Genomic DNA, 54,274 nt, shown 5'->3' with positions numbered 1-54,274 from the left:
CAGTCGGTGATTTGCCTGACAGCAACCCTTTCTCGGCTGTCGTATCGATGATTTCGTTAGCTTTCGCTTGTACCTCTTCGGGAAGTTCGAGTTCAGAACAGAATCGAGGGACGTATTTCTTCGGATCGACAGGCTCCATCTCGAGGCTCAGTTCCTGTGAGATGTACCGGTATGTGCGACCAATTTCCATCCGGTCTACTCGTGAGACGGCCGCAATCTCATCCAGGGATCGTGGGATTCCTTCCATCCGACAGGCTGCGTATAGCGTACTGGTAGCCACACCTTCGATTGAGCGTCCCCGGATAAGATCCTCATCGAGTGCATGTCGATAGAGGACGCTTGCAACCTCTCGGACAGAGCGAGGAACACCTAGGGCAGAAGCCATTCGGTCTGTCTCAGAGAGCGCAAACTGGAGGTTTCGTTCGCCGGCATCCTTTGTTCGGATCCGCTCTTGCCATTTCCGCAGTCGATTCATTTGAGTGCGCTTCTCCGAGGAAAGTGATCGACCGTAGGCGTCCTGGTCTTTCCAGTCGATTATCGTCGTCAGCCCCTTATCGTGCATTGTCTGGGTTGTCGGCGCACCAACGCGTGATTTACTGTCACGCTCGGCTGCGTTGAACGCTCGCCACTCTGGGCCTCGATCAATCGTCTCCTCTTCCAAAATCAGTCCACAGTCCTCACAGCTAATTTCGCTTTCATCCGAACTTCTGGTGAGCGACGTTGAATCACATTCAGGACAGGTTCGAACGCCTTCTTGTCCAGTGGTTTCGTGCTCAGTTTCGTCCTCACGCTCTTTCTGGCGGGTCAGGCGTTCCATTACCCTGAATGAACCGTTCTATACGGTTAAACACTGGGTGCCATCCGAGATGAGAATATGCAAAATCCCGGCAGCGAAACGACCCTTGTTCGTGAATGTCCTGAAACGTGGAGGTGGGTAGTGGGTGATTGGTGTATTTTCTAAAGTGCATGATAAAATCCTTTCTTGGTCTGTGAGTTCCCTGAAATAGCAGACATAGAAACCAGGTCGCTAATTCACCATCACGCCTTGGTTGATCTGAAGCTACTCGAGAACTCCAAGCGAAGATACCTACCGTCGGGCAGATTGGGAAACTTTGACATTCAAGGCGATGACCCGCCGTCGAAGAGTACGATGTCGAACTCCTGGTTGTCGAAGACGGTGACCATTTTGAGTTCGGTGATACAGACGTCGACGTCCTCAACCCGCCAGAGGGCGACTCGGATTCAGATCTGCACTACAACAGCGATCATCTCGAGTGCGTACGACTCCCAGTATGGCCATCCACATGACGAGGTCCTCGAGGACTTTGCTGACCGCAGAATCGAGATCTATTGGACCGCCGTCCACGGCGACGTCGTGCTCACGACTGACGGGAACGACGTTTCCCTCGAGACAGAACACGAGTTCTCGACTGATGCGACGGGTCTCCTCGATGAAAAATCGGATGATGACACAGAAGCGTCGCGAATCACCACGAGCCGCGCAGCCCAAGACTATACTCGAGTGCGGTATCGACGTCACGCATTCGCTCTTCAGGAATGGATCCGACGACGGTGTTGATTCGATGTTCGATTGACACCGTTCGGATCTGGCTGCACATTGCGACGGAATCCTCTCGAAGGTGGCACTCATCGGCCTTCACGAGCACTTCGAACGGATACAACTCATCATCAAACGACGTCGTAAACGGGACGACAATCGTCGTGGGTGCGTTTTCGTTCCCAACGTTATTCTGGACGACGAGACATGGTCGCGTCCCCCGTTGTTCTGAACCTTTTGTCGAGTCAAGTTGGACGATCACGATGTCGCCCCGGCGTACCTCCATCTACTCCCACTCCGGGGCGTCGCCGAGATATTCGTCGGCCTCCTGCGATACGCCATTCATCTCATCGTGGAGTTCTCGAAGGCGATCGGCTCGCGCACGATAGCCGGCCGCAAGATCCTCTCGAGTGATTGGTTTCTCGATGATGATTTTCCCCGACTCTTTGCGGATTTCCACCTCGTCACCGCCGCCGATGTCAAACTCTTCGCGCATCTCCTTGGGGAGAGTGACCTGTCCGCGGTCGCCGACTCGTCGTTTTTCTATTCCACTCATACATACTCATATCATATCCATACTCAAGAGACTATCGGTCGGCAGGTGCAAGTCGGATTCCTCCCACGACTGAAGTCGTGGGCTTCCTCCTTGCATTTCTGTGAACTACTCCAGCCTACTCGCCAGCAGAGGCTGGCTCCTTGAGGGCGGGGGCTCAACGCTCTCTCTTTCTGCTAACACAAAAACTGAAGATCGAGACGCTGTCGTCTCATTGGTTTCTTTTATTTGATTCACCTATGGGGGTACGTTCGATTCCCCCGCGCCTCCTTGGTGGTCGAAAAACCATCCCCAGCTGTTACCCTCTGGCGTTACTGGTCGGTTTTACTTTCAAGAACAGCAACTATATCAGATAGATCGAAGAGACAAAGATCATCACGCTCGTCTGCAGCTTCCTTGACAGAGCGTTTGAACCCGGATCGGCTGAATAAGGCGAGTTCATACGTCGGCTCACCACCTCCAATGGGTGTCCAGTCGATGTGCTCCATGTCGTCCTCGAGGTCAGCGAGTACGTCATAACCGAGGGGGGTGTTGGTAAATTTCGCTTCGCCAGCGATCAGCGTTGACTCGTCAGTTGGTGCGACGACATCTACCTCCCGGCCCTTGTACCACCACTGGCTTGGCACCTGTGTGAGCTGGTAGTCTGCATAGAGCGCCGGTACCGCCTGGTGACAGAGCGATTCGAACGTTTCGCTGACGAAGTCGGGCAATTCCGGTTCGATGAGATCCGCGTAGGCGTTCTCGCCGTAGAGTTCGTACTGTCCCCCGCGGCCGTAGAGATACCGGAAGTAAAACCGGAATACGGGATCTCGAATCTGGTACCGAGTCCGCTTGCTGCGCGCTGGGTCGGCGAGCGCCGGATGGTGTTTCTCGATGATCTGGAGTGTTTCCAGCCGGTCGAAGTAGTACGATGTGTTGGTGCTCTCGATGTCGGCTCCCTGGGCGATCTCGTTTCGACTGCGGCTCCCGCTGGCCATCGATTCCAGTACGGAGAAATACGTGTTCACCTCGTTGAGCTCCATCTGGAGGACGGTTTCGGGCTCGTCGTGGAGTGGACCATCCAGGTCGCACAACAGCCGCGTGATGTTTTCTCCGAGACTCTGTGATGGATCGAGAGGGCTGAGATATCGGGGTGTGCCGCCGAAGACGCCATAGACGAACACCCGTTCTTCGGGATCGTACGTCGGCACGAACTCTTGGATGGAACGAAACGGTAGCTGGGTGAGTTCGAGGCGGCCATTCGGTGTCTGGGATACCCGGCCGTAGAGTGGCGCACCGCCATCGAGGACGTGGGTATGAATCATGCCGATTGCAGAGCCTGTGAGTACGAGCGTCGCCTGACTCTCCTCGACAGCTGTATCCCACAGGTGTTGAATGACCGATGGAAGTCCCTCATTCGATTCAATGAGGTACGGGAATTCGTCGATGACGATGATGGCGTCTCTGTCGGTGAGATACGTTAAGAGTGGTTCCCATTCCTCTTTGACAGCAGTGATGTCTGGATAGGTCGTCGCTGCTGCCTCGACAAATCGCCTCAGCTGTGTCGTCGCTGTTCCTTGGACTGCCTGATAGTACACGGCATCGTCGCGGTCGACAATCGATTGGCGGACGAGTTCGCTCTTGCCGATCTGGCGGCGCCCATAGATAATTGCGAGTTCTGCAGCGTCACTCTCATAGAGGGCCTGCAACCGCTCGAGTTCATCGATACGATTGACGAACTGGTCCATACTCCCAGTCGTAGTGGGAGATACATACGTGTTCCGGAGTTAGAGACAGAACTATAATAGTCTGAACTATAATAGTTGAAACTCTAATGTGGTGGGCCAATTGTTCGAGCTACCACCCACTAAGGTTCCGACAGACAGTCCCGAATGTCCCGTGAACATCGTCATACTCTGCTGTCTCCACCAATTCCTCGAGTATCGTCTCAGTTGTCTGTACATCATATTCCTCGAGAACCATCTCTACCGAGTCTGCTGTGGCTAAAGAGATGAACGCGCTTGTATCAATAACGATCGTTCCTGGCCCTGTCACTCGAGATCTGCAAGTTCGTCTGCTAGGTCATCTCCTTGCTCAAGAACAGCTTTCGAAGCCCGAACGGCTTCAGCATCTTGCCGACCGACGAACTCTTTCAGGGTTTCGAAGCCGACTTCCTCATCAAGATAGAGTTCAATGAGTGCTTCGTTGAACCGCTCGTCATCTTCAACCGCTTCGAAGTACTGCTGTAGCGCCTTCTTGATGACCTCTGTACGGTTTGTATGCGTTATTTCAGCGCAACATCGGCCTTCTCGAGGAGTTCCTCTGGAAGCCGAAAGTTGACTCACGTTGTTCCCATTGTTCACTCACGCGTACATACGTTGTACCCATAGAATTAGAATTCCTATCCCTACTCGTGACAGCGCCGCATACTACTGGTCAAGAAAGGCTGGTGGGAAACGACTCACTCATTCAAAGTCACGTGCTGTATCGACCTCGTGTTCCAAGTTTTCCATGTCTTGAAGGGAAGAAAGATCCATCTGATCGTGAACATCCGGAAACAGGTGCTCAAAGTACGAGTAAATCAGTCTGAATCGACTGTTAGCGAACACATTTATTCATGGGAATTCTGTCTCAGTATGAAAGAACCGCCACGAAAAAGCGCCGTTTGAACAGTTCCTCGTGTCCAGCGTGATCAACGTGGTCCTCGTGGGCGTGGCCGTCGTCGTCGTCGTGTTCTTCGTGGGCGTGATCGGACGGTTCGTTCCTTGGAGCGTCTGTACGTTCCTCCCGGACTTCGTCTCGATGGTCGTCGTGGTCTGATGGCTCACCGGTGCGCTCTGCGGTCAATTCGCAAACCCGGCAGCATGGACACTCGCGGTCAGTCGGCTTTTCGGTTTGCTGTTGGGTACCATGTTCGTGATTCAAATCGGATGGCTCCGTTGGGTTGTCTCGTGACATCGGTCGTCTCTTAGGGTTAATCCGCCCCGATACGAGACGCCCTCGAGCGGATACGCGGGCTATATATGCCGTGCGGATCGGTGTATTCACATGTTCATTCGCGATTCGACGAGCGGTACCGCTAGAGATGCTGCCGTCCGTCTCCAGCATGAGTGAGAGCGACACCGATAGACTCGCCGCGTTGTTCGTCGAGTCGTCAGGAAACACGACGCTCTCGTGGCTGCTCGTCCTCGTCCTGTGTGCGCCGCTCCTCGGCGGGATCGTCCTCGAGCGGTACGAGCCGATTCTGTTCAGCGTCGTCGCGATTACACTCATTGTCTTGCCGGCGATCACGTTTCGTGACCCGACGGTTATGCCGCCGTGGTACTTCGTCGGGCTGATTTGCCTGCCGGTACTGTGGGAGACGTTCGCACCGCAGCCGCTGGTTACGGATGTCGTCCCCAATCTCGCACTCGCCACGCTCGGGCTGTTGCTCGCGGTCGAACTCCATCGGTTCACGTCGCTTCGCCTGGTTCCGTGGTTCGCCGTCGTCCTCACCGTGCTGTTCACGCTCGCGATGGCGGGAGTGTTGAGTATGCTCCGCTGGTCGGCAGATGTCACGTTCGGGACGACGTTCCTGCTCGACGGCCGGTCGCAGGACGCGATCAACGCAGCGGTGATGGTCGAGTTCATGTACGCAACCGCTGCCGGGTTGCTCGCTGGCGTGATCTTCGCCCTGTACTTCCGTTCTAGGGCCGGACGGTCTGATTCCCGGATGTCCGCTTCCATCGTTTCTCGGACAGACGAAGAGAACGTTGAAGGGGTGGTCCTCAGTGATCAACTCGGGATTTCGGTGCGCCGGCAGACGCAACTGGTACGCGCGATGCAGGTCGTTCTCGTCAGTGTCCTGCTCTACGGCGTCTGGACGCTACAACTCCCCGTCACGACTAACGCCGCCCTCGCGCTGGTTATCACGCTCGTTCCAGCCGTGCTCGAACGAGACTATCAAATCTCCATCGAACCCGGCCTCGCGCTGTGGGTGACGGCTGCGGTCTTCTTCCACGCGCTCGGGACCGCGGGCCTGTACGACGCGATTGGTCCCTACGATCACCTGACGCATACGCTCTCAGCGACGGTCGTCGCTGCCACGGGGTACGCCGCGATCCGGGCGGTCCACCTCCACAGCGAGTCGGTCCACCTCCCGCGCTGGGCGCTGTTCTCATTCACTCTCGTGTTCATCCTCGCAATGGGCGTCATCTGGGAGATTTTCGAGTTCTTTGTCGACCAAGGCGCGCTCATGCTGGGACTGGAGCCCATCCTCGCCCAGCACGGGATTGATGACACGGTCGTCGACATGCTGTTCAACACCCTCGGTGCGATCCTCGTCGCGACGTGGGGGACGGTCTACCTCACCGAGGTTTCGGAGGGTCTGGCAACCCAACTCGAGGAGCGGGTCGGCGCTCGGCGAGATTGACATCCTCCCGCCCCTAAAGGGGCGAGATTCCTCCGTTGGGGGTTCGGCTACCGACCCACGGAGGCAACTTGCGGGTTCGCACGCTGTTCGTTGGGACAAGCGCATGATGACGCTGACCATGAATGGTCGTCCCACTTGAACCGTGCAGGCCGTGCCATCGGCCCGACTTCGCCGCTCGTTTCGCGTTTTAAGAACGTCTCAGACGCCGTGAGATCCGCGTGACCCTCGAAACCGCAGGGGCACGTCAACGTATCCTCGTGGCGCACAGTCCCCTCTCGCTCCCCACAGTCGGGACACTCTTGCGAGGTCCACGCTTCCGTCCGCGCTTCGATGACGATACCGTATTCCTCACAAACGCAGGCGAGACGGTTGATGAACGCGCGGAACGCCCAGAAGTTGTGCGTTTTCGCGTTCGCCCGAACCGACCAATTCGATTCGAGAACATCGGTTAAGTCCCCGACGTACACCGTCGCAACGCCCTCGTCGTAGAGCCGTTCTACGAGGTCGCGGGCAACAGCGTTCATCGCGTGGTCCCGTCGGCGCGTTCGTTGTCGGTAGAGCCGCCGGATACGGTTGCTACTGTAGCGCCCTTCGGGCAACTTCGACTGTAGACGGCCGATTTCCGTCGTCGTCTCACGAAACCGCTCGAACAGGTCGCGTCCTTCGTAGAGGTACTGCGAGCCGGTCGAAACCGAACACGCGACGATGTTGTTCGCGCCTACGTCCAGAGCGGCGGTTTCATCCGCCAGTGGTGAATCCTGCCGAGAATCAGGCACGGTGACAGGTTGAAAAGCTCGGTACGTATCACTCGTTTCATCGTAGGTGATTTCGAGACGGCCCTGTTTGCCATCCCACTTCGGGTTCCCTCGCACTTCGAGGCGAAGGCGGTCGTGGTAGCCAAGACCGTACTCTTCTTTCAGGTCTTGCCCGACGGGGATTTCGAGACGACTACGCTTGCCCCATTCGAGCGTGTACTGATTGCAACGGATGTAGGTACGGAGCGTTCGCCCATCCTCTTCGTTGCCCCAGTAGCCCGGTGGGTTCGCGCAGTCGCCGCTTTCTTTCAGCGAGAAGAACGACCGCCATGCTTCGCTGTTCTTTCGTGTGAGCTGTTGGACGGTCGCGGACCCTACGATACCGTTGTAGCGTCCTCGGTATTCGTCGGTATCCCACACGCTCGAATCGTCGTCGGCGAAGTAGTTCTGTCGACGCTCGTAGTTCAGTTCGTTCCACAGGCTTGCGGAAGCATCCAACAGCCGCCGAAGTAGCTCTTCGTCCTCGTCGGACTGTGGGGCTACTCGGAAGGTGTTGACGCGCTTCATGCGTTGTGTTGCTCGCGGATATACTGTTCTACGGCGTTATCAGAAGCCATCGGCTTCTGATTGGCCCACAAGAGCGTTGCTCTTGTGAACGTCCTTCGAGACACTACCCGCCGTTCCGACGTAGTACGAGCGTGTCCATTTGATACGGTCGTCGTATCGCTGATTGTAGTACCGCGCGGAGATGCCTTTGAGCCAATTGACGAGCAACGACGGTTCGTTGCGCGGCGGGCTTCCCACGAACAGGTGAACGTGGTCAGGCATGATTTCGGCCTCTACAAGTTCAAGGTCTTTGTCGTCGCATATCTCCACGAAGATGGTTTTGAGACGTTCTTTGGTTGCGCCCGTCAGACGCGGCTCCCGGTACTTCGGGATGAATACTATGTGGTAGTAGAGTTCGTATTTCGCGTGACGAGTGCTCTTCACCATCTATGCATACTATGGTCGGGATTTTACTTAAACGTACCGACAGAACCCCAGCAGTGCGTTCGACGGCGGAAGATTGACGAGAATTACGGCGCGTATCCCCGTCCTCGAAAAGCGGAGCTTTTCGGTTGCAGCGAGAGCTTCGCTCTCGCCATGCCCCTGAAGGGCGAGGCTTTGCGCCTGTTTCACGTAACGGGGCGACGCAACCGTTAGCACTCGTCGTTCGTCAATCCCCGATACGTTCAAGAAGTTCTGTCCCTTCTATAAGGTCACAATGATGCTCCCGACCCACGCCCTCGCGGGGATGGCGCTCGTGTTACCGCTGGTAGCTACGGCGCCGGAGTTCGCGTCCATCGCACTCGTTGCGGGGTTACTCGGTGGCGTCTTCCCGGATCTGGATCTGTACGCCGGCCACCGCAAGACCCTCCACTTTCCCGTGTTTTACAGCGCCGTCGCCACCGTCGCGGTCGTCGTCGCGGCGCTGATTCCCACGACGGCGACCGTCGGCGTCGCCGTCTTCCTGCTCGGCGCTGCCGTCCACTGCGTGACCGACGTCTTCGGCAGCGGCCTCGAGTTGCGTCCCTGGGAGGGGCGCTCCGAGAAGGCGGTGTACGATCACTATCGCGGGACCTGGATCGCACCTCGTCGCTTGGTTCGATACGATGGCTCACCCGGCGACCTGTTGTTGTCGGTCGCACTGTCGGTCCCCCTGCTGTGGACGCTCGAGGGGGCGTTCCAGTGGGTCGTGATCGGTGCCCTCGCCGTTGCAATCGTTTATGCTGCACTCAGGCGCGCTCTCGCGGATCTCGCCGCCGTCGTCGTCCGCGTGCTTCCGGCAGGGGTGTTGCCGTACGTTCCCGAGCGCTACCTCGAGGATTTCGGACCTGATCGTGCCTGACGGACTGATACTGAAACGTTAAGTAGGGATCTTTGAATGTTCAGATATGGATCTCCGCATCGGCTTTCTCCTGTTACTGGTGGCTCTCCTCGGGGCGATCAGCGTCTTGCTTGCCCTCCCCTTGCTGCAGTACATCATGGCGGCCGTCCTGCTGGCGTTCGTGCTCTTCCCGCTTCACGACCGACTCGAGGGAAGGACGGTACGCGTCCGTGGAACCGCCATCACGATTTCGCCGCGCGTGTCGGCGGGCGTTGTGACCGTGTTCGGCATTCTGGCCACGGTCATTCCGTTACTCATTTTCACGGTTTTGCTGTTACAGACCGTCCTCTCGTTCGTCAACGACCTCGGCGATGTGGACCTCGTCGAAACCGCTCGAACGACCGCTCGCGAACTGGGGTTCGACGAGACGGTTCTGAATGGTCTCGAGGCGGCCCTCTCCTCTGAACTTGAGGGTTTTCTCAATCGTGGTCTCGAGTTCGCCCTCCAGGAACTGCTCCGGTTGCTGGACACGAGCTTTCAGGTCGGACTCGGGCTGTTGGTGCTAGTGTTCTTGCTCTACTACTTCCTCGTTGATGGCCGACGGCTGGTCGCCTGGATTGGATCGGTTGCACCGATTGACGACGAGGTTCGCCGGGAGCTGATCGATGAGGTCGACGCTGTTACGTGGGCGGTGCTGCGGAGTCACGTCCTCGTTGCGATTGCGGAAGGCGTACTCGGTGGAATCGGCCTCTACGTCCTCGGCGTTCCGAACGTCGCGTTCTGGACGGTCGTAATGATTATCGTCTCGTTTCTCCCCGCCATCGGCGTCTGGCTGGTCTGGGGACCCATTGTGGGCTATCTTTTCGTCATGGGTGATTCGGTCGGTGCGAGCTTGCTGCTGGTCTATGGCTTTACGGTCCTTTCCGTAGTAGACAATTACCTGCGCGCCGTGCTGGTAGACCTTGAGTCCGGCGTCCACCCGGGGACCGTCCTGATCGGCGTCATCGGCGGCCTCTACCTCTTCGGAATGTTAGGATTGCTGCTCGGGCCGGTCCTCCTGGCGACGTTCAAGGCCGTCGTCGAAGTCTTCAGCGAGGCGTACGATCCCGCCGAACGGACTGAGCGGACTCCATCGCCTTGAACGACTCCTCGAGTGCATATCCGCGGAGGTATTGTGTCGTAGTCACTGAAGAACACCTCGAGCGCACCCACAGGTATCGAATTTGGTGACTTCGATCAGAAGCCTGGAATCGGCCCGTTTGATTCACAATTCTTGCCACACTTGCTGTGAAACTCACTCTGGACGTCGAGCCACTCTCTGAACTGGTCGCTCGAGACCGCATCGTCGACCTCACAGACGAGGTCCTCGAGCCATGTTTTGATCGTGCTATACATATCATTGTGTCGGGTGCCCGAATCATCGAACGTTTCTCGGGTGCAACTGCTCAAGTTCATGATTGTATCGGCGCCTCCCCAATCGAACTCGAGAATGAAGATTCTTTACCCCAAGAGGCTTGTTCTCAAGAGGTGTTCGTTCCATGTCCATGGATTCAGACGATGGTTTTATTGACAAACGATTTCGGTCAAAACTTAGTTGGTGGGTTTTTGGGCTTGTCCTTACAACCATCTTAGTATACACACTTCGGGGGTATCTCGGATGGGCCGTGTTCGGAGTATTTCTCTATTATGTGGCCCGGCCAGTGGCCCGACAGCTCCGACAGCGTGGGCTTTCAGAAAGTACGGCTGCGGTCATCACTCTTGGACTCGTTATCCTCCCCTTCGTGGGTATCCTCATCGTCCTTGCTTCAATTGCTATTGTACAACTTGGAACCCTCGAGGCAACTGATTTCGAACGGATCGTCGAAACGTTGTTCCCTGACGGCCTCCCGGAAACGGTACCCACGACTGAGGAGGAGATCTACCTCTTTGTGGAAGACTTCGCCACCGATCCAACTGTTGGATCGGTACTCGAGTGGGGAAGTGGCGTATTGGGTGCGTTTGTCACAGCAGCATACAATCTGTTTATCACGCTTCTTTTTGCGTTCTTTCTGCTTCGTGATGAGAGGCGACTCTCTAGGTGGTTTCGATTCGAAATTGTTGGTGAGGGAACCCGTGTCGACGAGTTCGCTCAAGCGGTTGACAAGGGGTTACGTTCTGTGTTTTTCGGATATACTTTGACAATTCTCGCGATTATGGTACTCACTGGAATCATCTACACGCTTCTCAATGTGATTGCACCACCCGGACTTGCGATTCCACAGGTGCTGTTGCTAGCTATTGTGACTGGTCTCGCTTCGGTTATCCCACTCATTGGTCGATCCATCGTGTACGCAGCGATCGTCGTTTACCTAGCAGTGATGGCCATTCAGACCGACCTAACGACATTGTGGTTTCCCATCACGTTTTACATCGTCATGGGTGTCTTTTTCGACAATATCATTCGAACCTATGTTCGGCCATCGCTCTCAGGCCGAATGTTCCCGACGGGACTCGTCCTCTTTGCGTACATCCTCGGGCCGGTCGCTTTCGGCTGGTACGGTATCTTTCTTGGGCCGCTTTTGATGGTAGTTGCGACGCTATTCGTACAAATGGAGTTACCGCGACTGCTTCACGGCGAAGCAAATTGACAGTCTGGGATCAGCGAAAGCCCGGCAACGAAGCGGCTCCTGGCCGTGAGAAGCCCGGAACGTGGAGGTGGGTGGGGCGGTGGGTAATGGTTGACATCCTCCCGCGCCTAAAGGGGCGAGGCTTTGCGCCTGTTTCACGTAACGTTTCAGCTGCCGGTCGGAAATTCGAATGGCGGATAGAGGCCAGAGGGATGTTAGACTGATTTAATTAGTGCATCCAATTAGCGTCTGTAGTTGAGTCTGATCTATCGATGATCTTGTGTCTATTGTGTCTTAAATAGGGCCTGGAAATCAGCCAGTGTCGTCCTCTTTCGTCGAGTACCGAACGATGATACCGTCCTTTTGATCGGTGTGGCGTGCTGAATCGACTTGGGGAATCCCCCGCCAGATCCCAGTCACTTCGACGAGACCGAAGTCGTCGTGTTCGTAGGTTTCGTCCCGTTCGACTACTTGACCCGGCTCGGAACCCGGTAGATCGTCTGGTTCACCCATTCGAATCCGTGCTACAATCTTCGCTCTTCAACTCCCCACGCAAAAATAGGGACGGGACCGCGATGTCAGCAGTGCCCGTCCTCACCGTCGTGATGGTCGGCGTGGTCGTGGTCACCCATGTTGTCTTGCATCATCTCCATGGCGTTCCCATCCATGTGATCAGCCATGTCACCGTTCATGTGGCCGGCCATTTGAGCCATGTGGGTGCTCTCTGAGTCGCCATCAGTGCCGTCTGAATGCATCTCGCCACTCACGAGTCCGACTGCACCGACGAGCGCGACGACGACTGTAAACGCTACTACCAGGCGAATTGTTCTGGATGTCATGTGATCCACCTCGAGTGGGAGGACGAGCAGACGTGAATTATTAGTATGGGTGTGAACCCAGTCGAGAGATCGTTCGATGGCGTTTCTAAGCTCCTTTAATCGTTCCTTCCAAGCGATAGCGTTTCTTGCAGGAATATTCGACCGCTATCGGCATTGGCTCGCTATAGCACGAGGTGCCGATTATCCTCGGATCGTTTGAAAAAGAATCACTCTTGAGACCCAATTGTACCCGGCCAGGTTGTCTGCCATCCACTTCTGAATCCCATCGGAACTCCCAACCAGTGGGCATGACCGTAACGCGTAGAACAGATCACCCATAAGTGTACCCTACCGACCGTGAAACCGAAGCACGCAGATACCGCTGTTGGACTCTTGATTGTGATGATACTCCTCATCGGAGGGGGTGCCACCTGGGAGGCGTATCAGCAGTGGGTCGCCCTCGAGGGGATGGAAGATCACATGGGGTCGTCGATGGCGGCGATGCACGGGACCCACCCAGTCTGGTATCTGCTTGGAACTGTATTTATCGCAAGTGTAACCGTCGGTGTGTACGTTGGCGTTCGTGATCGGATTATCTCTCCGTCGGATAAACTAACACCGGGTGAGCCGAGCGACGACACAACTGGTGTAGAAGATCCGGAAAACCTCTCGAGAGACCAGACAGCACAACGTACCGAAAGTGAAGCAAAACGCCAGATCTTGGACCTCCTTCCGGATGACGAGAAACGCATTCTCGAGCCAGTTCTCACATCCCCGGGCCTCACGCAGATCGAGCTTAGGGACCGATCAAATTTTTCGAAAAGCAAGGTCAGCCAAACGGTCACCGACCTAGAAAAGCGAGGATTGCTGTATCGAGAACCTCAGGGTCGGACATACCGAATCTATCCCGCAGAGGACATCGAGAACCAACTGTAGACTGTACACGTCGAGGGTGTTGAGATCGGCACGCGTGAACGCTCTCTCAAGAAAAAACGATTAGGGGGCTCGAAAAATACTCTCGAACGTTCTCCTCGGTGAATTCGCGTCCAAATCGGTAATTCATGGAGCACCGTAGCTGCCGGTGATGATGTCGAATACACCCGCCACTCGTCGAACGGTGCTGAAAGTCACGGGCGCATCCCTCGCAACCGCGGTAGTCGCAGGCTGTCTCGGTGACGACGACGATGAGACAGCAGCGGAAAATGGTGACGACGGTACCGACACCGATGCGGGAAGCAACGGTATCGAAATCGACTCTGGAACTGAGATCGTTTTCGATTTGAGTCTTCAGCCGATACTCGCCGTCCTCGAGTGCATCGACGACCTCACACGTCGCAGTGAGGTCCGGTTCGTACTACACAAGTCGACTATCGATCTCGTTCCAGCCGTTCGCGGCGCTTCTCGAACTCTTCCTCGGTGAGTTCGCCTCGGGCGTATGCCGACCGAAGTTCTTGAATGGCGGGATCAGATTGATTTTCGTTCGACTGTCGAACCGCGCTATACAGGAGAGAGCCGATTCCGAAGAGAACGATCAACGGGATGATTCCCATGAGGAGCCACATCCATCCGCTGTCGCTACCATTCCACATCCCGTTCCACATATGTCCGCCTCCCCATATCCCCATCAACGGCATCATCAGCGCCATCGCAAGAAGGGGGAAGAGCAGAATCGCGACGATAACAATCAACAGCGTTCGGACGAGGGAGTCATCGGTTGTCATAGTCTGAATACGACAGCGTTGTCCTTGAATACGTGGGCATGAACTCATCAGCGAAATCGTCCAAGAGCGTTTTTGCTGCCTTCTCGTCGTCTCTCGTGTGAACAACCGTTCATTGACGACAAAGACGAGCACTATCGCGTTTCGGCTCGTTCGAGTGCCACAAAGAGCTTCAACTGGAGATATCCGCACGGCGCAGGAACTGTGCGTTGACCGCCACGATGACCGTACTGACCGACATCAGGACTGCACCGACCGCTGGGGAGAGGAGAACGCCAATCGGTGCGAGGACGCCGGCTGCGAGCGGTAAGGCGAAGACGTTATAGCCAGCCGCCCACACGAGGTTTTCTTTCATCTTCCGGTAGCTCTTCCGGCTCAATCGGACGAGGTGAGCGACGTCGCGTGGATCGTTCTCGACGAGGACGACATCGGCGGACTCGACGGCAACATCAGTTCCCGACCCGATGGCGATGCCGACGTCGGACCGCGTCAGTGCGGGCGCATCGTTCACGCCGTCGCCCACCATCGATACGAGTTTGCTCTGTTCCTGGAGTTCGATGATCTTCTTGTCTTTATCCTCCGGAAGGACTTCGGCGAAGTACGTGTCGATCTCGAGTTCGTCGGAGACGGCGCGAGCGACATCCTCCGTGTCGCCGGTTAACATTGCGACTTCGACACCCATCTCGTGAAGCGCGTCGATTGCCTCGTAGCTCTCCTCTCGGATCACGTCCGCGAGCGCGACCGCACCCACCGCTTCGCCGTCCCGAATCAGGTAGACGACGCCCTGACCGCGCTCGCCGGCCTCGCCGGCGAACATCTCGAGGTCACGGCCCAGTTCAACATCGAGATACCGCAGCAGGTTTGGCCCGCCGACGTACACTGTTTCACCGCCCGCTACGCGGTCTGTGTCCACATCGGCACCCGGAGTGACAGCAGTTTCCGCTTCGAGCGTCGCGCGGACGCCCCGCCCCTTGAGGGCTTCGAACTCGCGGACGCTCGGCACGGAGAGGCCCCGCCCGTCGGCTTCGTCCCGGATTGCCGCTGCGATCATGTGTTCGGAGTCGCCTTCGGCAGCAGCCATCACCGCTAGCAGTTCGTCCTCGTCCCAGTTGTCGGTCGTCGTGACGTCGACGACTCCCTGCTCGCCTTTGGTGAGGGTTCCCGTCTTGTCGAAGACGATCGTATCGAGATTTCGCGCCTCCTCCATGGCAATTCGGTCCCGAATGAGCATCCCGTTTTGCGCCGCCATCGTTGTATTGATCGCGACGACCAGTGGGACAGCGAGCCCCAACGCGTGGGGACACGCGATCACCAACACGGTGACGACACGCTCAACGACCGTCAGTCCGAACCCGACAGCGACGGTCCACGCGATAGCCGTGACCGCTGCGACCGCGAGTGCGGCATAGAACAGCCATCCCGCCGCGCGGTCGGCGAGCATCTGCGTCCGGGAGCGGCTCTGTTGTGCCTCCTCGACCAATCGCATGATTCCGGAGAGCGTCGTCTCGTCGCCTGTCGCAGTAACGCGAACCCGGAGGCTACCATCACGGTTGGTCGTCCCACCGATCACCTCGTTACCTGGTTCCTTCTTGACCGGCCGGGATTCACCGGTGATCATCGACTCGTTGATGTTCGATTCGCCATCTTCGACGACGCCGTCGGCGGGCACGTTCGCTCCCGGCCGAACAAGCACGAGGTCGTCTTCCTCGAGGTCGTCGACGCGGACCTCTTCAGTCTCGCCGTCGTCGGTGATACGCTCGGTCGTATCCGGCATCAACTCGGCGAGTTCGTCGAGCGCTCCCGAAGCGCGCCGAACGCTTCGCATCTCGATCCAGTGGCCGAGTAGGAAGATGACGATCAGCGTGACGAGTTCCCAGAATAGCGGTTCCCCGATGTCCAACGCGACCGCTGCGATACTGTAGCCGAACGCGACGGTGATCGCCAGCGAGATTAACAGCATCATCCCCGGCTCGCGGTTGCGAGCTTCGACAGCACCCATCCGCAGGAACGGTACGCCACCGTAGACAAAGACGAAAGCCCCGAGAATCGGCGCAACGAACTCGCTTCCAGGGAACGTTATTGCTGTGTAGCCAAACCACTCTTGGAGCATCTCGCTGTAGTACAGCACCGGGACCGAGAGGGCGAGACAGACGAAAAATCGCCGCTTGAACAACTCCTCGTGATCGGCGTGGTCGACGTGCGCTTCATCGTCGTGATCGTGATCACGACTGTGTTCTTCGTGCTCAGACGATTCGTGTTCGCCGTGTTCTTCCGTCCGGTGCTCGCGTCGCTCCGTCGATTCGTCGGTCCGATCAGCGCTTAGTCCACAGACTCGACAGCACGGGCAATCGCGGTCGGTCGGCTTTCCGGTCCGCTTCTGTTCTTCGTGAACGTGCTGTGAATCAGGTGTGTCTGACGGATCGTACTGTGACATAGGTGCTCTGTCGACGCCGTCTCTAGGATTCGGGTATCTCCTCAAATCTGAACAAGAGGGGCTACCGACGTGATTTGTGACGGCTATCGTGTCTGTTATTCATCGAATAGCTTCCTAAATTTTGGGGTAGAAACAGCTATTAGCCGTTGTCAGGTGTTCGACCGAATCAGGACGCGTTCTTACACTTCTGTTTATACTCCTCGTACTCGCGTTTTGCGCGCTCGTAGGCGTGTCTCTTCTTTTTCAGTTGCTTCTTGTTCACGTTTCCTTTCTCGTATTTCTTTTTGCACTTCTCGTATTCGCGTTTTGCGCGCTTGTATTCGCGCTTTTTCTTCTTCTTGTCTTTCTTGTCTGGTTCCTTCGTGAACTCCAGAATACTGCCGTAGACAACCGTGTCGCCCACTTGGGCGACCGCTTGGAATTCGTAGGTTGTGCCGGTCTCGAGGTTCATCGCCGTCGCACTGAACGGTCCGGGCTCGGTGAGGGCCGCTTCGTCGGTAAACGTCCACACCGCTGTTCCCTTGACGCGGTAGAGGAAGAAGACGGTAGCCTCCGCTGCACCCTCGAGTTCGAGCAGTTCGCCGTTGAGCGTGGCCGTCGAGCCGTTGATGTCCGTCGCTGGCCTCGTCTCGACATCCAACGCAGCTGGCCCGAATTTGGTGAACGAGAGTGTGGCTCCAAGGAACCGTTCGCCGTTCGCGACCACGACGGCCCGGAATTCGTACGTGGAACCGAGTTCGAGGCCCGCGATCTCGGTACTGAACTCACCGGGTTCGCCGAGCGTCTGGGATCCGGTAGCGATCCAGTCGTCCATGCCGACTTCGCGCCACTCGAAGAGGACGTCGACCGTGTCGAAGTCGCCGAGATCGATCAACTCTGCGTTGAGCGTCGCCGTCGAACCGTTGATATCCGTCGCTGGCTGTGTCTCGACGCTCGGGGCGCCGACCTCAGCTTTGGTGAACGAGACGATGGTTCCTTCGTAGCGTTCGCCATCGGCCACTGCGACCGCCCGGAACTCATACGTGTTGCCGGGCTCGAGGCCCGCGATCTCGGTACTGAAGTCGCCGGGCGCGTCGAGCGTCTGCGTCTCGGTGGTGATCCAGTCGTCCGCGCCGACTTCACGCCACTCGAAGAAGACATCGACCGTGTCGAACTCGCCGAGGTCGATCAACTCTGCGTTGAGCGTCGCCGTCGAGCCGTTGACGTCGGTCGCCATCTGGGTCTCGACGATGGGGGCACCGATCTCAGCTTTGGTGAACGAGAGAATAGCCCCCTCGTCACGCGTGCCATCGGACACTGCGACCGCCCGGAATTCGTACGTACTGCCGGGCTGGAGGCCTTCGATCTCGGCGCTGAAGTCGCCCGGTTCGTCGAGCGTCTGCGTCTCGGTGGTGTTCCACTCGTCCGCGCCGACTTCGCGCCATTCGAAGAAGACATCGACGCTGTCGAAGTCGCCGAGTTCGATCAACTCGCCGTTGAGTGTGGCTGTCGAGCCGTTGATGTCCGTCGCTGGCCTCGTCTCGACATCCAACTCATCTGGTCCGAATTTGGTGAACGAGAGTGTGGCTCCGAGGAACTGTTCGCCGTTCGCCACCATGACTGCCCGGAATTCGTACGTGCTGCCGGACTCGAGGCCCTCGATTTCGGCGCTGAACTCACCGGGTTCGTCAACTGTCTGGGGCTCGGTAGCGATCCACTCGTCCGCGCCGACTTCGCGCCACTCGAAGAAGACGTCGGCGGTGTCGAACTCTCCGAGGTCGAGCAGTTCAGCGTTGAGCGTGGCCGTCGAGCCGTTGACGTCCGTCGCTGGCTGTGTCTCGATACTGGGAACGCCGGCCTCAGCTTTGGTGAACGAGACGATGGTTCCTTCGTAGCGTTCGCCATTGGCCACTGCAACCGCCCGGAATTCGTACGTGGTGCCGGGCTCGAGACCTGCGATTTCGGTGGTGAAGTCGCCGGGGTCGTCGAGCGTCTGCGTCTCGGTGGCGATCCACTCGTCCTCGCCGAGTTCACGCCACTCGAAGAAGACGTCGACCGTGTCGAAGTCGCCGAGATCGATCAACTCACCGTTGAGCGTCGCTGTCGATCCGTTGATGTCCGTCGCAGTCTGGGTTTCGACGATGGGAGCACCGGGCTCGGCTTTGGTGAACGAGAGAATAGCTCCCTCGTCACGCGTGCCATCGGCCACTGCGACTGCCCGGAATTCGTACGTTTCGCCGGGTTCGAGGCCCGGGATCTCGGCGCTGAACTCACCGGGCGCGTCGAGCGTCTGCGTCTCGGTGGTAATCCAGTCGTCCGCCCCGAGTTCGCGCCACTCGAAGAAGACGTCGACGCTGTCGAACTCTCCGAGGTCGAGCAGTTCGCCGTTGAGCGTGGCCGTCGAGCCGTTGACGTCCGTCGCCGGCGACGTGATGACTTCCGGTACACCTGGCACCTCCTTGATGATACGAAGCGTGGCTCCTTCGACCCGTTCACCGTTTGCTAGCCCGACCGCCCGGAATTCGTATGTGGTGCCGGGCTCGAGACCCGCGATCTCGTCGCTAAAGTCGCCGGGTGCGTCGAGCGTCTGCGGTGCGGTGGCGATCCAGTCGTCCGCCCCGAGTTCGCGCCACTCGAAGAAGACGTCGACAGTGGCAAAGTCCCCGAGGTCGGTCAACTCTCCGTTGAGCGTGGCCGTCGAGCCGTTGACGTCCGTCGCTGGCGTCGTTACGACGTCAGGGACGGTCGGATCGCAACTGATGTCGAGCGTCGTGATATCGAGACCGATTGCGATATTGTCGGTCTCGAGCGAATACGTCCCATCCGCAAGGTTCCCCCACGTCGCCGAACCGCCGGCGGGAACCTCCATTGTTTCCTCGTACGCGTCGGGACCGGTGACGGTTACCATCACTGAGACGTCGTTGGGGTTCGATACCGTGATCTCCCCGTCCTCATCTACACACGCCGAATCAACTTGCAGGTCGACGAGATCGCAGTCGCACCCGGTAACCGTCGCCATCTGCAGATTGACGGCGGTTTGGGCGTACAAACAGCCGTCCACCGTTGCATTGGTGAGCACGTTGATCGCCGTCTGGGCTAGCACGACCCCCGCAAAGTTCGCGTCCGTTCCGATCTCGACACCGCCACCGCCAGCGACCACCCAGACGATGTTCTCGGGCTGTGCGCCCCCCGTCAGATTGATAGTCGCACCGCTCGCCACGGTGAGATCTCCTGCAACCTGGAAGATCCAGGTGTCGTCTGGACCGCCGTCGAGGGTGATATCCCCGTCAATCGAGAGGCCGGTATCCCAACTGTACACTCCTGGAGTCAGTGTTTCTCCGTCGAGATTGCCGCCTCCTAAATTTGTGAAGTCCGGCGGAACGCGGCCGTATGCATCAGTGAAGGCGGTTTCCATATCGCTCACCGCAGTCGTTAACCTGGACGGGGTTGGCTCCGCATAATTGGCCGCGTACACCCGTCCGCCCACCTGCGTTGATGTCGCGAAGACGCCGGATGCATCCAGCGTTAGATCGAATCCGGTTATGGCAGTCGACGCGATCGGACTCACGCCGATGTCCCCTGCCACATCGGAGTTGGGAACGCTCGATATCCCGGATTTTGCCAGGATCGAAAAGTCACAGGCCGTCCCGAGATCGACCGGTGCTGGACCGTCTTGTTGGATCTGGACCGGAAAATCGCTATCTTCTTGCGCGGCGCCTATACAACCGGCGAGACCAGCTGTGAGCAATCCACTCGATGTGATGACCGTTCTTCTTGTCGGATTGTACTCCATATCGGATACTCATTTGTGTCTGGTATTGTTTCTGAGAAGTTAATTTTGTATATGTGTCCTATATCTCCTCCAGATATTCTTCAAATTCGGTTAGTGAGTCCATTCCGACGCGCTCGACAACCGATCCAGTAGGTAGGATATTACGGGGAATCAAGGAGAAAGCCTCGCCCCTTCAGGGCGGAGAGGATGTCAAAATACAGATTTACGTGGGTATTTTGCTCCCAGTACCACAGACACACCGCTAGGCGAGAGTTCCGTTGTAGACGACACAACAGTAACAGTTGGCGAATATTGTTTAACACATAGATCGCAAGTCAGTAACCCACGACTGAAGTCGTGGGCTTCCTCCTTGCATTTCTGTGATCAATCGCCGAACATCCTCGAGTGCGGCCTGCTCGGCGTTGATCGGCTCGAGCAGATTGGTTCGTCGCGTTACAGCTTGTGCCGTCGCGTCAACAATCGACTGCTGGAGCCGTGGATCGAACTGCGTCGCCGTCCGGATCGCCACTGCCAGTTCTTCGCTTAACTCTTCGGCCATGTGTTCGTCCCACGACTCAGCGTAGACATCATCGTAATGAGAGACGCTCATCACGGTTTCAGTGTAGGCCTGTTGCACCTCGCGAAGACCAGCCTGCGTCGTCTCGGTGACGCGTCGAACTGTCCCAACGGAGCCGGACGACCCAGCAACATGGTGGACTGGCCTGACCTCCAGATCGACGATTCGACTCGAGAACCGTTCAAACGCACGTCGTTCTGCAGTTATCTGTCGGTGCTCTCGCTCGAGGATCCGCTGTTGCGGATCGAGATCGATGGTTGGGGTCTCGATACGCACGATATCAGCGGATCACAGTCAACTATGGTAAAGCCATCTAATAGTCGCCATGTCAACTACGTTCGACCCCATAATTATCGCTCGCGTTCCATCATACGGATCGCTGCCAAGCCGTCCATACTACTCAATATCACAACTAGAAGCGGCTTTGTACGACTCGGAATACCGTCGATGTAGGACCGCTGCCCAATTAAGACCCATGACAGGCACTTCGAGCGGCTATCACCCCGACGACGTCCGGCACCGCGAGACGACCACACCCCAGCACTCGAATCAATCGATCACCCTCGAGGCCATCGTCGTTCGATACGAAAGTCGACCTGATCGATGTACGATTCTGCCTCGAGACTGTTCCGAAGTTGAACAACTGACAACCTGGTTGTCTGCAGACATGGATGTGTTCATCGATCTCGAGCAAATCCGTTAGAAACGTTCCCCTCAACGAGTTGGTTCTTCGAGCTACATACTGAGACAGCATATCTCAACTGCTTCGACAGTGCCGTCACTCGAAGTGATCGTGTGATTGGAGGTATGACCTGTCGAGAAACAGTGTCTGCGTAATGGACTAGTGCGGCTTCAGCCCTGAACTGCTAGGTTTAGTACTTCGCCAGAAGGCGTTTGTCCATCAAGCGATTAATTTGATATCTAATGGGCGCAATAATGTATGAAAACTCCAATACACATTCATACGTTCGCCCGACTGGTAACCCTCGAGTTATGGAAAACGGCCGGCCCACTTTTTGAAGGTGTGAAATTACTTTCCGATGAGATTCTGTCGAATATTCATCTCGTCTGTTCAGCCCTAATCGAGTAAGTGAAGTCGAACGGCAAAATTAATAGATAAAATCACCTCCCCTGCGAGAGTGTATTTTTCACTGAAATAGTATAAGAAATTAATTTCGAAATCAGTGCCTTATTGATCAAATACTCGACAACAAGAAGTAAATTAGGACATGTTGTGTTGCACTTATAGCCCAATTTTAACAGCCTTTATTTGTAACAGTAAATTTATCCATCAAACGCCGCAACGGCTTTGTCATCGACGAGTATAGAACGCTGCTAACCAATCATGCACTCCGTTCAAGGGTTGAATTTAACACTGAGGGACAGTTGTCGGGCGTTCAGGTGTGCAATGACTACTAGAGGCACTCCCAGGTTACGTGTCACAATACATGAATAAATATTCATTCTCGAGCATGCTGAAATCCCGCTGTTTCAGAACACGCTATAGCCGTTTTCGTATGGCCTAATCCGGGGAGATTCACCTTCCACGGTTTCGATATACTCGAGAAGACGCGCTTGGAGGTCATCAGCGACGGATCGGAAATCAGGTCGCCCAGCGAGATTGACCTGTTCGTGTGGGTCCCGTGCGAGATCATAGAGATACCGTTCAACGTACGTATCGGACGATTTTGCCCCGCTTCCACCTCGCCATCCGGTCGAAGAGGTTGCGGCAACACCGTACTTCCATTGCTCGGTTCGGAGCGCTCGACCAACCTGTGACTCACTAAGTTGGATGAACGCATCACCGTCAGCATCGGGACGGTCACCGTGGGCAACCGGGAGAAAGCTCTCGCCGTGCATTGCATCGGGAATATCGAGTCCGGCGGCATCAAGCAGTGTCGGCGGAAGATCAATGAGACTCGTCGGAGTCTCGATATCAGTACCCGTATCGAACCCAGGCCCAGACAGAACAGCAGGAACTCGGACAGCAGATTCGTGAGGTGTGCGCTTGTATTCTCCGGGACGAGTACGGAAATGACAGCCGTGATCTGCGGTGTAGCTCACGATGGTTTCATCTTCGATACCGCGGGCAGAGAGTTCGCTCAAGAGCTCGTCCACACACTCATCAAGGCGTTTGATCGTCCCGTAGTAGTCTGGAAGCTCATCGTACCAGTCGCCGGGTCGATTACGAAGGTCCTCAGGAACGTACGGTCGCTTCTTGTAGGGTTCTGCGTATCCATCCGGCGCGGCGTATGTCATCATATCATTCTGGTTGTGTGGCTCGAGATACGCAACGACGAGGAAGAACGGCTCCGAGAGAGACTCAATGGCCTCGCGTGCGAAGTCGGTGAATGCATCCGCACGATACGACGCAAACTCGACGGGGTCGTTATCGGAGCCAAACAGGTGTCCGTCCATCGGAGAAGAGGTGAACTCCGGAACGTCGGCAGCAATCCAGAAGTCTTCGTACGCACCACGAAGGTCTTCAGGAATCGGATCATCGAACGTTCCCGAAATATGCCAGTTTCCAACGTACCCTACGTCGTATCCGGCGTCTTTGAACTGTTGAGCGAGACGTAACTCATCGGTCGAGATGGGCATCGTATCTCGCCATACGTCGACTTCACTGGCATATTTGCCGCTCTGGAACATCGCACGGAACGGACCACACAGCGGTTGTGGTGTGATCGCCTGTTTCAAAACGGTCCCACGCGTGGCAAGCCCATCAAGTGTTGGCGTGAGATCCAGTGGACACCCGTATGCACTAAGGGTATCCCACCGCTGCTGGTCCGTCAAGACCACGAGCACGTTCGGATGTTCATCGGCGGTCATTACCCGCTTCTGGAGTGGGAAGCGTATATTTGTTTTCGGTATCGCCGTCTCGAGGATGAGCCAGGGGTTGCTGGTTGACAAAGCATATACAGACGAGCCAGCAGTGATTTCTGTTCATGTATCAAAAACAATTCGGGGAAATCCTCGAGTACTACTCTCGGTGGTCGGAAATAAGGCAAAATATACTGCGTCGTTTGATTGTTGTTCATGAGGTATGAATTGCAGGATTATTACAGTCGTACGAGCGTAATTATTCGTCAAGACGTGAAAGGCGATTACGGATGGAGTTAATCGTACTGCCGACGAGGCTTTCAAAATCGGTACTAGCGTCCTTTCGTTTCATCCGAGTCGCTGGACCCGAGACAGATACTGCAGCGATTGCGCGCTCCTCATTGTCCATCACTGGGTGAGCAATACAGTGACGGTCCGAACGGTGTTCGCCCCTATCATACGCAGTTCGACGGTCGCGGACGAGTTGCAGTTCATCCTCGAGTTCGGCTCGGTCCGTAATGGTGTGCTCTGTGAGCGCTGGCATTCCACGACGGCCAAGAATCATGTCGCGTTCATCTTGTGGCAGATACGAAAGGATAGCTTTCCCACCCGCTGTTGCGTGCATTGGAAGGCGGTCTCCGACTCGCACATCGTTTGTGTCCTGTCTGGCGCCACGTTCTTGTGCAATATATATGCCATACCCATGTTCTGGGATCATGAGACTCGCCGTTTCGCCCGTTGCTGAGGCAAGATCTTCCAATGGATGTAACGCAGCGTCGTAGATGGGGAGCTGGGCTCGTGCACTCGTTCCCAGTCCAAGGAAGCTGACGCTCAATCGATACTCGTGGCCATCCTTGACGACGTAATCTAACTGTCGAAGGGTGTTAAGGTGTTTGTGGACCGTTCCCTTCGACAGTTCAAGTTCGCTCGCCAGTTGGGTAATACCGGCAGTGTGACGATCTTTAAGCGCCTCAATCACTCGAACGCTCGTTACTGACGTTGTCGCAGTCGGTTGATCGTCCGACCCAGGAGGGACGTTTGGCGTGGTCATAGAGATACCTCCACCCCCCATCAACAAATAATTGTTCATACTTGATGAACACAGAACCACTGCCGATGAGACTCATACCGAGCCAGCAAACCTGTGAGTAAAAGCACCTCTTGGGATACCCTATCACAGCACGAACCATACATATTCTGAGTGTAGCATACTGTTCACACATTATGAATCATCAGCAGAGAACAGATTCGGTGAGAAGAGACAAGCGTCGCTGTAGTCAAACAGAAACCAAATCAGCACGGTGCGATCATAAGCAACAAGTGTTGGCCCGAGTCCCTCTACCGACTATGCTGGATTTAGGCGAGAACCGCCAGCAGCTACGACTGTGACCAAAGTCTTAATATCCGAGGCTACGATTGCCGTTCACATGGGTCAGATTGCGATTCGAAACCTGAGAAAGGTCTTCAACAACGGCGAGAACGAAATCGTCGCGGTCGACGACCTCGATTTCACGATCAAAGACGGTGAATTCCTCGTCCTCGTCGGTCCGTCCGGGTGCGGCAAATCAACAACGCTCCGTTGTATCGCTGGTCTGGAATCCGTGAGTTCAGGTGAAATCGTCGTGGATGGAGATGACGTCACGCATAGTAACCCCTCGGCTCGAGACATGGCGATGGTCTTCCAGAGTTACGCGCTCTATCCACATATGACAGCTCGAGAGAACATGGCGTTCGGGCTGAAGATGACGACAGATATGGCGAAGGCGGACATCAATGACCGGGTCGAAGATGTTGCGGAAGTGACCGGCATTGAGGATCTCCTCGAGAAGAAACCTGGCGAACTCTCGGGCGGCCAGCAACAGCGTGTGGCGCTCGGGCGAGCGATCGTTCGGGACCCGTCCGTCTTCTTGATGGACGAGCCGCTCTCGAACCTCGATGCAAAGCTGCGGTCACAGATGCGAATGGAGTTGCAGAACCTCCAGCAGGAACTCGACGTGACGACGATCTACGTCACACACGACCAGACAGAAGCGATGACCATGGGTGATCGAATCGCAGTCCTCAACGATGGAGAGTTACAACAGGTTGGCACGCCGCTCGAGTGCTATCACGAACCTGCCAACCGGTTCGTCGCCGGCTTTATCGGCTCGCCAAGCATGAACTTCCTCGATGTCACGCTGGCCGATACAACCTTCGAGCACGACTCATTTACCTACACTCTCACCGAGACGACAACCAGCGAACTCGAGGCGAACGACGGTGCATACACCCTCGGAATCCGACCCGAAGATATCACACTGACAGCGCCAGACGATCCGAACGCAATCGAGGCGACCGTCAACGTGGTCGAGCCGCTTGGTGACGTTTCCCATATCAACATCGACATCGGATCGAAAACATACACGGCCAGTATCGACGGCACACCACGATTGCAGCCCGGCGAAACGGTGCATGTGACGTTCCCCGAGGACGATATTCACGTCTTCGACGCTGAAAGCGGAGAAGCGCTCAAAAACGCCTCGCTGGACGAAGAGACGGTCATTCCGGGATCAAGCACGAACGCGACAGCGTAAGTCACCAGTAGCAATTGATGGGCGACTGGCGAGTGAATACTGTCGATGTAGAGACTGATCGGAGTCGCACTGTTCGATCAGAGCTGGCAGCCGTTCGGCGCAGCCTCTCGAGTGATCGAGCACCGCAAAAAGAAACTGGCCGATTAGGTTAACGTCGGGAGGTACGCTTCGTTCGCGTCGATGAGTTCCTCGGTCATGTCGTGAATCTCGTCGAGCGAAAGCGCTGCTGCGGTCAGCGGATCGAGTTTGAGCGCCTGGTGAACGGCGTCACGGTCGCCCTCGAGGCCACCTTTGACGGCGAGCTGTTGGACGTTGACGTTGGTTCGGATGAGTGAGATGAGCTGTGGTGGCAGATCACCGACCGAGCACGGTCGGACACCAGTGCCGTCTATCAGACATGGGACTTCGACGCAGGCCTCGCTGGGGAGATTCGTAATGTAGTCGTCGTGGTTCGGGACGTTGAGGTTGAGTCGACGCGACGTATCCGTCTCGATTGAATGAATCAAGCGGGCAGCATACTCCTCAGAGCGTTCGATCTCAGCGTCTTCAGGATCAAAATCGTCGAGAGCACTGTCGCGTTCTTCGGAGCGTTCCTTCCAGCCGTTGAGATACGTCGCGGTTGGCATCCGCTCGGCGTAGTCCGTCCCAGTCATCTCGTCGATCACAGCCTCATCCGTTCGGAAGTACGGAACGTACTCCGAGAAGTGGTGGCTCGATTCCGTGACGAACGCATCGAAGTGGTTCATGATTTCGAAACGGACCGTATCCCGTTCATAGATCTCAGGATCCGTCATCGCTTCCTCGAGCATCGGATAGACGTCTGTCCCGTCGTGTTCGAGTTCGAGGAACCACGCCATGTGGTTGATGCCGGCGACCCAGTAGTCGAGTTCGTCCTCCGGAAGGTCAACGTAGTCCGCAATCGCTTCGGCAGTGTGTGGAACGCTGTGACAGAGGCCAATCGTTTCGATGTCCGTCGCCTCAGCCATCGTCCAACAGAGAATCGCCATCGGATTGGTGTAGTTCAACAGTAAGGCGTCGGGACACAGTTCCTCCATGTCTCGAGCGATCTCGAGCATCGTTGGGATCGTCCGCAAGCCGCGGAAGACACCGCCGGGCCCCAGCGTGTCACCAATTGACTGTTTGACGCCGTACTCTTGTGGAATTCGAATCTCGTTTTCGAACGGCTCGGTCCCGCCGACGTTGATCATGTTCAAGACGTAATCGGCTCCCTCGAGTGCCTCGCGGCGGTCGGTCGTCGACTCGATGGTAGCGTCGACGTCGCCGTTTTCGACCATCGCTTCCGCAACCGCGGTGGTCTGTGCGAGTCGATGCTCGTCGATATCCATCAGTCTGATTGTGCTGTCAGAGAGGGCATCAAACGAGAGGATATCACCGACGAGGTTCTTTGCAAAGACCATACTCCCGGCACCAATGAAGGTTATCGTTGGCATCTACATACACCTGTCTCAGTCACCCGCATAAAATTGTCGCAGCAGGGCCTCGCTCGTGCGTTAAGAACATTTAGCGCCGAGACTGTTAGCTGGCCAGAATTGTTTTCATCTCTTTTTGTTCAGATTCTGAGACTGACCTTTATGATAGTTGGTCCAAGAAGAGTGAGGTATACGATGGAGCTTAGCAAGCGGACTTTCCTGAAAGCCAGTGGTGCAACGAGCGTTGCAGCCCTTGCCGGCTGCCTCAGTGACGACGATGATGGCCGCACGTTTTGGGCCGGCTGGTGGGATGAAGACCACTTGGAGGAGTTCCGGCCGGAGTTCGAATCCGAACTGGAAGAAGAAACTGGTCAAGAGTGGGAGCTAACTGAGTACCAGTATGACGATCTACAGAGCAACGTGCTCACTGGTGGCAATACCGGAACGCCAGACCTGCTTGAGGGCACTCTCGAGCATCCGGGCGATTACGTTACGGCGGATATGCTGGAGCCGTTGACCGATCACGTGCAGGACTTTGATCACTTTGATGGCTATCTCGACGCCGCGATAGATGCCTTCGAGTTCCAGGGTGAAATCTGGGGACTACCGCTTCCAGGCGGTAACGGTCGCGCACTCGTCTATCGATCGGACATCCTCGCAGAGTATGGGTACGAAGACGGGCCACCGGAAGATCTCGACGAACTCGTCGAACTGGCACGCGAGATCAATGCGAACGAGGACATGAACGGCCTCCACCTGACGACCGAACGTGGCGAAGTCCGCGTGACACAGGAGTTCCTCTCACACGTTTACCAGCGCACCGGTAACATCTACGAACACGACGGGGACGAGTGGGTTTTGCAAGCGACTGCCGATGACTTTGAGGTCGTTCTCGAGACGCTGTACCACAACCTGTTCCTCGGTGACGAACCGATGGCAGACGACGACTACCGTGGCGCTGGCTGGGAATCTAACGATGAAGGATACTCAATGGGTGACCACGCGATGGTCCACTGTGGTCCGTGGATTCAACAACATGCAGACTCCTCTGACGAACAGGCAGATATCATCGAGGAAAACACCGGCATCGCGGAACTCCCTGTCGTCGATGGCGGCGAGCAAGCAACGTACATGGAGGTCTCGCCGATTATGATCAACACGCACACCGAAGACCTCGATGCCTCACTCGAGGCGCTCGAGTTGTTCACGAGCCCAGAGATGATGCAGCGGTTCGAGGACGCCGACCCCGCGACAAACGCACCAACGCATGACTCCCTCGACGTCGAACACGACCTCGAGGAATTCCAGACGTTCGAAGATGCGTTCGAAAACGGTGTCGCCCCCGCACAGATTCAGTGGGGCGAGGTTCGAACCCCAATGTACGATGCAATCGAGGAAGTCATCTACGACGAGACTGATCCCGCAACCGCTGCCGAGGAACTCGAAGCGGCCCTCGCTGACGCCGATGTCCAACTCGAGGCCTGAACAGACGAGTAGAGCTCCATACTAATCTATGTCTACGCAATCAGACCGGTCCGGAACATACGTCCGGGAGTTACTCTCCCTCTCAAAGGAGAGTTGGCTTGGCTACGCGTTTCTCGCGCCGGTAGTCGTCATTATGGGAGTGATCATCGGCTACCCGATTCTCGAGGGTATCCTAATGAGCTTTCAGGAGCGATCGATGCTCCAGCCGGACAACTGGACCTGGGTCCGCTTCGAGAACTACAGTCAGTTAGTAAACGACGAGGTGTTTCGGACGGCGCTGTGGAACTCCGCGGTGTTGACCGGCGTTGCCGTTGCCTTCCAGTACCTACTGGGACTCGGGCTTGCCCTTCTGTTGATGCAGAAGGTTCCGGGCATCCAGATCTTCCGGAGCCTCACGATGGTGACGTGGGTGCTTCCGGTGATCGTCATCGTGATTATCTTCAACTGGCTGGTCCAGCCAGGCTACGGCGCAGTAAACATCATCTTCGAACGGCTTGGACTTCCGACGACCTACTGGTTCGCTGATACGCGGTGGGCAATGCCACTGGTCATCCTCATGCACGTCTGGAAGAACGTTCCGTTCTTCGCAATTGCATTGTACGCTGCAATGCAATCGATCCCACGAGATCTCTATGAAGCGGCCCAGATGGATGGTGCGAGTTCGCTCCAACAGTTTCGATATATTACGCTGCCGAACATCTCGTACGTCTCGATGATCATGATCGTGTTGCACGTGTTGTTCACGTTCAACAACTTCGACTTCGTCTGGCTGTCGACCGGCGGCGGGCCGTTGCAGACGACTGAAGTGCTGCCAACGTACATCTATCGCGAGGCGTTCGAAACTTACGCACTCGGGTACGCAGCCAGTGTTGGCGTCGTGATGATGGTGATCATGGTCACGTTCACGACCATCTACATCAAACTGGAGGACTTCAACTAATGGCGACGCAAACCGACTCCACGCAATCGAACGATGCAGACGGGACGATAGACGGCCTCATTAGGCGGTTTGATCGACATCTCGGCAACGATATGTCGATCCGCAAAGCTGCGACCGTCTACGGGTTGTTGTTCGGCTATTACACCTTCTTGCTCGTGCCTATCGTCTGGCTCATGCTCTCGTCGTTCCTGACGACATCCGGGCTCTACAGCGGCGAGTTGATTCCGTCAATCGACGAGTACACGATTGCCAACTACGAGCGCGTGCTGGGCGATGGACTCTTCCAGCAGTACTTCCTCAATTCGGTCATCGTCGCTGTCGCGACGACCCTCCTCACACTGGTCGTTGCGATCCCAGCAGCGTACTCGGTGAGTCGATTCGAGTATCCCGGACGAGACTACGTGATTCTCGGCCTCATTTCGAGTCAGATGCTTCCGCTGGTACTCGTGTTGTTGCCGCTGTTTACCATCATGTTCCGGCTGAACCTCGTTGATAGCCTGCTGGGACTGGTGATCGGCCACACTGTTGGTGCTCTCCCGTTCGCTGTCTGGCTCCTGAAAGGGTTCTTCGACGGCATTCCGGAGGCACTCGACGACGCCGCGATGATGGATGGCTGCAATCGAATCCAGATCATGTACAAGATCATCGTTCCGCTGTCGATTCCGGGAATTGCCGTAAGCGCGTTCTACGCGTTTATCGCCTCGTGGAACGACTATCTCTTCGTGTCCATCCTCTCACAATCCTCGGGCACGCGAACGCTGCCGATGGGCCTCCAGCTATTCCAGACGGCCAACCAAGTCGACTGGGGAGCAGTCACTGCAGCAGCAGTGGTGACGATGGTTCCAGTCTTGTTGCTATTCGCGTTCGTCCAGAGTTGGCTCGTTGAGGGGCTGTCGAACACCGGAACGAAAGGGTCGTAAGACAGTCTGGAAAGATAAAGGGGCACAATCCGGCCCCGATGCGTTTTGAACTCGAATAGTGGGGCCGACGATTCATCGACACAGTCGAGTGACGCCAGCTACCGACGCACGGACCAGATAGAGACACGATATCGTAGATACTCATGACCACAATCACTGACTACGAACTGTTTGAGGTACCGCCACGGTAGGTATTCCTCAAAATCACGACGAGCGACGGCACGGTTGGTTGGGGAGAGCCAGTCGTCGAAGGACGAGCCAAAACCGTCCGTACTGCCGTCGAGGAACTGATGGACAACTACCTCCTCGATGAAGACCCGTCACGGATCGAACACCACTGGCAACGCCTCTACCGCGGTGGCTTCTATCGCGGCGGGCCGATTCTTATGAGCGCCATCTCGGGAATCGACCAGGCGCTGTGGGACATCAAAGCAAAGCGGTTCGATGCGCCACTCTACGAACTACTCGGTGGCGCCGCCCGCGACCGAATCCGTGTCTACCAGTGGATCGGTGGCGACCGCCCCAGCGACGTCGGCCAGGCCGCAGTCGAAAAGGTTGACAGCGGCTTTACCGCCCTGAAAATGAACGGCACCCCGGAGATGCGACGTGTCGATTCCCCTGCAGCCGTCCAAGCGGCTCGAGACCGACTGGCCGAAGTCCGCAACGCCGTTGGTGACGATGTCGACATTGGCGTTGACTTCCATGGCCGCGTCAGCAAACCGATGGCTAAGCGACTCGTCGAGGCTCTCGAGCCCTACGAGCCGACGTTCATCGAAGAGCCAGTCCTGCCGGAACACAATGACTCGCTCCCGGAAATCGCTCAACACACGACGATCCCGATCGCGACCGGAGAGCGAATGTACTCCCGGTGGGATTTCAAATCGCTGTTCGAGCAGGGCGTCGCCGACGTGATCCAACCGGATCTCTCCCACGCTGGCGGCATTACCGAAGTCAAGAAAATTGCGAGCATGGCAGAGGCCTACGACGTTGCCGTTACGCCACACTGTCCGCTCGGCCCAATCGCACTGGCTTCGTGTATTCAGGTCGATGCCTGTACGCCGAACACGCTGATACAGGAACAGAGCCTCAATATCCACTACAATCAGACGAGCGACGTGCTCGATTATCTGGCTGATCCAACCGTTTTCGAGTACGACGACGGCTACGTCAGCCTGCCCACAGAACCCGGGTTAGGTATCGACATTGATGAGGATGTCGTCCGCGAACGAGCAACACAAGACGTTGACTGGCACAATCCGGTCTGGAGGCACGACGACGGCAGCGTCGCCGAGTGGTAAGACCGGATTCAGACCGCTTGGTAACACGATTGCACGGATTAGCAAGAAAGCGCCGACTCAAGCCAGTTCCATCCACATCGCCTCGGAGCCTCTCTCACACGTTCAGTACTCGATCCACAACAGTATGGATGCACAGAGTTTGGGAACGTCGTTGAAGGACGTTCCGCAAACAAGATATTCGGATCACCAAACGATCTGGATTTCCAGTCTCAATGACACTCGTCAAGGCCGTCACCAACGATCCATCGCCATTCGAAGCGACTCTAAAGCAATATCACGCTGACGAACACGACTCGAGACCATCCGAAGGTCGTCGACTATACTCAAAGTAGTTGCAAATTGTGAGAAACCCATTACATAGAAGGCAGGCATATAGCCAAATAATCGGTTGGGTGGCTGTTTTACTCACGTCAATATATCTGTACGAAATAGATGGTAGAGCAGAATGGAGTGGCCACTACAGGAACAGGCGAGAATCCGTCAAAACAGGGGATGCAGAACAGCGCCGCCGCTCAGGAGTCAGCGGACACGGAACGATTCTGATTAGTCGGGCGGGTCAAGACCGTAGTATTTCTTCGCTACGGTGAGAAACTGATTGGCGTCTACACACGGCTCGTATGTCGAATTTTCACCCTCAATAGCGAGTTTTACAAGCAAATCCACAAGCCGCCAGACGTTGTACAGCACGCACGCAAACACGAAATTGAAGAACCGATACGTGTGGCGTTTACTCGTCGTGCGGACACGAAACGTCTTGATTTGCTTGTAGCCATTCTCGATGCCCCAGCGGTGGCGATAGCGGCGAACCATCCGCTCAACCATGTGGGTGCGCTCAACCTCGCTATCGTTATCATCCAGCGTCACGCTGGGGTGGTTCGTTTCAAACAGCGCGTACTTCTGTGCATCCTCTTTACTCCCCACGGTCGGTTCATCTGCCTCATCTTCTCGAATTTCTTTTGTGAGAGAACGGAAACCCTGCTGAGAACCATCTTCATTTAGTTTAATACCGAGGTCACTGAGGTCATTGCGCATCTGCTCACGGATGTCTGTCCTCTCCTCTGTTTCATGACCCCCATCTTCGTTCTCCATATCGAAGTCGTTGTTCGCGCTTGATGGGAGGTACATCCGCTTGCGATTCGGACCATCTGAAACTGTTTCCTCTTCAATGTGAACCGTCTTCTCAGAGCGACAGAGCCGTGTACACGTCGCTCTTTCTGACTGGTGCTTTCGTGCGCCGTTCAGGTAGTAGACACCGTGCTTGTCGCACGCGACTTTCACGCCCGCACTATCGAACTCTCTGTCCATCATCACAAGTTCGATGTCGTCTACGAGGTCAAGCGCATTTTCCAGCAAACTATCCACGATGTCGGCTCGCTCCATCCCGCGTTTGACTGGAACCGCGTCCAGAACGAGTGGAATGTCGTACCCAATAATCTGGATAGTTGCCCACTGGTAGTACACTTCACCGTCTTTGTAGCCGAGAATCCAATCCTCAGAGATATTGTTGTCCTCGTCCCGCTTGACTTTGCCTGTCCACGGATTTCCCTTTGTGATGTCGATTGCAGCCCAGAGTTTGCCGACGAGTTCGGAGTTGTGACGGGCGCGGGAGATTAGCATCCGAGTGGTTTCATGGAGCATCGAGCGCGTTTCCTCGACAGTGAGTTTGCCTATCTGATAGCGGTGGTTCGACGCGCTCGGCGTGCGGTCGCGCTGGGAGTCAATGTAGAAAGAGTGCTGACCACTCTGGGCGTACATATTCTCGCGCATACCCATGTACGCATGTTGTTCCCAGAACGCGTTCTCATGAATCACGCTGTTTTCGGCCCGTTTCAGGTAGAACGTATCCGTGACGAACGGTTTGGCCTGTTGCCAGACTTCCTTGGTCTTCTCCGCGACAAGCCGCTGTTTACTCCGCTTTGTGGTGATATTGTGTTCCTCAGGCCGAAAAATGGGGTCAGGAGCAGGAATGCCTTGTTCGCGGGCAAAGGAGAGGGCTTCCTCAGTGGCTACTCGAACGAATTCACGCTGTACGTCGGTGAATTCCTTGTTCCACATTTCCCAGAGCCGTGACTGGCTCGGCGCTCCACTCATATCTTGGTCGTGTTCAACGGGGAATCCAAAGTCGCGGCAGACGGTAGGGAAGACTTTGAGAAAATGGCGAAGATGGGTTTCTTGGCAGTCCCATGCGAGCCGAAGCATGTGTGATTTCACCCACGCATGAAATGACGTGGTGTTCCGATGCCAGCCAGCACGGGTATCATTGAGAGTTCCGTTGCGGAAGAAGGAATTTCGTAGAACTTCGACAAAATCAGGATTCTCGGCGTAGTGGGTCTGGAAGTGGATGCTTCCGTTGTAAGTCTCGTCGTTGACGGTAAATGTGAAGTACCTATCGTGGTCGAACGGGGATTGAGTAGGTTGAGTTACCGACACTACTCGATAAGACGAGAAACACCTTCTAAAAAGTATGTATTTTGATTGAATGGACACGCAGGGTGACTGCTACATATAGGGATTCACGTATCAATGGATGCGCTGCTAATCCTCTTGCTTAACTCTTGCTTAACTAGGGTTCGCACCTCATCATCAGGGAGCAATTCAACTTGAGCAAACGAGCGGCGGTCCCCGCTTGGTGTTGGAATCTCATGCGTGTCGTCCCAGATAAGTTCCTCATCCACATAGACCCTAATAGTCAGTTCCCCTTCAGAGTCAAAGCGTCTCACCTCCCAATTTTCACTCGGTCCAATCGTTTGTGGCCCGTATTCGGTTTCCTCTCCCCCAAACTCCATTTCAACGAAAACTTCGTGGTCTGTCTCTCTCCCATTTGCAATTTGGACGAGATGGTCAGGTGTGTCTGAATCGCTCAATAGCCCTGTACAACCAGCGACTAAAGCAATGCTTCCAGTCCCCGTTCCTGTGAGGAATGTACGTCGGTTCATAACAGTATGTAAGGATTAGCTAGGTAAATGCTTTCCCCAAGTCAAATCGCATTCTCCTCGTTCAACATATCTATATCAACACCACTTCATATCGATATGAACACCCGTGTTAGGTTCGCAGGTTTACTGAGCAATTCAACCGATTATCCGTGACATGCCTGCCTTCTGGGATTACAGAGAGTATATAGCGATAAGAAGTGTATAGGTCAGAGACCGCAAGAAGAGAGGTGATATCCGGACGACACAAACAGGTTATTCGTCGTCAAACACTGTTGTGTTGTCCGCAGCCAGTTCACTCACTTCAATATGAGAGTACATCTCCAAGGTCGTCTGCGGATCCGCATTCGCAGCGTTCGCTGTGCTGCAGCAGCCCCACGCTCTCGATACAGCGTCTCGCCAACCCCACGGCGGGCACCATGCAGCGTGAGATACGCATCCGCCTCGAGGTCAAGAATCGAAGCCTCTCTGAAAGCCGTTTCAACAGCGTTCGCACACTGGACGTGCTCATTGACGGCGGTTCGATCCCCTTCTCGAGCATGAACTGCCACGGCCAGTATCCGGTTTCGCATATCCAGCGGCGTCAGTCCGTTCATACAGCGACGACGGGCATCACGAAGGGAAGACCAGCCACCCTCCGTAATGGATCAATGAACGTCCGGAGAGGGTCGAGCAGGACAACCGCCTGTTCGGACAGCGATATCTGTTCGAGTTGTTGATTTCACTCTCGCACCTCGTCGATTGACTTGGCAATGTCCTCCGCTTTGATATCCGAATACGCCTCGTGAGTCGTTTCTATCGACGAGTGCCGCAGCGCCGATTGGGCTAGCTCCGAGTGGCCTTGTTTGTACAACTCAGCACCCAGTGCTCGCCGTGCGCCATGTGGTTGGAGATAGTCAGCGTCGCCGGTGAGTTCAATCCCAGCCTCGGCAGTCAACTGTTTGAGGATCTGTCGACCGGCCTCTTTGGTGATCGACGACGGGGCAATCCGTTGCTCACGACAGACGGCGTCGATATCGGTTCCGGTCGGAGGTCGTTCGCCCGTCGCCGTTTCAACAGCGTCGTACTTGCTCGCAGCGTGGTCGGTCGGGAACAGCGGCCACTCGTCAGTCGGTGGGTCTTGAACCCGCTGTAGGCGCTCGAGGGCATCTTGTGCATCTCTGGTCAGTCCGACGGTCTCGTACTCGCGGGACTTTCCGAAGACTTCGAGTCGGCCGTTCGCGAGATCGACGTCTCCCCACTGAAGCCCGTCACGGGCATCGTCGTTCGGGTCGCGAAAGAGTTCGGCCCCACGCAACCCGAGTTCGGCGAGCAACACGACAATTGTCCGGTCGCGGTAGGCCCGCTCGAGTGGTGTATCAATCGTCTCGTCACGTGCCATACGGACGCGTTCGTCGGCGTACTCGAGTAACCGCTTCCGTTGGTCGGGTTCCCAGAACTGGGTGTCCCGTGTCGGCGTATCTTCGGGAAGGAACTCTTCGGCGGCTTCAGTGTCGGCAGGATTCGTGTCGAGTTTCCCATCCCGAACGCAAAACGAGAGGAACGCGCGAATATACCGGAAGTACGTATTCGCTGTCGAACCCGCAATGTCGCCATCAATGGATGCACTTCGCAACTCGAGACCGTAGTCACGAAGGTCGTCGGTGGTCAGCTCATCGACGCGTTCGATGCCCTGGTTCTCGCAGTACGTGGCGAAGGCAGTGAGCGGCGATTGCATCGTCGCGCGGCTGCCGCCAGCCTCGAGTTTCTTATTCAAGTAGCGGTCAACCGCTTGGTGGACACTCGAGTGGTGGGTGTTGGAGGCGTCAGAACCGGCCGTAACCTCAGAATTTCGTTCAGGCACGATTGTCACTGTGGGGTACAGCGTCGGCCCTATTGAAACTACTTGGTTAAACTGCTCTTTAACCAAGTAAAGACCATATCGGCTCTCGCGGGTGTTTGTGATGTTCACAGGCCTTCTACTCTCAAAGTCAAAGACTATAAACCATATTTAGCCATATAGAATAGGTATGCTGAAGGCGCCACAATTTCGGGAGCTCGGTTTCTACAAGTCACATGCAATTAGACCCCTTACTACTGGCATAGGCCAATATGGACAATGACCGCCGAGCCAGCTGAAGTCACTTACACAATCTTTGCCATTCAGAACCACCTCAAGAAAAATTCCGTGCCGATATGAATGGGTTACTTTCTATCGTACAAGTGGCATTTTGCCAGCCGTGACGTTTGTGTGTCTGAGTCAACCCGGGTACACAGTGATGGCTTATTTGAACGACACTCATCCATCACTTCGGGGCACCTAGTATGGAATCGACATCCACTGGGAGGGTTGATCGGCGACGGAAGGTCTTCGTTGATTACGTTCTCTCTGTCGACCGACTTCGATGCGTCCGGGAGCGCAACAGAATTCAGAAGCGCTTGAGAATACGGATGCATCGGGTTTTCGAACAGTTTATCGACTGGGGCGTTCTCAACGATTTCACCAAGATACATTACAGCGACCTCGTCACAGACGTGTCTAACAACGTTGAGATCGTGGCTGATAAACACGAGCGTAAGATCATACTCTGTTTTGATTTGTTCAATAAGCTGTAAAATCTGGGCCTGAACACTGACATCGAGCGCGGAGACAGGTTCGTCGAGAACGATGAAGTCAGGATTGACCGACAGTGCCCTGGCAATGCCGATTCGTTGCTGTTGGCCCCCAGAGAATTCGTGTGGATATCGGTTGACGTGATTACCCGCTAACCCAACATCCTCGAGTAACGTCCGTGCGATTTCCTCTGCCTCGTCGCCGGCCGCGATGTTGTGGAACTCGATAGGGTTCGTGAGGATCTCTCCGACAGTCTGTCTCGGGTTGAGACTGCTGCGTGGATTTTGAAACACCATTTGCATGTTCCGGCGACGCGATCGCAACTGTCGCTGGCTCAGATCGGTGATTTCCTCACCGTCAAAGTAGATGCTCCCTTCGGTGGGCGACAACAATCTGAGTAGACATCGACCGAGCGTACTCTTCCCGCACCCACTCTCTCCAACCAATCCAAGCGTTTGCCCTCTCTCGACGGTCAAATCGACGCCATCAACGGCGTGTACGGCCTCTCTCGAGAGGTAGCGAGAGAAGAAATCAGAATTCACTGGAAAGTGCTTCTTTAGCCCTTCCGTCTGTACGAGTGTCATTCTTCCACCCCCGGTTCCGGTCTTTTACTATTGGTGTCATCCAAGAGATAACACGCGGCGTGCGTCTCTTGACGCTCGTACATCGGTGGATGGTCGTCGTAGCATCGTTCGTGCGCCTCCGGGCAACGATCAGCGAATCGGCAGCCCTGAGGCATGTTGTGTGGACTCGGAATCGATCCGTCGATCGCAAATAGCTCTTTTTCGGGCATATCGTATCGCGGTACTGACTCGAGGAGAGCGCGCGTGTACGGGTGTTGTGGATTTTCGAGAAGATCCTCGGTTGGCCCCTCCTCCATAATTTTCCCAGCGTACATCACGACGACACGATCACAGAGTTCGGAGACGATTGAGAGATCATGTGTGATCCACAAAACAGAGATACCAAGATCGTCAACGAGTTCTCGAAACATCAAAAGAATTCGGCTCTCAACAGTGACGTCCAGGGCAGTTGTCGGTTCATCAGCGAGTATCAGTTCCGGCTCACAGAGGACAGCCATTGCGATCATCGCGCGCTGTAACATCCCACCCGAGAACTGGTGTGGGTACTCGTCATATCGCGTTTCGGGACTTGGAATGCCGACGCGGTCGAGCGCTTCGACAACGCGTTCACGGTACGCTGAGGAGTGATCCCGTCCGAGGATTCGCATAAGTGGATGAACGGATCCCGATTCGTGGGTTCGGAGGACATCGTGAAGTTGACGACCGATCGTCTGTGTCGGATTAAACGCATCCTGTGGATCCTGAAATATCATTGAGATCCGATTTCCTCGAATCGAGCGGAGTTCGGATTTGTCGGCGGCCAGGATATCTGTCTCGTTGAAGGTAATTTCGCCATCGGCGATTTCACCTGGTGAGTTGATTAGCCGCATAATTGAGCGTGCGGTAACGCTTTTTCCGCTGCCGCTTTCGCCGACGAGACCAACAATATCACCGGCTTCGATGTTCAGGTCAACGCCATCGACGGCGTGGACGGTTCCTTCTGATGTGTCGAACCGCGTGTGTAGGTCAGTAACTTCGAGTAGACTCATCGTTTGTTCCCTCCAAGACGGCCTTTGGCCGGGTGCTTCTCATTGCTATGTGTGCTGCTAAGGATCGTGATAGCCACGTCGCAGTCGCGGGTGCTCGTCCGGTCATATCATCCCACCTCCTCCGCTTCCTTCTTCGGGATCTAATGCATCGCGTAAGCTGTCACCAAGGATGTTGAACGAGAAAACGGTGATCGCTATAGAGACCCCGGGGAACAGCGAAAACCACCAGGCGATGGTCATGTAGTCGCGGGCCTGTGAGAGCATCATTCCCCACGAAGGCGTAATTGGTGACACGCCGACACCGAGGAATGACAGCGACGCTTCCGCGATGATAGCCAGTGCGAGGCTGAACGTAAACTGTACCGTAATCGACGTCAGGCAATTTGGAAGCAGCTCACGAATCATTATCCGACGGTCTGGATATCCGATAACACGAGCCGCATCGACGTATTCTTCGGACTTTTCCGAGAGGAACTCGCTTCGGGCAACTCGTGCGAAGATCGGTGTATAAACGATCGTGATCGCAATGATAACGTTGGTGATTCCGCGTCCAAACACTGCGAGCAGACCGATCGCCAACAAAATCGCTGGAAACGCGAGCAGAACGTCCATCGCACGCATCCCGATCATATCCGTCAAGTTCCCGTAGTAGGCAGTCACAGCCCCGATCAGGATCCCGAACACTGCCGCCGTCGTGACCGCGGTCACACCGACGAAGATGCTCGTACGAGTACCATAGATAACACGAGCCATGACGTCTCTCCCCTGGTGATCGGTCCCCATTGGGTATTCGACGCTAGGGCCAAGCAACCGAGCCTCGCGGTTCGTCGCGTACGGATCGTTCAACAGCGCCGTGATCAATCGCCGTTCGAGAAGGAATTGATCAACCGCTGAGAAAATAGCGACGGCAAAGACGAGTGCGATAACGCTGCCACCAACCATCGCGAGTGGGTCCGCCAAGATCTGGCGTAGAACCCGCTGCTTCGTCGTGACGTGAGCCTGTTGTTCAATTTTGTCCGCCTGTTCAGTTGCGTCAGCTACATCGTTCGTTTCAGTCGTCATTGGCCACCTCCATCGTACTGGATTCGCGGGTCAAGGTACGCATAGAGGATATCCACCAGAATGTTCGCCGCTACGAACGCAACGGCGACGAACAGGATAACACCCTGAACGATCGGGAAATCCTGTGCGTAGATTGCATTGATCGCGAGTTGTCCGACCCCCGGAATGCTAAACACAGTCTCGATGATGATGCTTCCACCGATCAGATACCCGAGTTGCAGGCCGATTACGGTGATTGTCGGCAGCACTGCATTTTTCAGGATATGGACGTACATGATCTCAGACTCCGCGATTCCGTACGCCCGAGAGGTCTGAACGTACCCTTTATTCATTTCGTCGGTGATCCCACCGCGAAGGATGCGCATGACGAGCGCTGCTAACGCTGTTCCGATAGCTATCGCTGGCAACAGTGTCGACAGGAGCCCATCGATTACATCATCCGTAATCAGCGTCATCCCAACGAGGGGGAAAATACTGATCGGAACGGCGACAAACAGGATGAGGATGATGCCCAACCAGAAGTTAGGAATACTAATCCCAAGCAGAGCTGCAAGTCGGCTCCCACTATCGATTCGCCCCTGTTTGTGCGTCGCTGAAAGGATTCCCAGAGGGAACGCCAGTGCCAACGAGATAACCATGCTAACTCCTGCTAACTGAAGCGTATACGGGATTCGATCCATGATCTGCTCTGAAACGGGCTGGCGTGTGGATATTGACTGGCCGAGGTCGCCCTGAACAGCATCGGTGACAAACGTTCCGAACTGCACATAGAGTGGGTCGTTAAGACCGAGTTCTTCCCGAGTTTGGTCAATCTGCTCGGGCGTCGCTGCCTCGCCAAGCATGAGTTGGACCGGATCGCCCGGTGCGAGGTGGACGAGCATGAACGCAACTAACGCTGCACCCAGTAGGACGGGAATCGCCCAAAGTAGTCGCTTAACTACGTACTTCAATATTCCAGACATGGTTCGAGTACATCATACAGATATTATTATTCGAGCGTCATATCGTGATACATCGGCGTCATCGTGATCGGGTGCTGCCGGTAGTTTTGTACCCGTTCATTGACACCGCGAACCTCGTCGTATGTCATGATAGGCTGACAACCGTAGGTTTCCATCGCCCGAATTTGGACTTCTTCGTAAATCTCTGTCGGATCTTCGACCGTTGTCGCCTCTTCCAGCAGAGTGTCGATTTCCGGATCATCGAGGAATATCCGATTCCCACCACCGATGTTATCGGAGTGCCAGAAGAAATTCGCGATGCCCGCTTCCGCCCAACCAATCGTGGCGTAAAAGACGTTGTGCACGCCTTCGGATCCCTGGGAGTACGCCGTCCCGTACTCGAGGGCGTTGAGATCCGCGTTCACACCGACATCAGCGAACATTGAAACCATTTCCTCGGACAGTTGCAAGACCGGTGCAGGCGTGTTGACCGAGAGGAGATCCAAACGCAACTCTTCTCCATCTCGTTCCCTGAACTCGCCGCCAGTGTCCTCCCATCCAGCGTTTTCAAGGAGTTCACGGGACCGATCCGGATCGAACTCGAGCGGTACTTCCTCCCGAACCGTATCGCCGGCCCAATACTCGACATTTTCAGAGAACGGAACCCAATTTTCCTGTCCAAGACCGTAGAAAATATCGTTGATAATTCGATCTTTATCGATAGCGTGAGCGAGTGCTTGACGCACCTCGATCTCGTCGGTTGGCTCGCGATCCATATTAAAGACCACGTACCCTGCGGTTTCCCCGACCTGCCGCTCAATCCGCGTTCCGTCAGCGTTCTCGATTGTGTCGCGCTCGCGATGAGGGAAGTCACGACTGTATAGCACATCCGCGTTCCCCTGGATTAGTTCTTGGACCAGCGGTGTCTCCTCCGCGATCGTTCGGAACGTGATCTTTTCGGGCAGGGGCGCGTCTTCCGATTCGACCTCTGGGAGCGGTGGGACTGCCCAGTCGTCGTTTCGGACCAGAGTAATATGGTCGTCGCGAACCCATTCATCGAACTCGTACGGTCCAGTTCCGATGGGATTCGCGCTAAACCCGTCCTCGTCCGCTTCGACCGGTCCCTTCGGAATAACGTCAAAGAAGCCGTCGTTCGCCCCGGCATAGTAGTTTTCCCAAGGGAAGTATGGGTCATCGAAGACGAATGTGACCTGGTGATCGTCGATGATCTCGACATCCTCAAGGGGGCCAAACGCCCACGACCAGCCGGATATGTCGGCGCCACGAGTATAGGTGAATTCGACGTCTTCTGCAGTGAATTCGGAACCGTCGTGCCAAGTGACTCCGTCACGAAGTTCGACTGTCCACTCTGTTCCGTCATCGTTGTACTCCCAATCAGTCGCGAGTCCAGGCTGCATATTCCCATCAAAATCAATTTTCAGCAAGGAATCATACAACCATGTCATGACCATACTCGAGTACGCGAGCGTCGTACGGTGGGGATCTAGCATGTCGGAATCCCCTGCCCGGAGAACGGTCAGTTCGTTCGGCATCTCCTCGTCGTCCGATCCGAGACAACCTGCAAGCGAAGATCCGAGCATCACGGCACCGCCACCGGCCGCAAGACGGCTCATGAACTCTCTGCGATCAGTTCCTGCTTCGTCGAAGTCCGCCGCCGATTTCAGAATTGTATACTTATCTCCGGGCGTCATTGACTAACACAACACCCACAACTCAGTACCAGTATATATAATTTTTTGTTCGGGCACCAGAATGAGTAATCAGAAACCAAACGTCAACACAATCGTGTAAAAGATTTGCTGATCAGTAGTTATTTATTCAACTTGCAACTCATTACCAGATGATGGCCGACATTGATGCCAACACCTGGCAGACTGGCTTTGCACCCGGAACGTTCTCGATTGCCGCAACCGATCCTGAAACCTCCCAGACGGGAGTCGCAGTGACGACAGGTACAGCTGGCGTCGGTGCAGTGTGTCCGTACGTGAGTGATCGGGCCGCGGTCGTAACCCAGTCGTTCACAAAGACCTCTCACGGCGCTAATGCGCTCGAATTCGTTGATCGCGGTATCCCGCTTGACGCAGCATGTGAAGTGTTGCTCGACGCCGACGAATACGCCAGTTATCGACAACTCCACGGGATCCAGACCGACGGCACGACGTTCGTCCACACCGGAGACGACTGCGTTTCATGGAACGGTGGCTGTTCACAAGAAACACACACAGTCGCAGGAAACATGCTCGCCGGCGAGGCAGTTCTCGATGCGGTTACCGAAGCCTTCGTTGACGCGGACGGAAAATTGGTTGATCGGCTGGTGACTGCTCTCGAAGCGGGCCAGGAAGCCGGTGGCGACAAACGTGGAAAGGTAAGTGCGGCTCTGCTGGTCCACGCGCCGGTCCCCCAGCGATACCACAATCTCCGAGTCGACCTGTCCGACGACCCCGTTACCGATCTTCGTGAACTGCTCGAGCACACAAAGCGAGTCACCGATGAACTACCGGGGCGTCTCGCCGAGCAACTGGGTACATATCCGGAAGAGATGCTCGATTCGGAGATCAAGTACTGACGATTGTCGCGATCGCCAGTGCGGACTCGTCCGATCCGCCATTCAGTCGCCGTCGAGCGAGCGGATCGAAGCAGCGAGAACGGCTACCCCAAGTTCGAGGGCGGTTTCGTCAATATCGAAGTGCGAATTATGATGGCCAGCGACATTGCTTGCTCCGATACCGAGATACGTTGCTACACCACCGCTGTTCTGGACTCGTCTGATGAGATATGAAGCGTCTTCGCTCGCAGCAAACGTCTGGCGCCGGGTGATCCGATCGACGGTAGGAACATCAGCCGCGGCGGTCGCAACCAGGTCGATGAGTTCGTCGTCGGCGGTAAACGTTGTCGTTTCACCGTACCGGTCGGTCTCCACGTCAACCGAGTGCATTGCGCCAGCATGACGAACGGTGCGTTCGGCTCGCTCCAGCATATATTCCTTGAGGTCGATGCTACCTCCACGGACTTCGATTCGCATCGTGGCTGCGTCGGAAACTACACTCTGTGGGTTTGGTGATTCAACATGCCCAATATTGATCCGCGTGACGCCGTCGCTGTGGCGAGGGATGGCATAGAGGTTCTGGATCGCGGCCGAAAGTGCCTGGAGTGCATTCCGCCCGTCTTCTGGTGCTTTTCCTGCATGACTTGACTCGCCGGAAAAAGTCACATCGAGTTTCGCATTTGGTTGGGGATGCTCGTAACCCGCGATGATCGTCCCGGTTTCGTTCCCCAATCCGAGATGTAACGCAAAGAAGTACTCCACATCATCCAGGTGTCCTGACCGAGACATCGGCTTTCCGCCGCGTCCTCCTTCCTCTGCCGGCTGAAAGAACAGTTTAAGCGTTCCATCGAATCCTCCTTCCTCGTCGATTGCGCGCGCAAGTCCAAGGCCGATAGATGTGTGACCGTCGTGGCCACACGCGTGCATCGTGTTCGAATACTCGCTCGCAAACCCGAGTCGAGCGGGTCTGTGGTCGTCGTCGGACGCTTCCCGAATCTCAAGAGCGTCGATATCGATCCGAACCCCAACCGTCGGTCCTGCCGATCCGTACCGTTTTTCGGCGACAAGTCCGGTAATGCCGTCCATTTGGTCGAGGTAGCATGCTGGTGCCCCGTTCCTGCGTGCCCGCTTTCGTGCTGCCGATATTTCGTCAGCGGGTGGAACACCAAGACGAGCCGTCTCGTCAAGCGCTTCGCCTCCAAAAAACAGGTCAAACCCGCGCTCATCGAGTTCTTCGGCAAGGAGTGCGGTTGTCCGAAACTCCTTCCAACCGCTTTCAGGATATCTGTGCAGGTCCCGACGGATCTCTGTGAGAGACAAGCTATCGAGTTGGCCCATAGCGATTGCAGGGTGAACCGTAGGTATAATACTATGGATAACCATATGTTCAGTTACATATGTGGCCAAAGACGGTACAGTCAAGTAGACCGTGGTAATTGTGGACGAGTGTAATATCATGCAGGTTCAGCGGCGACGCCTTCGAGAGGACCTCCTCACCAATGCCACGTTCGGCGCGGTGAACGTCGAAGAGGGCCATGGAAGAACGGTACTGACCGGAACTGACGCCGACCGACGCGCTCGCGAGTACTTCGTTGATCGCCTCGAAGAGCGCAACCTGGAGGTTCGCGTCGACCCTGTCGGGAACATCGCTGGTCGTTGGGTCCCCGATAGTGCGGATCCGATGACGGCACCAGTCGCACTCGGTAGCCACCTTGATTCCGTCCCAAACGGTGGAATCTTCGACGGACCACTCGGCGTGTACGCAGCTCTCGAGAGCGTACGTGCGCTGCAGGACGCCGAAGTGCCGCTGGAACGTCCCATCGACGTCGTCTGCTTTACCGGAGAAGAAGGGCAGCGATTCGATTACGGTGCACTCGGCTCGGCCGTCGCAGTGGGCGACGTCTCAACCGAGTGGGCCCTCACTCGCGAAGACGATGAGGGAGTATCACTCGAAGAGGCGCTCCAACGAATCGGCTTTTCTGGGTCTGACACGATCAACCCGGAAACCTGGGATTCATGGCTCGAACTCCATATTGAGCAGGCTGAGACGCTCATCAACAAAGGCGCCCAAGCTGGGATCATTTCAGCAATCACTGGAATCACGCGCTGCGAAGCATCCATCGAAGGCGAAGCGAACCACGCGGGAACGACGTCTATGAGAGACCGAACAGATGCCCTCACCGCAGCAAGTGAGTTTGTGCTCGACATCGAGCGAGCAGCCTCCGAGCGTTTAGCCGTGGACTCTTCGGCACCCGTTGCGACTGTTGGCCATTCCGTCGTCTCACCGAACGCACCAAACGTTGTTCCCGGAGCCGTCACGCTGACGGTCGATGTTCGGGACACCAACTACAGCACAATGGAGTATCTCGTCGACAGAGCAAAGACGAGTCTTGCCCGACTCGAGTCCGAACGTGGCGTCAAAACCTCGTTTAACCGGTCCGCAGATCGACCGCCGCAAACGATGAACGAGCGATGTCGAATCGCGCTTCAAGACGCCGCTACGAATCACGACATACCAGTGGTTGAACTTGAGTCGAGAGCTGCCCACGATACCATGCGCGTCGCCAAAGTCACCGATGCTAGCATGCTATTTGCCCCCTCCCACGATGGACTCTCTCATACACCACTGGAATGGACGGACTGGGATGATTGTGTAGCTGCGACACAGATCCTCACGGGCGCCATCGAGACGCTAGCCGAAGCAGAGTAGTTTCCGCCTGAACGGGCTGGATATGCTGATACTGTTCTCATTAGTTATCCTGGAATCCCGGTGGTGCTCGAGAGGTGCAACGGATACATATCCGATAAGACGGACCACCCTAAATAGTACAGCGTCAGCACCCTATACTGCCCATCCCACGGTCACAACCGATAGAGGTTGTAGCGTTGTCTCTCTGAGACAAACGTGGGTTCCGATTACCAGCACCTGAGTGGAGGTAGTGGATCCGAAGAAATGAAACGGTGAATTTTGCTCCATAGGAAAACAGCTATGTGTTGGCTAGCTAGATCACGCCATAGATGAATGCAGACAAACCCTCTTCCCGTACTTTGTCGACGGTATCGACAACGTTTCGAATTATCGATGCGCTCGAACGGCTCGATGAGGCGACGGCTGTCGAGTTGATGTCTGATCTGGATCTTTCGAAGAGCGCGGTGTACAATCATCTTACAACGCTCAAGCAGCATGGCTACATTGTCCAAGAGGAAGATCGTTATTCTCTCAGTCTGGAATTTTTACGTTTGGGAGAGTTTGTACGAAATAAGAATCGAGTATATGTGACCGCGCGACCGCGACTTGTCGAACTAGCTGAAAACACGGGTGAGTACACCCATCTCTCGACTGAAGAACACGGTCGGTTAATCCATATCTGGAAGGTGAAAGGCGAACACGCGGTTGGGCAACGATTTCAGAAAAACAAGATGCAGGAGACGGATCGACTTCATTACACTGCGACTGGAAAAGCGATTCTCGCCCACCTCCCGGAGACCCGACGAGAAGAAATTATCCAGCAAAGTGACTTAGTTCGTAAAACCGAGAATACGATCACCGCGCCAGACGCCCTCCGGGAGGAACTCGAAACGATTCGGTCAGAGGGGTATGCGTACAACAACGAAGAGCAAATTGAGGGGCTACGCGCGGTCGGAGCACCGATCCGTGACAAAAGTGGACGCGTGCTCGGTGCGATCAGTATTTCCGGACCCACTAGCCGGATCAAAGGAGACGAGTTCCGCAAACACGTCCCGGAAGCCATTACACGGACGGCGAATATCATCGAAGTCGATCTCAATATGGACTCTCGCTAACGAGAGTGAGCAGCCGATTCCGTATAATCGATCCCGTAGATCGTGGCATTCGATCCGACGCTGGCTGCCACCGAGATACCATGGTGAAGGATCTGCAATTGTCTCTGTGGAACAACGCAACGCTCGGGCTAGACAATATCATCAACACCAAATTTACAGACGTACACTCGTATATCAAATATAGTTTATCTGGGCCACAAGCATCGTGTTTAGTTACGCGAATTCCACCAGACGGCGAAGGCTTGTAACCACGTTTCGGCGGTTGATGGATCGACGTGGCCGAAGCTATTACTGAACAAGGAGGTTCGTCGTTTTACCTCTCGAAAGACACGTTCGATAGCGTTCCAATTTCCGTGTCGTTCGAGTCGAAATCGGAGCCCGATTCGCTGGAGTGCTGTCGCTAGATGATGGGCATGATCGACGAGAAACACGGCGTCATCGACGTCGTGTTTCTCACAAAGTTCTTGCAGGAACCGCTGTGTTAATGCCGTCGTAGTCGTTGTAAACAGCCTTGCGTGCAGGAAATCGTTTGTGTCGGGATCGACCGCAGCATACAGCCAGAACTGTTGGCCGTTGATTCGGATCACCGTCTTGTCGAGCGCAACGTGATCCGGACTCGCGTTGCTGGCTGGCTGTAGATCTGCTTTCTGTACCCAGTCGTGAACAGCTTTCCGCGACCGTTCGACACCGAACTTCTCTAATTCTCGAACGGTATTCGAAGGCGATAATCCCGCAAGATGTAGCCGAATACCGAGCTTCATCAGCTGGCGCGGTGTCCGCTCTCGCTCCACAAAGTCTAATTCAATCCAGTCGCTACGACCACTGAGACGAACGGTTTTCGCCATAGACCAGCTGAAAATCACCTCGTCTCATCCTTCAGCGTTAACTAAACACGACCGTCGTCGCCGAGCCGGTCCTCAAGTTCGCGACGGGCGTCTTTCTCTGCTCCATTGGTGTCGCTATAGAGCAAGAGCTGGTGCGACCTACGCGCCCTTCTTTTAGCGAGTTACGTCGGACAAGCCGGGGAGTATCCTCTGTGATTTTGTTTTCTACGTCCCCGTTCAGTAACGCCTCGCCAAACTTCGACAGTTCATCATGGTCCACCGTGGCTAGTGCATTGGCTAATTCTGGAGTGGTATCGGTCGGATCATGTGGGGGCGAACAGTGGAGATTCAGTTCCGTATAATCGCCACCTCGAGTAGAGTTGTATCCATATCCATGCATGAGTAGCGCCGTCAACTCCTGTTCGAACTGAATCATGCGCGTCTTGGGTCACCCTCCGACGAGAACATAGTCAGAGGGGGGATTCCTGGCAACCCAGTCCACTTGCGGCGAGCCATAGTGCTCGTACTCTCCGCGAGATTTTGCATAAAGAGCCGTCGTTTGCTGAATATCACTGGTCATCGGTGAACTACACCAGCCGATTCAGATATAACGGTCTCAAATCGAGCTAACTTCTCTCTGATCTCGTTTGTAGCGGTGGTAGATCCCGAAAACGTGTTGTTGCGAATGCCGGTGAAAACGTTCACGGAGACGCGACAATCTCTGTCGAAAACGGGTCATGACTGGTCGAAAAGGCTGCCCGGCACCGCCTAGTTAGCGTGGTTTGAGAAGTGAGCAGGTCGTAGAGTTGGTTTGATCATGCAGTTCGCAGACCTGCTCAGCGAGTCATACGCGGCGGAATTTGATGAAGTTTGGGAGCGTGAGCGGACGGCGCCACCCGCCAGGGTGTTCGCCGTCCGTCTCCACGCGACTGGATGTTCGCTTCGTGAGACAACAACTATTCTCGCTGAATTAGGCGTTGAACGCTCTTATGGGGCAGTTTGGAATTGGGTACGTCGGCTGGCTAACAGCGTTCCCGACCCGCGAGAGTTTTGCCCTCGGCGGGTCAGCCTCCATATCCGCGGCAATCTCGAGCATTGTCGGGATCGCCCGCAGGCCCCTGAAAATGCCACCCGGGCCGAGCGTATCGCCGATTGCCTGTTCGACACCGTAACGCTCGGGAATGCGAATTTCGTTCTCGAACGGCTCCGTCCTGCCGACGTTGATCATGTTGAGGACGTAATCGGCTCCCTCGAGTGCATCGCGTCGGTCTGTCGTTGACTCGATGGTTGCCCCAACATCGCCGTTTTCGACCATCGCCTCAGCGACGGCAGTCGTCTGTGCCAATCGCTGCTCGTTGATATCCATGAGCGCGAGTGTACAGTCCACGAGTGCCTCGAACGAGAGAATATCGCCAACAAGATTCTTGGCGAAGACCATACTTCCGGCCCCGATAAACGTGATTTTAGGCAATAATATTCAACTATCGTCGATTGTCATAAAAGTAGTGCCACTTGGTATCAGTTCAATTCAAATAACCGGTCAAACTGAGAGACGATGTGGGCATCCGATTTCTCCACTGTGACGTGTGGAAATAACCAGTGTCTATATATAAGATATTGTGGTATCGTTGGGTATGGGTGACACGTCAGTAGACCGAATTAAAATCGTTGTGGTCGATGATGATCCGGCATTTCTCGATCGGATTGAGACTGGCCTCACCCACCATTCGGATAGCTTCTCGATACAGATGGCAACCAGTTTCGAGCAGGCAATACCTGTCATCAAGGACACCCCGGCCGACTGTGTCCTCAGTACCAATACGCTGGACAGCACGACTGGACTCGAGTTATTGCGGACTGTCCGAACCCACAATCTAGATATCCCGTTTTTTCTACTGACACGCGCGGATAGCACCGATCTCGAAACAGAATCGATTCGCGCTGGTGTCACCGAGTATCTGCATATAGACACCAAGACGCTTCAGTATTCAGTGCTTTCCAACCGAATCCAACACGCCGTCGAAACCTACCAAGCGGAAAAACGCATTACTGAACTCGAGCGCCGGTACGAACTCGCGACACGCGCGTCGACAGATGCATTCTTTACATACAACGTCTCCACGGAGACACTACAGCTCGAAACTGGGTTCGAAGAGTTCGGCTATCACCAAACACAGGTCACAACAGGCCTCGAGTGGTGGCTCGAGCGAGTTCATCCAGATGATCGCGAGACCATCCGTGACCAGACCGATGCGATGTTGGCTTGTGATCCAGCCATCTTTGAAACGCTCGAGGACGACCATGGATACGTCTCCGAGCAGTGTCGCTGGCAGCGCCAGGATGGGTCGTATATCGACTGTCTGTGGCGTGGCAGACTCGTACTCGAAGGGAATACACCAACGGTGATGGTCGGTGCAATAACCGACATCTCTGAGCGGAAAGACCGAGAACAAGTCCTCACTGCACTCAACAACGTTGCGGTCGATCTCGATACGTATGAGACGGTCGAAGGAATCTGTAAACGGAGTATCGACGCCAGTAAGGAACTTCTTCAGTTCGATCTCAGTGTGATCGACATCGAAGAGGATGGCATGCTTTCGAAAGCAGCAATTTCCGAAGACATCCCGGAGGTGCATGCAATTACAATGCCAGTCGATGAAGGAATTGCTGGAAAAACGTACCGAACTGGCGACTCAATCCTCGTTGACGACATTTCAGCGCATCCAGAGGCAAAGCCAGAGGGGCCGTATCACTCAGCGATTAGTATTCCAATTGGATCTCACGGAGTATTTCAGGCGGTTTCAGAAGATCCTAACGCATTCGATAAAACCGATCTCGAACTCGGTGAACTCCTCATCAGTCACACGACAAGTGCACTGGACCGACTTGAGCGTGAGCAGCAGTTACGACATCAAAACAACCGTCTCGAAGAGTTTACCCGAATCGTTTCCCATGACCTTCGAAATCCGCTCAACGTGGCGGAAGGCCACCTGCAACTCGCACAGGAAAATTATGACTCTCATTCACTGACAGAGGCTGAACAGGCACTCTCACGAATGAAGTCAATTGTCGACGAAACGCTAACGCTGGCCCGCAATGGACAGCTCGTCGATAAGCTCACAGACGTCTGCCTTGACGAACTCAGTCGAGAATGCTGGCACACCGTAGACACCGAGGCTGCAACACTCGAGATCCAAACCGAGAAGCCACTTCGCTGTGATCCAAGTCGGGTTCGGCATATCCTCGAGAACCTGTTTCGGAACGCGATTGAACACGGTGGTTCCGCTGTGACTGTTCGTGTTGGTGAAGTCACTACAGCTGACAAAAGCGGCTTCTACGTCGAAGACACTGGTGAGGGCCTCCCCAATGACCAGCGAGAAATGTTTTTTGAGTCGGGGTATACTGGGTCAGATGGGACCGGATTTGGGTTGACAATCGTTCAGCAAATCGCCGACGCCCACGGCTGGACGGTACGTGTTACGGAAAGAACGTCCGGCGGCGCACGATTCGAATTTAGTGGTGTGACCTGGGCATCTTCGGCGTGATGTCTCCACGACGAACCCGCGTCATCTCACCGGAAATACGGTGTCTACATACTCACCGAGCAGTGTCGTACGCATTTTGAAGACACACCACGTTTCCGGTGAAATCTCTTGAACGTTTCGCCGACACACACACCACGTTTCCGGTGAAAGTGGATTCGAGAGAGTGTGGTGTTCACGGGAAACGGAGGTTGATTTTCACCGGAAACATCGTGCGACAGCAGAGACAAACAAAAAACAGATACTAAGAATAGACGTTTGAGAAGGAGTGAAGGATGAATTCAACTGGGGACACGAAGTGATGCTACTTCTTTCTTGTTTGTGATTAACTTAATGAGTTTTACTCACACATGCTATATATAACTAGGGGGAGAAGCAGTTCAAAAGAGTTCATCTTTGGAGAAAAGACAAACACAGTCTCAACCATTTTCACCGGAAATGCGGTGTGTATGTCTCGATCAGGTGAGGGGAAAGTATTTCGAGGTCAACCTTCGAAGCGTTCTTGCTGTCTCTCTCTTTCGACAAAGACCCTCATATCTTTGCTGTCTGGGTGCAAAGTGCTCTGGGATCGCGAACTGTTCTATTCCGTCTCCCGTCTCTCTCGGTTCTCCTTTTTACCCACCTATCTCCCCTATTCTACCTATTTCACCTTCCCCGCCTGGCCCACCTATTGTTTCTTCTCTTACGTAGCCAGCCTCTCTTCTACGTAACTCCATCACAATCCGCTTCTCTAGGTGCAATAGCTAACTCAGCTACCTATTCTATTGTAGCTACGGTGCCTATTGCACCTCTCTTTGCTGTTGTACCTGCTAACTCTCTCTACACAAGTTAGCTACAATAGGTGCCTCGTTCAACTCACCTACCTTTTCTGAGTTACCTATTTCACCTATTGGACCTAAGCCACCTACTGAGCCTACCTGCGGTACAACTAAGTAGAACTGATTATATGTGTGTACTGTCCGCTAAGACTGGCATTCATGGTACAATAGGTGCCTATTAAATCGAAGCGGGCAGCGCCAACAATGTCAGCAACAACTTCCCCACGCGCTGTAAGCGTAGTCATCTTGAAAGGCGGTGTCGGAAAATCAACAACCTCGATGAATCTCGCGCGCCAACTCGCAGAACGCGGGCGAGTCCTGTTCGCGGATCTCGATCCAAATGGGCACGCGACAAACGGACTCGGATTCACCGACGCCTATCAGGCAGACGTCAATCTCGGCGACGTGATTCTCGATGGGGATGCCACACCACACGATCTCATCCAACCGACTGACTACGAGTTCGATCTCCTCCCCTCCTCGAACACGCTCGAGGATGTCGAGAAAGATCTCGCGGGTGCGATGCAAGGGTCGGCGCGAGTCAAGTCAAACATTGTCGATCCGCTGCTTGGGGAGGAGTACGAGTACATCGTTTTTGATTGTCCGGCATATCCGGGCATGTTGAACAATAATGCACTCGTCGCGACGGGCAACGTGATGATCCCAATCGAACCTGGCTCGAGTGCAATCGGTGGCTACAAGCGAACGATGGAGCGATTGATCGAACCGGCTCGCGAGTATATCGACGTTGACGTCCTTGCGGTGATCCCGAACAAGCTCTCAGATCGGATCGATCAACAGACCGAAGACCGGGAACTCCTCGAGAATCTCAACACGGCAACCTATGAGGTCAACCCTGGCCAGCCACTCCAGGATGCGGTGCCGGAGTTCGCCCGAATCACGGCATCCGAATTCGAGTCGATTGACTCCGGTGAGATGACTGCGCCGAAGCCGGGCATCCGGCACCGGTCGGCACTCTCCCGGTCGCTTCAGCACAACCAACCGTTGCAGGATTACGAGAGCGAAAGTGACCAGATTGAACACTACGAGGAACTCGCCGAAATCGTTGCGGCCGGAGGGATT

The 54,274-nt window shown here is 55.2% G+C and carries 43 protein-coding genes and 6 pseudogenes (1 of these 49 running past the window's edge); 19 read left to right on the top strand and 30 right to left on the bottom strand.

What is annotated here, in order from left to right; translation table 11 throughout:
- On the bottom strand, positions 1 to 817 hold an 817-nt coding region (locus B2G88_RS18990; protein WP_087715676.1), incomplete at its 3' end, for a transcription initiation factor IIB.
- 317 nt (positions 818 to 1,134) lie between these two features.
- Between B2G88_RS18990 and B2G88_RS20030 the strand changes: the two are divergent.
- Positions 1,135 to 1,579 (top strand): annotated as a pseudogene (locus B2G88_RS20030) (hypothetical protein); the annotation flags it as partial.
- On the opposite strand, the gene B2G88_RS18980 reads toward B2G88_RS20030, so the two are convergent.
- The 5 genes and pseudogenes from B2G88_RS18980 to B2G88_RS18955 all read right to left on the bottom strand — a co-directional run bounded on the left by B2G88_RS18980 (position 1,488) and on the right by B2G88_RS18955 (position 5,048).
- Positions 1,488 to 1,844: a type II toxin-antitoxin system PemK/MazF family toxin gene (locus tag B2G88_RS18980; RefSeq protein ID WP_054862090.1), complete on the bottom strand. Its 357-nt coding sequence runs from the start codon at positions 1,842 to 1,844 to the stop codon at positions 1,488 to 1,490. The pseudogene B2G88_RS20030 and the gene B2G88_RS18980 overlap by 92 nt on opposite strands.
- Entirely contained in the window at positions 1,845 to 2,114 is a 270-nt protein-coding gene (locus B2G88_RS18975) for an AbrB/MazE/SpoVT family DNA-binding domain-containing protein (RefSeq protein ID WP_054862091.1), read from the bottom strand. It lies immediately after the preceding gene.
- A 308-nt stretch (positions 2,115 to 2,422) separates the two neighbouring features.
- Entirely contained in the window at positions 2,423 to 3,838 is a 1,416-nt protein-coding gene (locus tag B2G88_RS18970) for an ATP-binding protein (RefSeq protein ID WP_087715675.1), read from the bottom strand.
- Between the two features lie 303 nt (positions 3,839 to 4,141).
- Positions 4,142 to 4,446, bottom strand: a pseudogene (locus tag B2G88_RS18960) (ribbon-helix-helix protein, CopG family).
- 275 nt (positions 4,447 to 4,721) lie between these two features.
- On the bottom strand, positions 4,722 to 5,048 hold the full coding sequence (locus B2G88_RS18955) for a hypothetical protein (protein WP_054862093.1): 327 nt from the start codon (positions 5,046 to 5,048) through the stop codon (positions 4,722 to 4,724).
- 148 nt (positions 5,049 to 5,196) lie between these two features.
- Here B2G88_RS18955 and B2G88_RS18950 point away from each other — a divergent pair, with 148 nt between their 5' ends.
- Positions 5,197 to 6,501 (top strand): hypothetical protein, encoded by a 1,305-nt coding sequence (locus B2G88_RS18950; RefSeq protein WP_054862153.1) that lies wholly within the window; start codon positions 5,197 to 5,199, stop codon positions 6,499 to 6,501.
- 47 nt (positions 6,502 to 6,548) lie between these two features.
- On the opposite strand, the gene B2G88_RS18945 is transcribed toward B2G88_RS18950, so the two are convergent.
- Positions 6,549 to 7,823, bottom strand: coding sequence for an RNA-guided endonuclease InsQ/TnpB family protein (locus B2G88_RS18945; RefSeq protein ID WP_087715673.1), 1,275 nt, complete (start codon positions 7,821 to 7,823; stop codon positions 6,549 to 6,551).
- A 39-nt stretch (positions 7,824 to 7,862) separates the two neighbouring features.
- Entirely contained in the window at positions 7,863 to 8,249 is a 387-nt protein-coding gene (gene tnpA / locus B2G88_RS18940; RefSeq protein ID WP_087715672.1) for an IS200/IS605 family transposase, read from the bottom strand.
- Positions 8,250 to 8,520: 271 nt separating this feature from the next.
- Between tnpA and B2G88_RS18935 the strand changes: the two genes are divergently transcribed.
- A complete protein-coding gene (locus B2G88_RS18935) occupies positions 8,521 to 9,144 on the top strand; it encodes a metal-dependent hydrolase (RefSeq protein WP_176393304.1) in 624 nt (207 codons plus the stop codon).
- Between the two features lie 46 nt (positions 9,145 to 9,190).
- The gene (locus B2G88_RS18930) at positions 9,191 to 10,264 is read left to right on the top strand and encodes an AI-2E family transporter (protein ID WP_087715671.1); all 1,074 of its coding nucleotides are present in this window, start codon (positions 9,191 to 9,193) and stop codon (positions 10,262 to 10,264) included.
- Between the two features lie 128 nt (positions 10,265 to 10,392).
- On the opposite strand, the pseudogene B2G88_RS18925 reads toward B2G88_RS18930, so the two are convergent.
- Positions 10,393 to 10,578: pseudogene (locus tag B2G88_RS18925) on the bottom strand (DUF955 domain-containing protein); the annotation flags it as partial.
- 83 nt (positions 10,579 to 10,661) lie between these two features.
- Between B2G88_RS18925 and B2G88_RS18920 the strand changes: the two are divergent.
- The gene (locus B2G88_RS18920) at positions 10,662 to 11,750 is read left to right on the top strand and encodes an AI-2E family transporter (protein WP_245835465.1); all 1,089 of its coding nucleotides are present in this window, start codon (positions 10,662 to 10,664) and stop codon (positions 11,748 to 11,750) included.
- 291 nt (positions 11,751 to 12,041) lie between these two features.
- Here the strand turns inward: B2G88_RS18920 and B2G88_RS18915 are convergent, their stop codons facing one another.
- Together B2G88_RS18915 and B2G88_RS18910 are read right to left on the bottom strand one after the other, a co-directional pair.
- The gene (locus tag B2G88_RS18915; RefSeq protein WP_054862095.1) at positions 12,042 to 12,242 is read right to left on the bottom strand and encodes a hypothetical protein; all 201 of its coding nucleotides are present in this window, start codon (positions 12,240 to 12,242) and stop codon (positions 12,042 to 12,044) included.
- 65 nt (positions 12,243 to 12,307) lie between these two features.
- Positions 12,308 to 12,568: a hypothetical protein gene (locus tag B2G88_RS18910; RefSeq protein WP_087715670.1), complete on the bottom strand. Its 261-nt coding sequence runs from the start codon at positions 12,566 to 12,568 to the stop codon at positions 12,308 to 12,310.
- A gap of 381 nt (positions 12,569 to 12,949) precedes the next feature.
- Between B2G88_RS18910 and B2G88_RS18905 the strand changes: the two genes are divergently transcribed.
- Entirely contained in the window at positions 12,950 to 13,483 is a 534-nt protein-coding gene (locus B2G88_RS18905) for a helix-turn-helix transcriptional regulator (protein ID WP_217895838.1), read from the top strand.
- 148 nt (positions 13,484 to 13,631) lie between these two features.
- Positions 13,632 to 13,967 carry a hypothetical protein gene (locus tag B2G88_RS18900; protein ID WP_054862096.1) on the top strand — a complete coding sequence of 112 codons (336 nt, stop codon included), beginning with the start codon at positions 13,632 to 13,634 and terminating at the stop codon, positions 13,965 to 13,967.
- Here B2G88_RS18900 and B2G88_RS18895 read toward each other — a convergent pair.
- The 4 genes from B2G88_RS18895 to B2G88_RS18880 form a co-directional block, all read right to left on the bottom strand.
- Positions 13,915 to 14,268: an SHOCT domain-containing protein gene (locus B2G88_RS18895; RefSeq protein WP_054862097.1), complete on the bottom strand. Its 354-nt coding sequence runs from the start codon at positions 14,266 to 14,268 to the stop codon at positions 13,915 to 13,917. The two genes, B2G88_RS18900 and B2G88_RS18895, sit on opposite strands and share 53 nt — an antisense overlap.
- Before the next feature lie 169 nt (positions 14,269 to 14,437).
- On the bottom strand, positions 14,438 to 16,699 hold the full coding sequence (locus B2G88_RS18890) for a heavy metal translocating P-type ATPase (protein WP_087715668.1): 2,262 nt from the start codon (positions 16,697 to 16,699) through the stop codon (positions 14,438 to 14,440).
- A 166-nt stretch (positions 16,700 to 16,865) separates the two neighbouring features.
- The gene (locus B2G88_RS18885) at positions 16,866 to 20,471 is read right to left on the bottom strand and encodes an ice-binding family protein (protein ID WP_245835463.1); all 3,606 of its coding nucleotides are present in this window, start codon (positions 20,469 to 20,471) and stop codon (positions 16,866 to 16,868) included.
- 295 nt (positions 20,472 to 20,766) lie between these two features.
- Entirely contained in the window at positions 20,767 to 21,303 is a 537-nt protein-coding gene (locus tag B2G88_RS18880; RefSeq protein WP_087715667.1) for a DUF7260 family protein, read from the bottom strand.
- A 199-nt stretch (positions 21,304 to 21,502) separates the two neighbouring features.
- Between B2G88_RS18880 and B2G88_RS18875 the strand changes: the two genes are divergently transcribed.
- Complete coding sequence (locus tag B2G88_RS18875; RefSeq protein WP_054862099.1) at positions 21,503 to 21,730, top strand: DUF7511 domain-containing protein; 228 nt, start codon at positions 21,503 to 21,505, stop codon at positions 21,728 to 21,730.
- 788 nt (positions 21,731 to 22,518) lie between these two features.
- Here B2G88_RS18875 and B2G88_RS18870 read toward each other — a convergent pair.
- A complete protein-coding gene (locus tag B2G88_RS18870; protein WP_087715666.1) occupies positions 22,519 to 23,859 on the bottom strand; it encodes a sulfatase-like hydrolase/transferase in 1,341 nt (446 codons plus the stop codon).
- Positions 23,860 to 24,109: 250 nt separating this feature from the next.
- Positions 24,110 to 24,901, bottom strand: a complete 792-nt coding sequence (locus B2G88_RS18865; protein ID WP_087715665.1) for an IclR family transcriptional regulator — start codon at positions 24,899 to 24,901, stop codon at positions 24,110 to 24,112.
- A gap of 376 nt (positions 24,902 to 25,277) precedes the next feature.
- Here B2G88_RS18865 and B2G88_RS18860 point away from each other — a divergent pair, with 376 nt between their 5' ends.
- Positions 25,278 to 26,423, top strand: coding sequence for an ABC transporter ATP-binding protein (locus B2G88_RS18860; RefSeq protein WP_054862101.1), 1,146 nt, complete (start codon positions 25,278 to 25,280; stop codon positions 26,421 to 26,423).
- Between the two features lie 143 nt (positions 26,424 to 26,566).
- Here B2G88_RS18860 and melA read toward each other — a convergent pair whose 3' ends face one another.
- Positions 26,567 to 27,874, bottom strand: coding sequence for an alpha-glucosidase/alpha-galactosidase (gene melA / locus B2G88_RS18855; RefSeq protein WP_087715664.1), 1,308 nt, complete (start codon positions 27,872 to 27,874; stop codon positions 26,567 to 26,569).
- Between the two features lie 174 nt (positions 27,875 to 28,048).
- Between melA and B2G88_RS18850 the strand changes: the two genes are divergently transcribed.
- The 4 genes from B2G88_RS18850 (at position 28,049) to dgoD (ending at position 32,496) form a co-directional block, all read left to right on the top strand.
- Positions 28,049 to 29,338 (top strand): sugar ABC transporter substrate-binding protein, encoded by a 1,290-nt coding sequence (locus tag B2G88_RS18850; protein WP_087715663.1) that lies wholly within the window; start codon positions 28,049 to 28,051, stop codon positions 29,336 to 29,338.
- A gap of 28 nt (positions 29,339 to 29,366) precedes the next feature.
- Positions 29,367 to 30,278, top strand: coding sequence for a carbohydrate ABC transporter permease (locus tag B2G88_RS18845; protein ID WP_054862104.1), 912 nt, complete (start codon positions 29,367 to 29,369; stop codon positions 30,276 to 30,278).
- Positions 30,278 to 31,198: a carbohydrate ABC transporter permease gene (locus tag B2G88_RS18840; RefSeq protein WP_217895837.1), complete on the top strand. Its 921-nt coding sequence runs from the start codon at positions 30,278 to 30,280 to the stop codon at positions 31,196 to 31,198. The genes B2G88_RS18845 and B2G88_RS18840 overlap by 1 nt, the downstream gene beginning before the upstream one ends.
- 203 nt (positions 31,199 to 31,401) lie before the next feature.
- Complete coding sequence (gene dgoD / locus B2G88_RS18835) at positions 31,402 to 32,496, top strand: galactonate dehydratase (protein ID WP_245835469.1); 1,095 nt, start codon at positions 31,402 to 31,404, stop codon at positions 32,494 to 32,496.
- Positions 32,497 to 33,039: 543 nt separating this feature from the next.
- Here the strand turns inward: dgoD and B2G88_RS18830 are convergent.
- The 9 genes and pseudogenes from B2G88_RS18830 to B2G88_RS18790 all read right to left on the bottom strand — a co-directional run bounded on the left by B2G88_RS18830 (position 33,040) and on the right by B2G88_RS18790 (position 43,349).
- Entirely contained in the window at positions 33,040 to 34,926 is a 1,887-nt protein-coding gene (locus tag B2G88_RS18830) for a transposase (protein WP_140408925.1), read from the bottom strand.
- 83 nt (positions 34,927 to 35,009) lie between these two features.
- Positions 35,010 to 35,432 carry a hypothetical protein gene (locus B2G88_RS19325; protein ID WP_140408924.1) on the bottom strand — a complete coding sequence of 141 codons (423 nt, stop codon included), beginning with the start codon at positions 35,430 to 35,432 and terminating at the stop codon, positions 35,010 to 35,012.
- Between the two features lie 252 nt (positions 35,433 to 35,684).
- A pseudogene (locus tag B2G88_RS18820) lies at positions 35,685 to 36,150 on the bottom strand (integrase); the annotation flags it as partial.
- Complete coding sequence (locus tag B2G88_RS18815; RefSeq protein WP_054862158.1) at positions 36,151 to 37,146, bottom strand: tyrosine-type recombinase/integrase; 996 nt, start codon at positions 37,144 to 37,146, stop codon at positions 36,151 to 36,153.
- 467 nt (positions 37,147 to 37,613) lie between these two features.
- Positions 37,614 to 38,606, bottom strand: coding sequence for an ABC transporter ATP-binding protein (locus B2G88_RS18810; protein WP_087715662.1), 993 nt, complete (start codon positions 38,604 to 38,606; stop codon positions 37,614 to 37,616).
- Positions 38,603 to 39,634: an ABC transporter ATP-binding protein gene (locus B2G88_RS18805; protein ID WP_087715661.1), complete on the bottom strand. Its 1,032-nt coding sequence runs from the start codon at positions 39,632 to 39,634 to the stop codon at positions 38,603 to 38,605. Before B2G88_RS18805 ends, B2G88_RS18810 begins: the two co-directional genes overlap by 4 nt.
- Positions 39,635 to 39,736: 102 nt before the next feature.
- Positions 39,737 to 40,696, bottom strand: a complete 960-nt coding sequence (locus B2G88_RS18800; protein WP_087715660.1) for an ABC transporter permease — start codon at positions 40,694 to 40,696, stop codon at positions 39,737 to 39,739.
- Positions 40,693 to 41,646 (bottom strand): ABC transporter permease, encoded by a 954-nt coding sequence (locus B2G88_RS18795; protein WP_217895835.1) that lies wholly within the window; start codon positions 41,644 to 41,646, stop codon positions 40,693 to 40,695. The genes B2G88_RS18800 and B2G88_RS18795 overlap by 4 nt, the downstream gene beginning before the upstream one ends.
- A gap of 38 nt (positions 41,647 to 41,684) precedes the next feature.
- Positions 41,685 to 43,349, bottom strand: coding sequence for an ABC transporter substrate-binding protein (locus B2G88_RS18790; protein WP_087715659.1), 1,665 nt, complete (start codon positions 43,347 to 43,349; stop codon positions 41,685 to 41,687).
- Between the two features lie 152 nt (positions 43,350 to 43,501).
- Here B2G88_RS18790 and B2G88_RS18785 point away from each other — a divergent pair, with 152 nt between their 5' ends.
- Positions 43,502 to 44,224 (top strand): DUF1028 domain-containing protein, encoded by a 723-nt coding sequence (locus tag B2G88_RS18785; RefSeq protein WP_087715677.1) that lies wholly within the window; start codon positions 43,502 to 43,504, stop codon positions 44,222 to 44,224.
- Positions 44,225 to 44,266: 42 nt separating this feature from the next.
- Here the strand turns inward: B2G88_RS18785 and B2G88_RS18780 are convergent, their stop codons facing one another.
- Positions 44,267 to 45,541: an amidohydrolase gene (locus B2G88_RS18780; RefSeq protein WP_087715658.1), complete on the bottom strand. Its 1,275-nt coding sequence runs from the start codon at positions 45,539 to 45,541 to the stop codon at positions 44,267 to 44,269.
- Between the two features lie 118 nt (positions 45,542 to 45,659).
- On the opposite strand from B2G88_RS18780, the gene B2G88_RS18775 reads away from it, so the two are divergent.
- A complete protein-coding gene (locus B2G88_RS18775) occupies positions 45,660 to 46,913 on the top strand; it encodes a Zn-dependent hydrolase (RefSeq protein WP_054862112.1) in 1,254 nt (417 codons plus the stop codon).
- A 308-nt stretch (positions 46,914 to 47,221) separates the two neighbouring features.
- Positions 47,222 to 48,007 (top strand): IclR family transcriptional regulator, encoded by a 786-nt coding sequence (locus B2G88_RS18770; RefSeq protein WP_087715657.1) that lies wholly within the window; start codon positions 47,222 to 47,224, stop codon positions 48,005 to 48,007.
- Between the two features lie 209 nt (positions 48,008 to 48,216).
- On the opposite strand, the gene B2G88_RS18765 is transcribed toward B2G88_RS18770, so the two are convergent.
- The gene (locus B2G88_RS18765) at positions 48,217 to 48,852 is read right to left on the bottom strand and encodes an IS6 family transposase (RefSeq protein WP_054862113.1); all 636 of its coding nucleotides are present in this window, start codon (positions 48,850 to 48,852) and stop codon (positions 48,217 to 48,219) included.
- A 796-nt stretch (positions 48,853 to 49,648) separates the two neighbouring features.
- Here B2G88_RS18765 and B2G88_RS18760 point away from each other — a divergent pair.
- Positions 49,649 to 49,903: pseudogene (locus tag B2G88_RS18760) on the top strand (IS6 family transposase); the annotation flags it as partial.
- Here B2G88_RS18760 and B2G88_RS18755 read toward each other — a convergent pair.
- Positions 49,853 to 50,302, bottom strand: a pseudogene (locus B2G88_RS18755) (family 4 glycosyl hydrolase); the annotation flags it as partial. The pseudogenes B2G88_RS18760 and B2G88_RS18755 overlap by 51 nt on opposite strands.
- 163 nt (positions 50,303 to 50,465) lie before the next feature.
- On the opposite strand from B2G88_RS18755, the gene B2G88_RS18750 reads away from it, so the two are divergent.
- Both B2G88_RS18750 and B2G88_RS18745 read left to right on the top strand, forming a co-directional pair.
- Entirely contained in the window at positions 50,466 to 52,376 is a 1,911-nt protein-coding gene (locus tag B2G88_RS18750) for an ATP-binding protein (RefSeq protein ID WP_087715656.1), read from the top strand.
- A gap of 1,019 nt (positions 52,377 to 53,395) precedes the next feature.
- Positions 53,396 to 54,274: the 5' portion of a ParA family protein gene (locus tag B2G88_RS18745; RefSeq protein WP_087715655.1), read on the top strand. 9 nt of this gene lie beyond the right edge of the window; only the first 879 of its 888 coding nucleotides appear in the window; the start codon lies at positions 53,396 to 53,398; its stop codon lies off the right edge, out of view.

It is taken from the genome of Natronolimnobius baerhuensis, assembly GCF_002177135.1.
In the GTDB taxonomy this organism is placed as follows: Archaea; Halobacteriota; Halobacteria; order Halobacteriales; family Natrialbaceae; genus Natronolimnobius; species Natronolimnobius baerhuensis.
Note: the sequence above shows the minus strand (reverse complement) of the source record. Positions and strands in the feature narration are given on the sequence as shown.

Bases quoted from the DNA above. Each gene is read 5' to 3' on its own strand.
- B2G88_RS18810 (WP_087715662.1), bottom strand. From the start codon at position 38,606: ATGACACTCGTACAGACGGAAGGGCTAAAGAAGCACTTTCCAGTGAAT.
- B2G88_RS18920 (WP_245835465.1), top strand. From the start codon at position 10,662: ATGTCCATGGATTCAGACGATGGTTTTATTGACAAACGATTTCGGTCA.
- B2G88_RS18770 (WP_087715657.1), top strand. From the start codon at position 47,222: ATGAATGCAGACAAACCCTCTTCCCGTACTTTGTCGACGGTATCGACA.
- B2G88_RS18870 (WP_087715666.1), bottom strand. From the start codon at position 23,859: ATGACCGCCGATGAACATCCGAACGTGCTCGTGGTCTTGACGGACCAG.
- B2G88_RS18930 (WP_087715671.1), top strand. From the start codon at position 9,191: ATGGATCTCCGCATCGGCTTTCTCCTGTTACTGGTGGCTCTCCTCGGG.
- B2G88_RS18865 (WP_087715665.1), bottom strand. From the start codon at position 24,901: ATGACCACGCCAAACGTCCCTCCTGGGTCGGACGATCAACCGACTGCG.
- B2G88_RS18785 (WP_087715677.1), top strand. From the start codon at position 43,502: ATGGCCGACATTGATGCCAACACCTGGCAGACTGGCTTTGCACCCGGA.
- B2G88_RS18975 (WP_054862091.1), bottom strand. From the start codon at position 2,114: ATGAGTGGAATAGAAAAACGACGAGTCGGCGACCGCGGACAGGTCACT.
- B2G88_RS18775 (WP_054862112.1), top strand. From the start codon at position 45,660: ATGCAGGTTCAGCGGCGACGCCTTCGAGAGGACCTCCTCACCAATGCC.
- B2G88_RS18900 (WP_054862096.1), top strand. From the start codon at position 13,632: ATGATGTCGAATACACCCGCCACTCGTCGAACGGTGCTGAAAGTCACG.
- B2G88_RS18860 (WP_054862101.1), top strand. From the start codon at position 25,278: ATGGGTCAGATTGCGATTCGAAACCTGAGAAAGGTCTTCAACAACGGC.
- B2G88_RS18890 (WP_087715668.1), bottom strand. From the start codon at position 16,699: ATGTCACAGTACGATCCGTCAGACACACCTGATTCACAGCACGTTCAC.
- B2G88_RS18915 (WP_054862095.1), bottom strand. From the start codon at position 12,242: ATGGGTGAACCAGACGATCTACCGGGTTCCGAGCCGGGTCAAGTAGTC.
- B2G88_RS18780 (WP_087715658.1), bottom strand. From the start codon at position 45,541: ATGGGCCAACTCGATAGCTTGTCTCTCACAGAGATCCGTCGGGACCTG.
- B2G88_RS18765 (WP_054862113.1), bottom strand. From the start codon at position 48,852: ATGGCGAAAACCGTTCGTCTCAGTGGTCGTAGCGACTGGATTGAATTA.
- melA (WP_087715664.1), bottom strand. From the start codon at position 27,874: ATGCCAACGATAACCTTCATTGGTGCCGGGAGTATGGTCTTTGCAAAG.
- B2G88_RS18950 (WP_054862153.1), top strand. From the start codon at position 5,197: ATGAGTGAGAGCGACACCGATAGACTCGCCGCGTTGTTCGTCGAGTCG.
- B2G88_RS18815 (WP_054862158.1), bottom strand. From the start codon at position 37,146: ATGCAATCGCCGCTCACTGCCTTCGCCACGTACTGCGAGAACCAGGGC.
- B2G88_RS18840 (WP_217895837.1), top strand. From the start codon at position 30,278: ATGGCGACGCAAACCGACTCCACGCAATCGAACGATGCAGACGGGACG.
- B2G88_RS18935 (WP_176393304.1), top strand. From the start codon at position 8,521: ATGATGCTCCCGACCCACGCCCTCGCGGGGATGGCGCTCGTGTTACCG.
- B2G88_RS18970 (WP_087715675.1), bottom strand. From the start codon at position 3,838: ATGGACCAGTTCGTCAATCGTATCGATGAACTCGAGCGGTTGCAGGCC.
- B2G88_RS18875 (WP_054862099.1), top strand. From the start codon at position 21,503: ATGACAGGCACTTCGAGCGGCTATCACCCCGACGACGTCCGGCACCGC.
- B2G88_RS18980 (WP_054862090.1), bottom strand. From the start codon at position 1,844: ATGGAGGTACGCCGGGGCGACATCGTGATCGTCCAACTTGACTCGACA.
- B2G88_RS18850 (WP_087715663.1), top strand. From the start codon at position 28,049: ATGGAGCTTAGCAAGCGGACTTTCCTGAAAGCCAGTGGTGCAACGAGC.
- B2G88_RS18895 (WP_054862097.1), bottom strand. From the start codon at position 14,268: ATGACAACCGATGACTCCCTCGTCCGAACGCTGTTGATTGTTATCGTC.
- B2G88_RS18910 (WP_087715670.1), bottom strand. From the start codon at position 12,568: ATGACATCCAGAACAATTCGCCTGGTAGTAGCGTTTACAGTCGTCGTC.
- B2G88_RS18885 (WP_245835463.1), bottom strand. From the start codon at position 20,471: ATGGAGTACAATCCGACAAGAAGAACGGTCATCACATCGAGTGGATTG.
- B2G88_RS18790 (WP_087715659.1), bottom strand. From the start codon at position 43,349: ATGACGCCCGGAGATAAGTATACAATTCTGAAATCGGCGGCGGACTTC.
- B2G88_RS18945 (WP_087715673.1), bottom strand. From the start codon at position 7,823: ATGAAGCGCGTCAACACCTTCCGAGTAGCCCCACAGTCCGACGAGGAC.
- B2G88_RS18750 (WP_087715656.1), top strand. From the start codon at position 50,466: ATGGGTGACACGTCAGTAGACCGAATTAAAATCGTTGTGGTCGATGAT.
- B2G88_RS18805 (WP_087715661.1), bottom strand. From the start codon at position 39,634: ATGAGTCTACTCGAAGTTACTGACCTACACACGCGGTTCGACACATCA.
- B2G88_RS18955 (WP_054862093.1), bottom strand. From the start codon at position 5,048: ATGTCACGAGACAACCCAACGGAGCCATCCGATTTGAATCACGAACAT.
- B2G88_RS18845 (WP_054862104.1), top strand. From the start codon at position 29,367: ATGTCTACGCAATCAGACCGGTCCGGAACATACGTCCGGGAGTTACTC.
- B2G88_RS18800 (WP_087715660.1), bottom strand. From the start codon at position 40,696: ATGACGACTGAAACGAACGATGTAGCTGACGCAACTGAACAGGCGGAC.
- B2G88_RS18905 (WP_217895838.1), top strand. From the start codon at position 12,950: ATGATACTCCTCATCGGAGGGGGTGCCACCTGGGAGGCGTATCAGCAG.
- tnpA (WP_087715672.1), bottom strand. From the start codon at position 8,249: ATGGTGAAGAGCACTCGTCACGCGAAATACGAACTCTACTACCACATA.
- B2G88_RS19325 (WP_140408924.1), bottom strand. From the start codon at position 35,432: ATGAACCGACGTACATTCCTCACAGGAACGGGGACTGGAAGCATTGCT.